This window comes from Imperialibacter sp., from assembly GCF_040222385.1.
Taxonomy (GTDB): domain Bacteria; phylum Bacteroidota; class Bacteroidia; order Cytophagales; family Cyclobacteriaceae; genus Imperialibacter.
This window is the reverse complement of record NZ_JAVKDF010000040.1, coordinates 1-57671: the sequence shown is the minus strand read 5'-3', so window position 1 is coordinate 57671 and position 57671 is coordinate 1. Positions and strand designations below refer to the sequence as shown.

Sequence of the window (57671 nt, the reverse complement as noted above, 5' to 3'; positions counted from 1 at the left end):
AAGGACTTGGATTTGATAACAAGACTTACCGAAGCCAAAGGCTTAGATAAGTCTTGGCTTGACTACACAAATTATATTATTGACCACGATCTGCTGGCCATAAATAAGGATATCACTCGGAATGAAGGTTTATTAAAATCACTATCTAAAGAAGAATGAAATGGGAAAAGGGCAGGAGTTGTACAAAAAAGCAAAGACCCTAATACCTGGGGGAACTATGCTGCTGTCGAAAAGACCTGAAATGTTTTTGCCGGAAAAATGGCCCTCGTATTTTTCCAAAGCAAAAGGGTGTAAAGTGTGGGATTTGGATGGGAATGTATTTACTGATGTTTCAATTATGGGAATTGGAACAAATATTTTAGGGTATGGGCACGACGAAGTAGATGACGCCGTGATGGCTACAGTCAGAAATGGAAATATGTCAACTCTAAACTGCCCTGAGGAAGTATACCTTGCCGAACGCTTGATCGAGCTTCACCCGTGGGCGGACATGGTGCGATTTGCCAGAAGTGGGGGCGAGGCGAATGCCATAGCCATTAGAATTGCAAGGGCTGCTTCCGGTAGAGACAAAGTAGCCATTTGTGGCTACCATGGCTGGCATGATTGGTACCTTTCAGCCAATCTCGGGGACGATAAGAACCTGGCCGGGCACCTCCTTCCAGGTCTTGACCCGTTAGGGGTTCCTCAGAACCTAAAAAACACGGTTCTCCCTTTCAATTACAATGATATTGAGGAGCTACAGAAACTCATCAAGACTAACGAGATTGGGGTGATAAAGATGGAAGTCTCCAGAAACAAAGGCCCAGAGGATAATTTCCTTCACAAGGTCAGGAAACTGGCAACTGATAATAATATCGTCCTTATTTTTGATGAGTGTACTTCAGGCTTTCGCCAGACATTTGGCGGTCTTCATAAGCTTTATGGAGTAGAGCCGGATATGGCAATGTTCGGAAAGGCATTGGGAAATGGGTATGCGATTACTGCAACAATTGGGAAAAAATCAGTGATGCAGGCCGCCCAAAAGTCGTTTATCAGCAGTACGTTTTGGACTGAAAGAATAGGCCCAACAGCTGGATTGAAAACCCTGGAGGTTATGGAGCGTGAACGGTCTTGGGAGACGATTACCAGCACGGGAACTGAAATAAGCACTCGCTGGAAGGCCCTTGCTAGCCACCACAACCTTAAGATAGGCGTGTCTGGGCTACCAGCACTTATTTCTTTCGCTTTTGATAGCCCTAATGCGTTGGCTTATAAAACCCTCATAACCCAGGAGATGCTAAAAAAAGGTTATCTGGCCGGAACAAGCGTGTATGTCAGTACCACTCATGTGCCATCAGTTCTCAATCCTTATTTTGAAGAGCTTGACAAGATTTTTGGACTGATAAAAAAATGTGAAGAGGGCCTTCCAGTCGGCACCCTTTTGGAGGGGCCAGTTTGCCATGGAGGATTCAAAAGACTTAATTAATAATTGAAACCTCAAGTTTATATAAGAGTCGACGGGAATTCTGAAATTGGGCTGGGCCATTTGATTAGGTGTATGGCCCTTGCCAGAAACATTTCTGAGGAGTTTTTGACGACATTTTTCTGCCGCTTTATTCCGGAGGCTCTGAAGCAGGAATTAGCTTCTTTTGATCTGAATCTAAAAGAAATCCAGCACGAAGAACAGTTTTTCAGTGCAGTCGAAAAAGGCTGTACCGTGGTCGTTGATGGTTATAATTTTGACTCTGTTTATCAGAAAAAACTAGCAGACAAAGGAGCCCTTATCGTCGTCGTGGATGACCTTTATCAGGGTAAGTTTAATGCCGACGCAATCATCAATCATGCACTGGGGGTTTTACCAGAAAATTACAATGCAATGCCCTTCACACAATTGTGTTTGGGTACTAAATATGCCTTGTTGAGACCAGAATTTCTGCAATTACAAGATAGGGAATCCGAGAAAAATGCAGGACTGTCATTGCTGATTTGCTTCGGTGGAGCAGATCCATTGAATTTGACTTTAAGGGCATTGGACGTTGCTGCTGAATTTCCTCAAATTGACGAGATTCGAATTGTAGTAGGCGCTGCCTACCAGTTCCGAGAGGAACTGTCACAGAAAATATCTGAGATGAGCAGAAAAATCCAATTCCTTGAAAGCCTGAATCCGTCTGAGATGGCCAGGGTAATGTCTCTCTCGACCCATGCAATTGTGCCCTGCAGCGGCACACTGTTGGAAGCCCTTTCAGCTAAGTTAGTGGTGATATCAGGTTACTATGCTGACAATCAAAGGCAATTTTACTCTGGTTTTCGACACGCTAAGGCATTTGCCGACGCTGGGCAATTTGAACCAGATAATATACGAATCGCTTTGAAGTCGACTTTATCCATAAGGAGAAGTTCATTTCAGGGCATAGACTCTGAAATACCGGGCAGATTCCAAAGGCTTTTTGGCTCACTAGAGAAACAAAAAGAAATAAGCTTAAGAAGAGCGGACCATGCCGACGACAAATTGACCTACAAATGGGGAAATGATCCATTGATAAGGAGGCACTCATTTACTAAGGACCACATTCCGTTTGAGGAACATAAGAAATGGTTTGAGGGAAAAATATCCTCTGCGGATTGTGTCTTTCTGATCGCAGAATACCAACAGGAGCCTGTTGGCTCTGTCAGATTTGATTTGAACGAAGGAAATGTCGCAGTTGTTAGTTATTTGATAGATTCATCCTTTCATGGTAAGGGTTTAGGACTTCCGGTATTAAGGTCTGCCATTAAGCACCTGGCGCAAAATTTTTCAGAATTGAGCGCTATTATTGGTTATGTGATGAAAGAGAACTTAGCTTCGTTGGTGATTTTTCGAAAGCTTGGTTTTAATGAAGAGATATTAAGCGACCGCATAAAATTTACGAGGAATTGGAAAAATGAAAAATAGAGAAGCGATAGACATCGGGGGATTTCAGATAGGCAAAGAGAACAGCGTTTTTATTATTGCAGAGTTATCAGCAAATCACAACGGGTCTCTTCAAAACGCCCTCGATACAATTGATGCCGCAAAGGAAGCCGGAGCTGATGCTATAAAGCTTCAAACATATACTGCTGACACTATAACCCTAAATGCCAGGACTGACGACTTCAGATTAAAGCAAGGGACTATCTGGGACGGCAAGTATTTATACGACCTATATAGGGAAGCCTATACTCCGTGGGAGTGGCACAAACAGCTGTTTGATCGGGCACGTGCCAGAGGGCTGGTTTGTTTTTCCTCTCCGTTTGATAATACAGCGGTCGATTTACTGGAGTCATTGGATGCTCCCGCTTATAAAATTGCATCTTTCGAAATCACAGACATTCCTTTGATAGAGTATGTGGCGTCAAAAAATAAGCCGGTTATTATTTCTACTGGCATTGCCGAAAGAGAAGACATTGACTTGGCAATTGAGGCATGCAAGCGAATGGGAAACAATCGTATTATCCTGCTTAAATGCACATCCAGTTATCCAGCACCAATCGAGGAAGCAAACATGAGTATGATTCCTGACCTGGCAGCCAGATACGGGGTATTAAGCGGTTTGTCAGACCACACCATGGGTATCACTGTACCAGTTGTGGCCACCACCCTAGGAGCAAGAGTTATAGAAAAACACTTCATTTTGGATCGTGCTATTGGCGGCCCCGATGCGTCATTCTCGTTGAACAAGGAAGAGTTTGCCCAAATGGTGAGGGCCGTGAGGGAAGCTGAGGTTGCAGTCGGTAGGGTGGATTATTCCCTCACAGAAAAGCAAAAAAAGGGCAAGGACTTTAGCAGATCACTATACGCAATTGGCGATATTAAACCGGGAGATGTTTTTTCAGCCGAGAATATCAGGTCAGTAAGACCCGGGTTTGGCCTTCATCCAAAGTACTACAAGGAAATAATTGGAACAATTGCGAAGCGGTCAATTTTATTCGGTGAGCCGCTAAAGACTGAAGATCTTGACTGATGAAAATAACTGGAGCCGATGGCAGCGCTACGAAAGTAGCTTTTTTTAGCTCGCACAATCTTTGGCCTTCTCACTACGAAACGGAGCTGGAGCTGATGCAGGAGCACCTTGATCAGGGGCACGACATTGTGCAGATGTCGTGCTTTTCTGAACTGAAGGCATGCGATCAGAACTTGACCAATGCCGTTGATACTTGCTTTTTGTGTTGCAAGAAAAGAAAACTTGGGGTTGACTTGCTAGACTCGAAGATTAGGAACGTCGGCATCAAAGAATATTTGAGCTGGGAAGACAAAAAAGTAGTCGAAGCTATAGAGAAAAATTTTAAAGACATCAATCATCTCAAAGCCTATTCTATTGATGAGAAATATGACATAGGTCAATCTGTGGCATCATCACTCATTTCTCTATTGAGAGTTTCTTCTCCCGATCTTGACAAACACAGCAAGCTCGTAGAGAATTATGTGATTGGTTCTGCAGAGATTTATTACGCATTCAAGAGATTTTTGACTGCTGAGCAGCCAGCGTTCGTGTACTTATTTAATGGTAGGTGGGCGAATACCAGAGCAGCATTTAGAGCTTGCCAGAAAACTGGCACCAGGTGTGTCTTGCACGAAAGGGGTCAGGATATACATCACTACGGCCTTTTTACTAATCATTTTCCTCATTCTATAGCAAATTTCACAACAAGGGCTATAGAATTGTGGGAAAGGGCCGATACAGATGAAAAAGTGGAGATTGGTGAGTCATTTTATATCTCTAGGCGTGGAGGCTCAAATGTGGATTGGTATTCTTTCGTAGCCAAACAAGATAACAACCAATTACCAGAAGATTGGGACGACGACAAGGAGAATATAGTAATTTTTCATTCCTCAGAAGATGAAGTAGCTGCCATTGATGAAGAATGGAAAAATCAACTGTATGGCAATCAGCTCGAAGGTATTAGAGCGATCTGCGAAGATCTTCTGTCCAGTAGCAACATCAACTTATACCTTAGGCTGCATCCAAATTTGGCAAATGCAGATCCTTCTGAGACAAGTGCATATTCTAGCCTCCCGTACGCTAACCTGACCGTAATAAGACCCGAATCGAAAATCAGTAGCTATTTGCTGATAGAAAAAGCTGACAAGGTGCTGACTTTTGGATCGACAGTTGGCATCGAAGCGACTTTCTGGAATAAGCCATCAATACTAGCAGGTAAAGCGTTCTATGAGAACCTGGAAAGCACATATAATCCGATTTCCCATAGCCAGTTGCTAAGCTATTGTAAACAAAAAGGTCTAGCTCCTCTAGATAAGAGAGGAGCTTTGATCTATGGCTACTACTTTAGAAGCTTTGGTTCAAAATACAAATATGTGAAGGCGAATAGCTTTTCAAGTGTTGAATTCAAGGGAACTAACCTTGACCAGGTAGTTCAGAGTAGCGTGAAAATCAAACGCTTCTTCAAAATCAGAACCTTTGCCAGAATCCTCAAACGGTCTTCCCTAAAAGTCAATTTGCTAAAGTTACTCTATAAATAATTGAGCCAGCCTACACCGAAAGTTTCCGTGGTCATACCTGCATTTAACGCAGAGCCGTACATACATGCAACTATACAAAGTGTGCTGAACCAAACTTTTGATGATTTTGAGATTATCGTCGTTGACGATTGCTCTACGGATAATACTGCAAATGTGATTAGCTCCTTTGACGATAAGAGAATCCAGTTTCACACAAACGAAAAAAACAAAGGAATAGCGTATACAAGGAACAGGTTAATTAACCTCGCCAGAGCAAAGTATATAGCGATCCTAGATGCAGATGACGTGGCATATCCTTCCAGGCTCCAGGTACAGTATGACTTTTTGAGTGAAAATCCAGACTTTGCCTTTGCTGGTTCAGACATAGAGCTTATCGACACCGCTGGCAAAACTATTGGTCATAATCGATATAGGTATCCTCCTGAGAACTATCCCTCGCTGTTATTCTTTCACAATATCATAGCGCAATCAAGTGTAATGATTAATAGGGATTACTTAGAAAGCTTGTCCCAAATTTATAGCCTCGATTTCCCTCCTGCGGAAGACTATCATTTGTGGGTGAGGCTTGCCTTAATGGGCAAGGCTTACAACCTTCCGCAGATCCTCGTCAAATATAGAATACATAGCCACAGTGTGTCCATAGCCAAAGCCTCACTAATGGAGCAAATGGTAGAAAAAATTATCCTTTGGCAGGCTCAAAGATTAGGTTTGTCGCCAACAAGAGATGAATTAAATATCCAAAAGGCATTGGCTTATAGTGACTATTCAAGATTAGGCGAAATTTCCTGTCTTGATATAGACCGCTGGTTAGGAAAAGTGTTTGCCGCAAATGTAGAAAAACGAATATATTCTGAGCGATCTTTTGGTGAAGTCATTAAGGACAAGTGGATTGACTTGGTTCACTCTCGAATTTTGGAACATAGTCCAAGAGTATTTTTTGAACTAAGCAATGGCTTTGGCTTTAGTAAACTTACCTTTGCGACTAGGGTACGGTTTTTTCTGAAATGTTTTTTGTTTTACAAGTCGTCGTGATCCCAGAGAATGCATGAGTGAGGTTGTTGACTTTCCTTTGATAAGCATCATTGTGCCTTGCTACAATCAGGGAGAATATTTAAATGAGTCTCTGAGCTCAATTGAATCCCAGACTTACGAAAACTGGGAGTGTTTGATAATCAATGACGGATCAACCGACAACTCAGCCAATATCGCTGAGGCCTGGTGTAAAAAGGATCAAAGATTTATTTGCTGTGAAAAGAAAAACGGTGGCTTAAGCTCTGCAAGAAACGTGGGCCTGGACAGGGCAAGGGGAAAATATATCCAGTTTCTGGATGCAGACGACGTCATAGAAAGAGGCAAGCTCGAATTGTCGGTTCAAGAATTAGCTAAAGACGACAACCTGAGAGTTGTGATATCTAACTTCGAAGGAGCGCTAAAAGTAATGTCGCAGAGAATGCCCCCCTACTGCGATTTATCAGTGGTGAAGTTCTCCTTAAGAACAATTGTGCTCAATTGGGATAGGGGCTTTACTATTCCAATTCATTGCGGTGTATTTCATTTCGACTTCTTCAAGTCATTTAGGTTCAATGAAACTCTTATGGCCCTGGAAGATTGGGACTTTTGGATACGTCTTTTTAAGGAGTCTGAGAGTTATGCTTTTATTGATATGCCATTGGCCATCTATCGGCAGCATAATGCTGGAATGAGTAAAAATTTTGGAAAAATGTACAGGGCAAAGCGTGCTTTTTTGCAACACATAAAGTCTCAAAAGGTGATTGAAGGTGATTTATTGTCTGAATTTGAGGCAACAATGAAGAACTATTGGCTGCCAATTCTGAGAATAAAGTATCTTGAAGAAAGGTATCCAAAAATCAAACATTATTTTGAGCTAAAAAAAAGTATTCGCCTCAAGCTTAAATTATTATGGAAGGAGAGCTAATGAAGTGCAGGATTTGCAGAGAAAGCCAACTTAAGCCCTACCATGTGAGGGAAATGATGTTCGGTTTAAAGGATTCGTTTGAATACCTGGAATGTACAAATTGTGGGTGCCTTCAGATAAAGGAATATCCAAAAAATATTGGTAAGTACTATCCTGAAAATTACTACTCATTCAACGAAGTCACCCTGCGTGAAGTTAGCAAGTACCAGAGGCTCAAGAACCAGGTGAAGTTCGTACTAAACCCAATTTTGAGGCTAACAAATATATCGAAACTTAACCTCGATGCCGACTTAGCACGGCTGAAGAAAATTGGAGTAAGTCTCAGGTCGGCTATTCATGATGTTGGCTGTGGATCTGGGCATTATCTCAGGAGGTTGCATAACTATGGCTTTGAAAACTTGTCGGGTTCTGATCTATTCATCGAGAAAGACTCGTTGATATTCGGCAAGATACAGACCTACAAGCGGAATTTGACGGAGCTGAAAGCCACATATGACTTAATTACTCTGCACCACGTGTTTGAACACATGCCAGATCAGAAAGAGACGCTGGAAATACTGAAGACAAAGCTCAACCCGGCTGGTGTTCTTATGATGCGTATCCCTGTGCTCAGCTACGCATGGGAAAAGTACGGAACCAACTGGGTGCAGCTTGACGCACCAAGACACTATTATCTGCACACGCTGAAAAGTGCTGAGATTTTAGCAAAGAGTGTTGGGCTCCAACTTTTTAAAGTGGAGTGGGATTCTTACGCATTACAGTTTTGGGGAAGTGAACAATACTTGCAGGACATACCGCTAAGGGCAGCTAACTCATATGCAGAGTCGATCCAAAACAGCCCGTTTAGTAAGGAGCAAATTGAACTGTGGGAAAGGGAGTCCCAAAAGTTGAATGAGGAGGGAAAAGGAGATCAGGTAGTACTTTATCTGAGAGCTCAGTAAACCTCTTGTATATGGCATCATTGATCGGAATCATTATTCTTAACTACTTTTCTGGCAAGGAGACGCTCAAGCTGTATCAGAAAATTGAATCCTTTCAGGATGAATCTCTCAGAATGCTTGTTGTTGACAATTCCGCTGACGCAACCGAGAACGAACTGCTTCGGAGGTCAATACCATCCGAAGATTTGGTACTAGTGGGGAACAACCTAGGATACGCCGGTGGAAATAATCTAGGTATTAGACTTCTTGTTACCGATTCGGAGATAAGAACAATCGTTTTAATCAATCCGGACGTCGAGCTGAAAGAGAATATATTCCATGCTTTAGGGCAAAAGCTCTTTCAAAATAATGACTTGGCAGCAATCGGCCCTCGACTTTGTTTGAAAGGAGAAAGAAACAAAATCTTTTCAGACGGAGGGCTGCTACATTTTAAAAGATTCTTTTACCCAGGGCATCTAAATGCAAAAATGAACCGTTCCCAAGTACCAACGGAGGGGCTGAACAAAAATATCGGTTATGTAAATGGCTCGTTTTTTATGATCCGTGTTTCGGCTCTGGAAGCAATTGGACTACTGAATGAGAAGTTCTTTCTTTACTTTGAGGAAACAGAATGGTGCCACAGGGCTAAGACATTGGGTTGGCAGGTGGCTTCCGACACAACGGTTACTGCATATCAGGATATCAGTAATAATGGTGTTGTATATGAATACTATATGACTAGAAATCATTTCCTATTTCACTATCTATACTATAAAAAAGGGTTGCCCCGGCTTGCGTTGCACTATCTTAAGCATATTTTAATATACGTTTTCAACCAAGAGATCGATTCAAGTAAAAAGTGGCCATTTCTATGGGCAAGGATAAAGGGAATTGTAAAAGGCCTAATGAATAGTTGAGACTGTTCAACCCCGAGAAAAGCAGTATGCAATCAAGACCCCTTGTACACGTAAATCTAAAGTTTGGACATCACGGGCATAACTCCGGTTATGATGTTCTTTCTTCTTTTTTCCCTTATGCAAAGGTGTTAAGCTTGAACAGGAGCCGAGAGAGGATCAAGCACCTCGAAAGATTCAAGGATGAAAAACCTGGGATGTACTTATACAATTACTCCTTCAAAATGCTACGCTTGCTTTTTAATTTCCAAGTAAGAAGGAGCCTCCAGGAAAATAGTATTGTTCATTATTTGTACCCCGAGAATACACTGGCCTTCACGCCCTTCGATTTCCCAAGAACAACATCTATCGTATCAACCTTTCATCAACCTGAAGAATGGTTTGACGGGCTCTCCAAAACAGGCTCAGGCAGAAAAATGATGGATAATTTTAGAAGATCTCATGTTGCAATAGGTTTGGGGTCAAACCAAATTCCAGTGTTAACAAAAATATTTTCTTCCGAGAACGTGGAGTTCATTCCTCACGGTGTGGACACTGAATATTTCACCCCATCTTTTGTTGAAAAAGAAGCAAGGAATATTCTCATCTTGGGCAGTTGGTTGAGAGATTTTGATATGGCAGGCAAGGTCGTCGCTGCGTTCAAATCGATAGATGACAAGGTTAAATTCACTGTGATCTCGTCGCCCGATAACGAAAGATACTTCCGAAATTGCGACAATGTGCTTTTTAAAAAAAACATCTCTGATTTTGAATTGTTGGCAGAAATTCAAAAATCAGATCTGCTTTTCCTACCCCTAAACGGAGCAATTGCCAACAATGCGTTGTTGGAATGTATGTCATGTGGATTGCCAACAGTCATCACGAAACTAGACTCAATTAGAGACTACGTTACAGAAAAGGAGGCTATTTTTGTAAGCAAAAATGTTGATGATAGTATAAATGCTTTGGAGTTTTTGTTGAAGAGTGAAACCATAAGAAAGGAAAAAAGTGCCGCTGCCAGAGCAAAAGCATTAAGCTTTGATTGGCGTGTTATAGCCGAAAAGACTAAGAATGTTTACCAAAAGTTAGACTAATGTCCGTGACAAGGAATGTTTTATGGATTGCCCCCTACCCCGCCGACCCAAAGGCCCACGCTGCACCTTGGATAACATCTTTGGCCAGGGCATTGTCTTTGTCAGGCAAGATCAAACTTACTATCCTGTCAACGAGCTCGTCAATCAGTTCATCTACTTTAGAATTTGAAAAGGATGGATACAGGGTTATTCTTCTAAAGATGCTTCCGCCTAAGTGGGATGTAGTGACACTTTATCTGTTCCGTATACTCGCTTTAAGGAGGTGGCTGAAAAACAATCAGATGTCTTATGACCTGGTTCACGTTCATGGAACAGAGCATCAATTTGAGCTTGCCTCGATTGGGCTAAAAAAACCAACAGTTGTAAGTATTCAAGGAATTCTTTTCAGATATCTAAAAGCCTTGCCAGAAACATTCTCAAGCAAAAAAATAATATGGTTGCTTGGGTCGGTCTATGAAAAGTGGGGAATCCGGAAACATAAGCACTTTGTTTGCAGGACTCATTGGGATTCTGCTGCCGTGAGATTGCTTAATCCAACTGCTAGAATATTTATCGGATGGGAAATGATCCGCACCGACTTTTTTGTTGAGGAAGGAAACCAATTTGAAGAAAAAAGTAATATCCTCTTTTTAGGAGGGCTTAATTCAATAAAAGGGATAGCTGAAGCGTTGTACGTTTTTGATGCATTGGTTCAGGATGACGATCTCACATTAGTAATATTTGGAGATGGCAGTGTTAAAGATCTAAATGCGTTGATTCAGAGAAAACAGCTCGCCAACCTTAAAGTTGGCGTGAATGTCTTTCACAAAGGCAGAGCCTCCGCTGATCAGATAGTGAAAGAGATGTTGAATAGTAAGGTGCTGCTGCACCCATCGTATGTTGACAATAGTCCAAATAGTATTTGCGAGGCACAAGTGGTTGGGTTGCCAGTGGTAGCCTCAGATGTAGGGGGTGTTTCCTCACTTATTGAGCATTCTGAAACCGGTATCCTGGTATCTTTGGAGGTTGAGAGTATTATTCGGGGGATACGAATGTTAATGGAAGACAAAGCTCTTTCGAGAAGAATCTCTGTTCAAAGCAGAAAAATGGCAAGGGAACGACATGATACCCTAAAAGTTCTGGGAGAGTACCTCAACATATATAATAACCTAATCGAAGATGCTAAGACTTCTTTTTAGATCGATACTTTTCCTCTACCGGGTGATCGTTTATGTGATTGCGGCCAAAATTTGGAATCGGTTTACCCTGGCGGCCAATGGTGTAAAGATTGGAGATCGTTGGACAATCAATGGGTTCATTTCTATTGAATGTTTACCTGGATCCAGCATTGTGATTTCGCAAGGATTTAGAGCCAACAGTGGATCTTTTTTTAATAATATTGGCAGGCAGCAGAAAACATCGCTCATATGCAGAGAGGGAGGCCGTCTTTCGATCGGCGACAATGTCGGGCTGAGTGCCTCAACGATCGTTTGCCATGAAAGAATAACCATAGGTAGCAACGTCAGGTTTGGAGGCAATTGCGTTGTCTATGATACAGATTTCCATTCACTCAAGGCTGAGGAGCGAATAGCTATTCCGGAGGTAAAAACCAACATTGGCAAATCAGAGGTGATCATAGGCGATAATGTTTTCATAGGAGGGCATTGCACAATTCTGAAGGGAAGCGTCATCGGAGATAACTCTATCATTGGTGCAGGAGCTGTTGTTAGGGGAAGTAAAATTCCAGCCAATCAAATTTGGGGAGGGAACCCTGCCGTGTTTATCAAAGAGGTCAGAAACGAATGAGTTCGCAAAAAGTAAGTGTAATAACAGTAGTTTTTAATGCCGCCCAACTTCTAAAGGAAACGATAGAGAGTATTAGGAGTCAGTCCTACCAAAACATTGAGTATTTTGTGATAGACGGAGGTTCAACTGATGGAACCTTACAGGTAATAGAAGCCAATAGTGATATCATATCATCGTACGTCAGTGAAAAAGACGCAGGCATATACGATGCTATGAATAAAGGTATAGCATATGCGACGGGGGACTGGACAATTTTTCTGAACGCCGGTGACAAGTTTGTTGATGGGGAGACACTTTCAAAAGTAATTAGCAATGTCGCCAACGGACCCAAGCTAGTTTATGGTTCAGTGCTTTTAAGCGGCCATGGAAATACAAATAGGCTTGAGCCAAAGAGCCTTAGTTTTTTTAGCCTCCTATTTTGGGGCACCCGAACTCTCTGCCATCAATCGCTTTTAGTTCACCGTGATATTTTAATCAACTACAATTCCAACTACATTTTAAAAGGAGAGTTGGACTGGTACTTTAGGTTAATAGGCCACGAAAATTATACATATGCTCAGCAACTCGATTTCCCGGTTGCGGAATATTTATTGGGAGGTGTAGGTCAGAAAAAGTTTGTCAGGAATTTAGTTGAAACGATTATTGTCCTAACCAGGCATGGCGGTCCACTTGCAATTATTTCGCTCCCCGTTCTTATTTATCGACTTTTAAAATACTAAAAATCCTATTAATGATAAGCTTTATAATGCCTGCAAAGAACGCAGCCTCCTATATAAGAGAATCCATTCTTTCCCTGCAAAAGGAGAAAACTGTTAAATGGGAGCTTATTGTGGTAAATGATAGTTCGGAGGATGATACGTATAAAATCGTGCATGAAGTTTCCTTAAAGGATTCAAGGATTAAGATTTATAACAACACAGGCACGGGCAAAGTACAGGGCCTCAATTACGGTTTCAGTCTTTCTGAGGGACAGATAATCAAATGCATAGATGCCGATGATGTTTTGCTCCCAGCTTTTTTTGCAAAGTATGATGATTTGAAAAATTTTGATGCCCATTGCCATGACAGCTTCGTGGTTGATCAAAAGCTAAAGACAATAGGCAACTACTACGTTAACAAATCTATCATTTCGGCAACCTATGAAGATGTTCTGAAATACATGATCAGCATTCCGAGGTGGGCTTGGTCAATGAAAAGAGAAATAGCGGAACAGGTATTCCCGATGCCAGAAGACCTGCCTTTTGAGGATGTTTGGTTCTCGTTCATGATAAAGAGGCGAGCCGAAGACATACTACACATCAAAGAAAAACTTTACCTATACCGGCAGCATACTAATCAGACCTTTGGAGGAATATTGAATTATGGCAAGGCAAAAGTAAACTTTAGAGCTCGCAGAATGCTTCAACTTGTTGATTGTCTTCTGAAAAATAGGGAGAGATTAGGTATGCATCAATCGGATATTTTTGATTATTCAGTGGAATACAACTCATTACTTACGGGAGGCTTTAAAACTGGAAATATATTACGATCCAAGCTAAAGACTCTTCACAAAGGTAAACTCCTGCTAATTTGTTTCTTTCCATCCGCAGCGTCTATCGTAACCCGAATCAAGTGGAAGTTTGATGATTTAAAACATTAGTTTTGCCTAAATTTACAAGTTAACGTTTTTGAATCTCAAGATGAAGTTTACCTATCGATGATATTTACGATTAACATCCTTCAGAGGGATATCAAAATTGAGCCTGCATATGTTTTTCTATGTCTAGCAATAATTTCATTGCCAATTAATAAGGAGTTAGCTGGTCCTTTCAGGTTCACAGACATTTTTTTGGTTTTATCCCTTTTGTCTGTGATTGGTAGAATAAAAATATCACAATCGCTTTTTCAGATAATATTGGCTCTGCTAGTTATTATTTCAATCAGTAGCGTGATTGGGTTCTGGGCTTTTGGAGTTAGGAACATTCAAAACATTGGATTTATTTATAAATTTCTAGTGCCCATTTTTCCAATTTTCATACTTAATTCAATACGGATAAGTCCTAGTCGGCTGAAAACGCTTAACAAATTACTTTTGTGGACGTTCTTCTTCCTGAGTGCCTGGGTATACATCTACCTGTTTCTCAGGATAACTGGCAGAATTCACGGTGTTTTTAGGCCAAGTTTTCCCTTTTCTGGTAACTTATATCAATCTGACGCACACCTTTATTCTTGCTACTTGGCGATGAGCCTTGTCATGTACAATTTTCACTGGAAAAAAATCTTTGGGCATCATCATTTTATGGTGATATTTATCAACGTCGCGTCGGTGCCGGCCATGGTTTTGACGGGTTCAAAGACAGGCATAGCCGTATTGATGTTCTCTCAATTGTTGCACATTCTTATTAGCTTCAGAAGTTTTCGCACTGTTAGAAAGCAGACGGTTTACCTGGCCGTTATCATTTTGATTGGAGGCATTTACCTTATTTCAAAGATCGATTTCGATAGAGGTTTGATAGCGCTTGCGGAAAGAGCGATGGATTTCAACAGTGGGGATGATAGCTCAATGAGTCGCATAAGAAAGCTTCTCTTGTCGTTTGAGCAGACGTCGGCCACGTTTTTCTTGTTTGGCGTTGGGCTTATTTCTAATTACGTAACATGGTACGATGGCCTTATTGGCTCAACCAATGGATTTCTTGGGGTTTTCGGGCTAGTTCTAATGGTTTTTATTATTGTTGGGCTTGTTAGAAGTACGTTTTTTCTGGCAAAGAATAATAATCGAATTCCGTACTTTGCTCCTTTCTTGATAGTACTTTGCACATATATTTTGGCTAATTTAATCACCGAATATTATCTGGTGACGAGAGGTGTGCTTCCTACTTCGGTGTTTTTGATGTTGCTCCATCTACAAATTTCTGAGCCGGATAAAAATGCCGTAATTCCATTGAGCAAAAGTAGCACATTATGAAAATCAGCATAATAACGGTTGTTTATAACAACTCACAGTTTATTGAGGGTTGTATCCTCTCTGTGCTGAACCAATCCTACGAAGATATCGAATATATTATCATAGATGGCTGCTCAACTGACGGTACTCTTGAAAAAATAAAGAGGTATTCGGATAGAATTTCAAAGATCGTTAGCGAACCTGATCAAGGAATATACGATGCAATGAATAAGGGAATCAGTCTGGCGACGGGCGAAATAGTTGGTATTTTGAACGCCGATGATTTTTACGTCGATGGTGATGTAATTACAAAGATAGCAGCGGCATTTGAAGACGAGTCAGTTGACGTGTCTTATGCAGACGTAAAATATGTTAAAAGAGATAATGTCGGTGAAGTCGTGAGGTCGTGGCGTAGCGGCGCATTTGATAAGGACAGGTTTTACTACGGGTGGTCACCTCCCCACCCAACTTTCTTTGTTCGAAGGACTATTTACCAAAAGTATGGCCTATACGATCCAACCCTTAATATTTCGGCAGACTACGAGATGATGTTGAGACTCTTATTTGTACAAGAGATTAAATGTATCTACCTGCCTCAGGTTATCATAAAAATGAGGGATGGAGGAGTAAGCAACAGATCTATTAAAAATAGAGTTCAAGCGAATAGGGAAGATAGAAAAGCGTGGAAAATAAATAAAATAAAACCAAAGCTCTATACTCTTAGTCTAAAGCCTTTGAGAAAACTTGGTCAGTTTTTTTAGAGGATTCAGTACTAGAGATTACAAGAAAAAAGGTCGACTTGGACGTTCAACACAACTCAATAGATTTGAAGATGTTCATTTTGCACTATTTTATCTCATCAAAAAAAATGAATTTAAAAGAAGTTACAGAGCCCAAAAAAAGGAGCTCATTTCTCATGTTTTTTACCAGTGCGTTATTCTCAATGCTCCTTTCAGGATGTATTCCAAATGGGAAATTGATTTATTTTCAAGGGACTCGCTCAACGGAAAACCACGGACCATTTTCATCTTCCTCGACAGGCGGTTATAGGCTGGAGCACGGTGATATAATTAGCGTTGAAATAAGGTCAATTGATCCCGCTGTCACCGAAATATTTGAGTCAAAAAGTAATTCAATTAGGGCTACGCAACTTGATCCCGCAGCAAATGCGAACTACTTTTCTGGTTACGATGTAAAAGAGAGTGGCGAAGTGGAGATTCCGCTAATCGGAAATATATATGTTGAGGGAAAAACATTGCAAGAGTCTAAAACCCTAATCGAAGAAGCCCTTCGACTTTATATGATAGATCCATTCGTTTTAGTTAGAATGGGTGGAATAACTTATACTGCATTTGGTGAATTTAATAAACCGGGCAGATACAATGTTTTGAAAGATCGGGTAACAATCTTTGAAGCTATTGCTAATGCCGGGGATTTAACCAATGAAGGAAACCGACAGAAAGTGACTTTTATTAGACAGACTACGGACGGCCAAGTTGTTCAATTTGTAGACCTTACTGAGATCGAGATAATTGATAGCCCATTTTACTATATAAAGCAGGGAGATCAAATATATGTTGAACCACTAAAAATAAAGGAATTTAAATCTGTTGTCGGCTCTTTAAAGGACATAGCCATTATTGTCGGGGCTGTTTCTTCGATTGCGCTATTTTTTATTTTGGTAAACAACTAATTGGTATGTCAACTCTAAACAAGAAAAACTATCTTAAGTACCTTGGCAGGAGTAAAGATAAAGATACAATTGATATACATTCCTATTTATTGCGTTTGTGGGACTATAAAATTTGGTTTTTCCTTTCTCTGATTTCATTCTCCTTTTTTGCTCTTGTTATAAATGAGTATTCTACGCCTCGATATTTAGTCAAGGCTAGTTTGGATATTGTCGATCAGAAGAAGAGTGCATCCCAAACATTTATGAAGGAACTTGAGTTCTTTAGCCCTACTACCAATATCGAAAATGAAATAGAAGTCCTTAGCTCGTATGACTTAATCAAAAAGGTTACAGAATCTCTAAACCTCAATATTGATTTAGAAGAAGTAAGCCCGATGTCTGAGGCCTATGAGGATGTGGACTTTTTTACTTGCAGACTTATTGAAACAACTGGTGATGGGCACCGCAAAACATTCCTATTTAAGATAGTGGATGAAAATGGAGGGTACATTTCTTCGCAAGGGAACGGGAACTTGGGCGTTGATAGCGTAAGAATTGTCTTAGGTGTGCCAATTCAGTTTCACGGGTTCATTGTTCAAATTGAGAAAAAAGAAGACATAGAATTATCGCATTTGGGAAGGACATTCAGAATTAACTATTCTCATCCTGGTCAGTATGCACTAGTTTTAAAAGAGAGGATTCAAATTAAACCAATCAGTAATAAGACGAGCATTGTTGAATTGAGCCTTAGTTCCACTAAGCCCGAACTGGATATCGAAATTTTGGATGAGCTCATGTCTTCTTACTTGATCAGGGAATTAGAGTTGAAAAACAAATCGGCCAATGAGGCAATAGATTTCATTGACAATCAATTAAAAAGCGTTAAAGAGAATCTTTTGATTGCGGAGGCAAAACTAGAGGATTTTAGGTCAGAGAACAAAATCATAAATATCAACCAAGAGGGAATCTCAACATTGAACAAACTGCACGAACTTGAAAAGGACTACGCCCGATATCAAGTGCAACTTAAGTATTGTTCATACACTCTTGACTACCTTAGTAAGACTGATGCGGGTATTTTAATAAGTCCTTCGACGGCCGGAATTACAGATCCAGTTTTAAATGATTTGGTTTCCAGCCTAAATAGTTTAATTAACCAATACTCAAGGTTGCGGACTGCCGTTTCAGAAATCAATCCGCAACTACTGTCTCTGGCATCACAAATTGCAGTTAAGTTGCGAGCGGTAACAGAAAATATTCGTAATCAACGTAACACCTTAGAAATTCAAATTGGCAGCATTGAAAAACTCATTAAAGAGGTTGAGTTGAATTTAGATAGAGTACCCAATGATGAAAGAAGGCTAATTAATATTCAGAGGGAATTTGACTTAAATGAGGAGGTCTATATTTATTTGCTGAAGCAGAAGTCTGAAGCAGAAATCGCAAAGGAAGGCAATGAAACTTCTTCGAGATTAGTCGATCCAGCATATGTTTCCAGCCGAATTTACCCAAGGAGCAACTTTAATGTTTCCGTTGCTATAATTTTTGGTTTTTTCATGCCGATACTGGGAATAGGGTTTTACGATTTTTTTCGAACAACTATTCATTCGCCACTTGATATTACGAGAGGAACAGATATTCCTATTATTGGGTGTCTACCAGCTGTATCAATGAACAAAGCAAAGTTTCCGAACTTACAATTTGAACAAATCTCTGAAGACTTGAAGGACTTTTGGGTTAGCATGAGCCTTTTACTGCCCTCCAAGGAATATCCAAAGACCATTTTGTATTTATCCTATTTACAAGGCGAAGGGAAATCTTTTTCTTCGTTAAATACGGCTATTCTTGCTGCAAACTCTGGTTATTCTACTTTGATAGTTGATTTAGACAATGGAAATAAAAATTTATCCTCGCTTTTTGGCTACACAGGTTTTGAAGGAGTGGAAGAGTTTTTTATCGAGAATATGAATTTGGATAAACTTGCAAGAAAAACTGACATTGGGGGCCTTGAAATTATTCAACTTGGCGCAGCTAAGGATTATTCCACTATTCTGATGAATAAGCCTAAACTTGAGATGCTTTTGGAAAGGTTAAAAAAGACGTATGACTGCGTCGTTTTCGATAGCTCATCCTTAGAGTTGACGCCGGACGCACTAACGCTGAGCACTTTTGTGGATTTTTCGGTATTTGTCGTCTCGCATAAAAAAACACAGCTTCGAACGGTAGAGATTTTGAATCAATTAAAGACGAAAATTATCAGTTCGGAAATAGGAATTCTATACAACAATCTGAATTAGATGGATGACTGATGTCAAACTATTTATTTCGAGAAGCGATCTGATTTTGATAGAAGCCTGTGCTAAACTAAAGCATTTATTTTAGATGGATAGTGAACAACCCATTCTGATTTTAGGTTTCGGCAGGTCAGGTACCACCTGGATGTCGGATATTATTTCAAAATCTCTTGGTGGGTTGATACTCTTTGAACCGATGCATCCCGAGGTTTTATCATTTGCAAAACACGCCTGCTATTCTAGCGGGTTAAATGATGAAATGAATAACCAATTATCGAAACACCTTAAAAGTTGTCTCGGCAAAGAAGTCGATAACCGTTGGCTAATTCGAAATCATTTATCCGCTAATTTACAGGAGGTGAATGAAAAGTATGTGGAAATGATTTGGCGAGAATCTGATATTATTGGAATGAAATTGATTAGAGGAAACTTTATGATTCCCTGGCTATATCAGAATGTTTCGAAAAGGATCATATACTTAGAACGAGAAGTTAAGTCCGTTGTTGCCTCTATTCTTAAAAGGCCGCAGTTTTGGATGGAGTTTGGCTTTGATTTCCACTACCATAAATTTACTGCCGAAGTTATCAACGGTAAGTATCGCTTTTTATGGAATGAAAAGGAAATGAAAAGTCTGTTAGAAGGATTGGAATTCGAATATGAAAAGATCACCGTGATGTGGGCTTTAACGAGCATAGTTGCAAACTATGAGTTAGGCAAACTGGGTATTCCGGTTTATAGCTACGAAAAACTTTATAAAGATCCGTATAAAGTTACCAGAGAAATACTAACTAATCTTTCAGGTCGAAATGTGGCAATACACCCCTCCTATATTTTCACCCCTTCGATGCTGACACACAAGACGAGCCATGACCTTAGAATTGAAGATAGTTTTTTCCACGAAGCAGATGTGTCGGTATTTTGGAGAGAAAGGATAACTAATGCTCAATCAACTAGAATAGATTATATTATGAACAGAATTGGCCGAGCGGCCGTTTGAATTAAACCCTACCTTTTTCAGCGATGAGGCAACCTCCCGTCAACCTGGTTTTTTTAGGCACGAAGACATTTAAGGCAAATAATATTACGTTTCTTGAAAATTTTATTCAGCTTCTACAGGAACGAGTTGCTGTATCGCTGATTATTGGCTCCTCCATCGATCGGTCGTTAATTAATTCGAGCTGTGAGGTCTACGTATATAAGAAGAATTTTTTTTTCAATTTCAAAGGACTGGTCTTTGGCGCCTTTGCCCTAAAAAGTTTCCTTAAAACACACCGCAAGCCTGACGTGCTTGTTAATCTCTCCGATCCGTTTCCATCTGGAATATTGGTTAACTTATTCAGTCTCTATTATGGCATTCCCTCAATAACACGTGTAACCGGAGATATTCTTGGCGAAAAGGACAGGGCCTCTGGTGTTTTACGAAAGGCAGTGAAGTATGTCATCTACAATCTCCTTATTTTGTCCCTTTTTAAAACAACAAATAAGCTTGTCGTCTTAGGGCAGGATTCAAAAAATAAATTTGCGAGAAGGGGGTTCAGCCAAGACAGACTGGTTGTTTTGCCTCAACCTTTTAAGGCGGATCTTTTTCCGCAATCATCTTTCAGAAAAAGGGGTGCGCTAAAAAAATCATTGGGCTTTAAACCGGAGCGCAAACTCATTTTGTACGTGGGAACCCTGTCATACGGAAAAGGAGCGGACCGGCTAATTGAAATAATAAAGCGTGTTACCTTGCAAAGTGATGAATACCAGTTTTGTATCATTGGGCTTGGCCCTTTTCAGGAAAATTTTGAAGCTAATTCCGATGCCAGGATCAGGTATGAGGGTTTTGTATCAAGGGAAAACATTTCAAATTACTACCAAGCTAGTGATCTATTTATTTATCCCACCAGAAGTGATTCATTGCCTAATGTAATTATCGAGGCTATATCTAGCGGTTTACCCATTGCCGCCTCTCCTGTTGCTGAAATACCTTATTTGGTAATGAATACGATGGTTAGTGTTGATGAATTTGTGAAATATATATTGAATGGAAAATTTGTTCCCGAACAAAGGCCGGATTGGTTTAATTGGGTCAGGCAGCGAGAAATGTATCTCGACCTACTAGATAGCGTTTCGAAGGGCAAGCAAGCCAAGATCGGATAGACGATGAGAATGGACCCTTTGAAGAGGATTAGTCAATCAAATATTTTTAGAAAGCTCACCGGTGTGACACTTGTGCAAGTAGCGGGGGCATTCCTGGGCTTATTGAGTCAAACCGTTCTGGCAAGAATATTGGGTGTCAGTGATTTTGGGTTGATTACTTATATTTTTTCATGGATAGTTTTGATTTCTTTATTTGCTCGTCTTGGTTTTGACAACTCTTTGATAGTTAAAATTTCGAATACGATTGAAAGCCGCAAGTGGTCATTGCTTGGCTGGTATTTGTCCATTCCGCCGCTATTTATTATGGCGTCAAGTTTACTGATCGGTTCTTTGGTGCTATTATTTCTCTATATATTCCAGATACCTAATTTTTCTGTATGGGCAATTTCTTTGTTAGTCTTGCTGCCAATCATTTCCTATTTAAATTTGAACCAAAGCATATTAATTGCCTTTAAAAAGACAATTATTTCTAACATTCCAGTTTTAATAATTAGGCATTTCGTTCTTATTTTAGTGATGGTTCTTACGGTCGTTATCAACGATGCCTTGATAAGCCCGTTTTATGCTCAAGTTGCGAATGCTTTTGCATTCTTTACTGGGGCATTGGTTTCTGGTTACTGGATTAACAAGGAAAAAGCAACTTTAGAGTTACACTTGCACAAAAGTGAAAAAGCTAACCCATTTAGACTCGTTGCAGAATCGTTTCCTTTTTTGATCTTTAGCGGCACAAGTATCTTAAACCAGCACGCAGATGTATTAATCCTGGGGGTTTTTAGGGCACCTGAAGAGGTAGGAATTTATGGTGCAGTGTCCAAGGTTATTATGCTAATCTCCTTTTCATCCATAGTCGCAAACATAACAATTAAGCCATATATAACTCGATCAAGAAAGCAGGATGGCAATAAAGAGCTGGAGAGACAGCTTTTTTTTCTCAATTTATTTGTGAGTGCTTCGTCGTTTGTTCTTTTCCTGCTAATTGTTGTTTTCGGGGAAAGGTTGCTAGGGATATTTGGAAATGACTTTATCCCTGGATACAATGTTTTATTGATACTCTCATTTGGGAAACTTTTCGCCGTCAGCACGGGGCCTGTTGGAATTCTATTAATGCTTTCAGGTAGCGATAAAATAGGGTCTCGTCTGGAGCTTCTGTTTGCAATGGTCAACATTGTCTTAAATTTTGCGCTGATTCCGTTTTATGGAATAACTGGTGCGGCTATTGCCACAGTAACATCATGGATCATGAGGAATTTGGTGATGTTGATTATTGTGAGAAAGAAACTGAAGATCAACCCAACTGTATTTAACTATACACAGATAAAAGGCCTAGTAAATGGATTTAAAAAATAAGCAAAAGGTTTTCCTTATTGGTGCCCCAAAATCCGGAACTACCTCATTGCACCACCTTATTAATTATCATCCAAATATTTGCCTCTCGAAGTATAAAGAGACCAGATTCTTTCTGGATGACGAATTGTTTTCGGAGGGAGTTAATTTCTTTTACAACAAGTATTTTGATAAATCTGCGTTGAGCGAGAAAATTCAATATATTGGTGAATCAACACCTGCATACTTGGGAAACGCCCACATCGTAGCTAAAAGGATTCAAGAAACCTTCAAAAATGATGATTTGAAGTTTATTGTCATCTTGAGAAATCCAACCGACAGGGCTTGGTCCAATTACCTTCATAGGAAAGTTAATCTTGTAGAGTTGAAGTCATTTCGTGAGGCTGTTGATGAAGATATCAATGGTCTAAGAGATGGTAAACCCATTTTCCATAGATATTTTTCTTGTGGCTTGTATTCAATTCAACTTAAGGCATGGTTCAAATGTTTTAGCCCTTCCAAGTTCCTTATACTATTTTATGATGAACTGAAAGATGAGACAAAACTGCTTGAAAAGATTTTCGATTTCCTGAAAATTCCTCCAATTGGCCGACTGGAGTTCACAAAGAAACTAAATGTATCAAGCCAGCCAAGGTCTCTATATTTATCATCCCTCGTCAGAAATAGTGGGCTAGGTAAATTATTTCGTAAAATTGTTCCTAAGCATAAGCAACATATGGTTAGGACTTTTGTAAGACAACTAATTAAAAAGAAAGCAAGGTTCAGGGAGGAGATGCCAAAAGAGTTAAGGGACTATATGGTTAGATTATACAAATCAGAAATTTTGAACCTTGAAGAACTGCTTTCCAGAGACTTATCTGAATGGAAATGATCACTTTTAAATCAAAACGGTGGATTTCACAATTGCGTCCGCAGGATTGTCGGGAACGGCTACACTTTATGGCATGCATGGGCTTCACCTGGAAATTTGGTGCAAAAATATTTCTAATTTTAGGGCATCCAGTTAAGCGTTTTTATCCTCAATGCTGACAACAGGTTAAGTCAGGTTCGATTGGCTCACCGTTTGAGACCCTTTTTTGGAAATAATGACGAAAGGTTTCGAAGGTGCTTTTAAAATAGCTTCTACAAAAAGATTGAGCACTTCCTTCGATCTAGGAATTTCTTGTAATTAGAAAAGTTCTAATTTAGAGAGCAACATATCCAAGTCTCCGAAAAGCAAAAAGCCCAAACACGTTGTATTTTTTTTGTGAAGTTCAAATGAATTGCAAATTTGTCATTACAGCCTTCTTAAGAAGATTAATATACTTGGTTATAAATTTGAATCGGAAGGCGGCTAAATACGAGCCTATAGCCGCCAACATTCAAACTAGATTGAATTCAATTTATTGAAAGGATTAGAATTCGTGGAAACCTTATTAAAAATTAAAATTTCACAATGGGGGGAATTGGGTTAAAAGTTAGCAAAGGAGACTTGCATCGTGCCATTATCTTTTTAGTTCCAATTTCTGAGGTTTTCAGAAAATTCTATATTGATGGGCCGATTCATATATCGCTTCCCATAGTTATAGATCTTTTTGCATTTCTTCTTTTTCTTTATTCATTGGCTAAAGGTGAGCAAATAAAAATATATGTTAAACTTGCTTTAATTGTGGCCTTCGTAGTATTGTCTACATCCATTTACCATTCATTGGTAAATATCAATACAGCGCATTCATCAAGCCTTACTTCTATATTTGGAGCCTATATTTTATTAATTGCACTAACCTATATTTTATCAGCCGATGAACAAGGTGGCTATTTAGGTTTGTTATCAAGATCTTTTATAATTTCTGGCATTTTGCTCGTGCTAATGCTAGTTATATTTGAAGCGTTCGATTTTCAAAAGGAATTTTTCGACAAAGAGTTAAAAGTGTCAGCAAGATCAAGATTAAATTCGGAGGGAATTACGTCCGATATTAGAAGGAGTTCAGGGCTTTCAGGGTTAGGTATGGGTGCTTTTGGCTCTTTTATGGAAGTGTCAATTTTTATGGTACTGTCATTGACCGTTAAAAACATCAAGTACAGAAATACTTTGTTATTCCTAAAGATTCTATTTTCGTTAATTTTGGTCTACGTAACATTCATTTTCCTTCAATCCAGAAGCTTTCTTTTGGCAGTTGCCGCTGGATTAATTGTATTCTATTTTTTAGACTTTTCTACTCGTAGTGATAGAAACAGACTCATTTTGTTGAGCGGCTTTCTTTTGATTTCTCTGATATCTTTGCTGGTAGCGCCGTATGTTTTTGACTGGATGGCCTCAATGGGGTCGGAAGCGCTTGGAAAAAGGCTTGATCTTTTACATTTAGGTTATATCACCGCAAGCAGGAATCCATTCTTTGGCAGTGGGTTCGATGCAGAGGTTTATTATTACCACGCAGCTAGCATTGTTCATAACCATTATATGGCGTACATTATGAGCATTGGACTATTACCCTCTCTCCTCTATTTTTCTTTATATTTCTATGCGTTTATAAACGGGATAAAATATATTGCCGCACAGAGAAATGATAATAGGTTAATAGTCATTGGATTTTTAGCAGCACTCACAGCAATAGTAGTAGAAAATAACCTTTATCAAGGGCTTACAACGCCGATCGTTTATATTGTCTTACCTGTCTTATTTACTCTGAGGAATAAAGAAAGTAGCAGTCTCGTAAGCTAACCTGGAATTCGTCTGTTCAAGAGCTGAAAAGGTAATCACTTTTAATCGTATATATAAAAAAGTCACGGTTCTGAAAGACACAGATTACAAATTCCATCAGAGCTCACGAGGCTTGTCATCTTGTTATATAAAAATGGTGCAAGGTTCAGTTATAAATCTTAGTTACCTTTACTTTGCAAATGGGCTGTTTGAATGAGATGACACCAACGCTTTCATGAATAGTATCAATTTAGATTTCCTCGTAATAGGAGTGCAAAAATCAGCCAGTTCGTGGTTGTATTATTGTTTAAAGGAACATCCCGAATTAATATTACCTGCTTACAAGAAGGAGAGGGAATATATTGGCGGGCCTTTGTACAATGAGAAGGGTGGAATAAAATGGTACTACACCTTATTTGACATCGAAAACAAAAATAATAAGAAAGTCGGAGATGTGTCGGTAGAGTACTTTTTTGATAATACTTCCCCAATCGAAATCCAAAAAAATTTACCTCATTGTAATTTTATTCTTCTTTTAAGAAACCCGGTAGATCGGTTTAAATCAGCGTACTTTTGGTACCTAAGAAAAGGGCTGATTGACAGGGACGTTGACATCAATGCTCAAATTATAAAAGCTATTGATCAGAATCGATCTAACGAAATTGAGCCAATCGTTTTAGACCTTTTGTCTCGGGGATACTATGAAGAGCAACTGGATTGCTTTTTGGCAGAATTTAAACCAGGGCAATTCTATGTTGCTTTCTACGAAGAAATTGAGGCAGATTCACAAAAAGTATTAGCTGATATTTATTCATTTCTTAACGTTAAATCTGACTTTGTTCCAACATCCATAAACTCCAGGCCAAAAAAAAATTCCTACAATTCTTTTCTAATACACGCCGAAAGACTGGGAAGTAAAAATCGGGTCATTTCTAAATTTGCAAACTTTAGCAACCAGGTATTTGCAAACTTTTTTAACAAGAACTTAAAGCAAAACATTTTTGATCCAAAAGTAATGAGTTTGTTAAATGACCATTACAAGCAAAAAAACATTGGGCTCTCCAAAAAATTGAAAAGTTTAAGTAATGGAAAAAAGCTTCTCAACAGTGTTAACATCTTTTGGAAATGGTGACCTCCATTATAAACTTTTTTAAAAAAAGCGCTAAATACTCACAAGGTTTCCTTGGTTTAAATAAAAGAGACATCGTTCTGGTCTCATTCCCAAAGTCCGGGAGTACATGGATTAGATTTATCTTGTGTAATTATATTTTTCTAAGTGAAAAAAATCCGAAGACGGTGTCTTTCAGGGAAGTTGATGATTTAATGCCCGAATTTGGCATAAGCAATCTTACACGAAGGTGGCCATTCGACTTTATCCCTCGTTTCGTCAAAACTCATTGGAAATGGAATCCTTTATTTGCAGGAAAAATGAGCCTCCTCATCGTGAGAGATCCTCGGGATACCATGGTTTCTTACTATAACTACAGAAACAAGCAGGTGTCGGCAGTGAATCCAGAGGATTTCCAAACGTTTATCAGAAGCAAAAAATTTGGTCTGGAAGCTTGGTTCAAACATTTAAAATCGTGGGAGAAAAAGGCAACTTGCGTTATCAGGTACGAAGACATGAAGAGAGACGGATTAAAGGAAATTTCGGTTTCTTTGCAGAAGTTAAGTCTTGATATCAACACTGAAATTTTATCAATGGCATTTGACAATGCCGCTTTTGACAAGTTAAAAGCAAATGAGCAGACTCACGGTATGTCGAAAATGAACTTCTTTTCCGAGGGTCAAATGTTTTTCAATAAAGGGAAAACCAATCAATGGGTTGAATACTTTTCAGAAAGAGATTTAGAGTATTATCAAGAATTGAAAAGTAAGTATCGGCTAAATGCATACTAGCAAAGCACAAAAGACGTCCGTAATATTCTTCACTAATTTCCCTCCCCCCTACACTGGCCACACTGTGAATAACGAGTTGGTATTTGGGTGGCTTAACGACGCGCAAAAGAATAAGATTAATATCTCGCATCGTGCAGGGCGACTTCAGTCAACCGGATTGTTTCGAATAGGCGGTATTGTCTCTCACTTTCAAAAATTAATCGAGTTGCGAAAGGAGCTCAGGCGAAGGAGATATAGTTGCTTGTACATGACTTTCTCTCATTCGACGCTTGGATTCTTTAAAAATTATGTGACTGTATTGGCTGCGAAGGGAAAAGTGAACTCCATTATTGGCCACATACACACAGGAAGTTATTCGTCTCTGTTTCAAAAAAAACTGGTAGCACTTTTTACCCCGTCGTTCGTCAGGACTGTTGATCGATTCATATTTCTAAGTGAGAATATGTACGAGCAATGTGCTTCTTATATTCCTGCCAGTAAAAAGTTTGTGCTTGAGAATACGTTAAGTAAAGAACTGCTGGTCACAAAAGAGGAAGTAGAGTTAAAGATTCGTAGCCGGAAAAAGGAAGATACATTTCAACTGATCTATATTTCCAATATGATCCCCACTAAAGGATATAAGGATCTGGCAAAAGCCCTCGTCTTGCTTTCGGGGAATTCGAATATTGATTTCCATGCAACTTTTATCGGCGGTTGGATGGCGAAATCCGATGAATTGGAATTTTTGAGTTTTCTGTCCGAGAATAAACTTGAGAAATTTGTTACTGTGCTTGGTGCCATCTCCGACCGGAAAGCACTTCGACGGGCGCTTTTGGAGGCCCATGTTTTTATATTGCCAACCTACTATCCGACAGAATGTCAACCAGTCAGTATAATTGAAGCGATGAATGCTGGCAATGCCATAATTTCTACCTTTCACGCAGCAATTCCAGAGTATGTAAAGACGGATGTGAATGGTGTCTTGGTGGAAAAAATGTCACCGCTGCAAATACGTGATGCAATAGTCCGATTACACGACTTTCAATATTGGATTGAATGTGCCACTAATTCGAGGAGGGTATTTGAAGAGAAGTTTCATCCTGACATTGTTAAATTGAAGTTTATGGGTTTTTTGGAAACTTTGAAGTAGGAACGTATTCTCGCCATCAATTAAAACAGACACGAATTGATCAGACTTTATAACACCTTCGAAATAGCAGTTCCTCTTTGGGATTGGATAATTGAGAAATTTGAATCTCGGGGTTTGAAAACGTGGGCAGTAATAAGCAAAGGGATTTATAGAGCTAAACCAAGTAATATTAGTCAGCACGTTCAATATGTTTGGACGATACCATTTCTGAGGAAATATAAGTTAGTCTCCCATTTAACTTACTTCTTGCTGACACCCATCAAAATCTTATGGAGCAGGCCTAAAGTCAATATTTTTTATACGCAACCCCCTCTATTTTACATTTTGGGGGCTTTTTGTTCAAGATTGGTCAGAATTCCCTATGTTGTTCACATAATGGACTTTCAACCTGAATTGCTGGTGGTCATGGGAAAGCTTAGACGCACGGGGCCGGTTTATAAGCTGCTTAATTTTCTTGGCCTAAGAGCACTTAAGAAAGCTGAAGAGGTAATCGTAATTGGTCGGTGTATGCAAAGCCTATTAGTCAGGAAGGGTGTGAATGAGAAAAGAATCCAACTGATTCACAACGTTTCAACCTACAGCCCCGGCGCAGTAGTAAATACTGGCATTAAGTCTGACATTGGGCTGGCGGGCAAATCGATAATACTTTATTCGGGCAATATGGGTGTGGCCCATGAGTTCGAAACAATTCTTGGCGTTTCGAAAAGACTGGCGAGGTTTTCTAGTCTTCATTTTTTGTTTGTTGGAAAAGGCGTACACAGGAGTCTAATAGAAAACTTTATTGCTGACCAGTCTCCTGTCAACGTTTCGTTGATTGATTATCTACCTGACGACAAGTTTCAAGAAGTTTCCCAGGAGTCTTTAGCGCACTTTATTTCTTTAAAAAGTGGCTATGAGGGCCTGATGGTACCAAGTAAGTTCTATAGTTCCATTGCAGCTGGCAAGCCAGTAATTTATGAAGGAGGCAACAGTTCTGAGATTGCACTATTGATTGCAGAACATGGGTTGGGAAAAAGCGTTCTGAACGGCGATATTGATGAAATGGAGCGCTATATAGTGTCGCTTGTAGAAGACCCAGGATTAGTAAGGCAGATATCAAAAAATTGTCGGGCTACGCACGATGGCAACTTTAGACCATCAATTATAGCACAGAATTATTTACAATGTATAGATGAAGTTATCAAAAGAAGGGAGTAATCTTGTTTTTCTTATCGGAGCAGCCCGCTCAGGAACAAAAATGTTGAGGGACGTGCTTGCCCGGCATCCAGGCATTAGTAAAGTCCCATACGACATAAACTTTGTCTGGAGGTGGGGAAACGAGTCGTTAGAGCATGACGAATTAAGTCCTGCTAACTATTCTGCTAAGAATAAGCATCGGATACACGAATATTTGGAGAGATATGCCAAGAAAGGAGATTACTTGATTGAGAAATCGGTTTCGAATACCATCAGAATCCCATTCCTGCAGAGGAATTACCCTGACGCAAAGTATATATTTCTGTATCGAAACGGAATTGACGTCTGCGAGTCAGTAATCCGACAATGGAAGGCCCCTCTTGACAGCAAATACCTTCTCCAAAAGATGAGAAATATGCCTCCTTCTTTGTTAATTAACTACGGAATGAAGTTTTTGAAGAGAAATCTCATTAAAAGGAAAAATGATTTCTTTTGGGGAGTCAACTTCCCAGGAATGTCGAAAGATCTTCAATTTAAATCAATAGATCAAATAGTTGCGCAACAATGGACATATTGTGTTGGTAAAATGCTTGAAGCCCGGGAATTAATAGATTCCGGTCGGCTTATCGAAATTAAATATGAAGACCTTGTTTACAACTCTGAAGCTGTGCTCGAGCGTATCTTTAAATTTATAGACCCGCAATTCTCTATTATGCCAACCGAAAAAGATTTGATAACAAGTGACCACGTGGGGAGGGGCAAATCCAATTTTCTCGAAGAACAGTTAATTGTAATTTTACCAATTGTTGAGTCGACGATGAAAAAAATTGACAGCTTATGATGAATATTCCCTTTTCGCCACCATTTATTGATGAAGACACAATAACTGAAGTAACTGATACGCTAAGATCAGGTTGGATAACTACTGGCCCCAAAGTAAAGGAGTTAGAAGATCTCATCGCAAAGTTCAATCAGTGTGATTCTGCTGTAGCTGTCAATTCAGCAACTTCAGCGCTAATGCTGGCCCTTCATTGGTTCGGAGTGGGAAGAGGTGATGAAGTTATTATTCCTGCGTATACTTACTGTGCTACGGCTTTGGCAGTAAAGCATATTGGAGCGACCCCCATCATGGTCGACGTTAAAAGTGACTTTACCCTCAATCCTGCGAAGATCAAAGCTGCCATCACAAACAAAACCAAGGCGATCATTCCTGTCGACATAGCCGGCTGGCCATGTGATTACGAGCAGATATTCGAAATAGTTAGAAATGCTTCCTCCATACATTTTGACCCAGCATCAGCCCCACAAAAGAAGTTGGGTCGAGTTCTTATCTTAAGCGACTCAGCACACTCTCTTGGGGCAGTATACAAGGGAAAGCCTGTTGGAGCATTGCCCGATATCAGTGTTTTTTCATTTCATGCAGTAAAAAACATTACGACGGCTGAAGGGGGAGCATTGTGCTTAAATCTTCCACCACCATTTGACAACGGCGACGTCTATAAAACATTGAGGCTTTGGAGCCTTAATGGGCAAACAAAAGACGCATTTACTAAGTTGCAAGCGGGAGGGTGGAAGTACGACATTGTGTATCCTGGCTTCAAAATGAACATGCCAGACATATGTGCAGCAATTGGAGTTGCTCAACTAAGAAAATATGCAAGTACTCTTCTACCTCGAAGAAGAAGCATAGCAAATATGTATCAGGAAGTCTTCTCCAAGCATAGCTGGGCAATTCTTCCTCCCTTGAGACATGGAAGCACTGAGTCAAGTTATCACTTGTACCCAATTCGCATTAAGGGAGCAAATGAAGCTCAAAGAGATTTAATTATTGAAGAGATGACACAAAGTGGCATTGGGGTGAACGTTCATTTTATACCGCTCCCTTTACTTACTATTTTTAAAGAACAGGCTTATGATATTTGTGAGTTTGAAGTGAGCTACAATCTCTACGCCAATGAGATATCACTCCCGATTTATCCTCAACTTCTTGATGAGCATATTGAGTATGTAACCAACTGTTTAGTTACTGCCGTTTCAAACGTTCTGCGCTGAAATGATTAGGTTGCTAGATTTAACGATATCCATTTTGGGAATGATATTATTTCTTCCCGCTTTTTTACTTTTTGCTGCGCTAATAGTTGCCGACTCTTCTGGATCGGTTTTCTACCTTCAGAAAAGAGTAGGTAGGGGGGGGCAGGAGTTTACTTTATATAAACTCAGAACTATGAGGAGTGGTGCTGACAAAAATGGTCTTTTGACGATTGGGGCAAATGACAGTAGGATAACAAAATTTGGGTTATTTTTGAGGAGATATAAAATAGATGAGGTTCCTCAATTGATCAATGTTTTCAAAGGGGATATGAGCCTCGTTGGGCCGAGACCGGAAGTTCGAAGATATGTTGAACATTACACAGAAGATCAGAAGAAGATTCTTCTCATCCGGCCAGGAGTTACCGATATGGCCTCAATATTCTATAAAGATGAAAATGACGTTTTAAGTCTAGCTTCTGATCCTGACTCGCTCTATATCAAAGAAATTTTACCACATAAAATCAGCCTCAATCAATTTTACATAGAGAACCCGTCAGTAAGAAATTATTTTTATATAATCTATCTAACATTGAGGAAATTATTATCAAGATCAGGTGGAAAGGATACTAGCCGGGGGGCAACTATTCATTGACGCTTTTTTTTCAATTTAGCACTATTTACACCAGGCAGACTTTGGTAACAAAAGGCATCAGTGAAGGAGGTCAGACATTTGGGAAAACTAAGCGAAATGACAAGTAGTCATAGTTTCATAATAGGCAATAAATCGATAATCAAATTCATGATTGATGTCCTGCTTTGGACAACTCTCACCGTAGTTAGTTTTGTTTTGCGTCTTGAGGGAGATATCCAAAGGTTGGCTGAGTCCCTATTTGTTTACTCTTCATTGTTATTCTTCGTCAAGGCTGCATCAGTTTGGCATTTCAAATTGTACAAACAGTCATGGCAAAATGTAGGCCTCTCGGATTTTTATTCACTAGTAAAAGCGGATGTAGTAGTTGGATTTTTTGCTTGGGTGCTTGTTTTTGTTTTACGGCCAAATTTTGTTGTTCCATACTCGATCCCATTTATTGAGTCCGCACTAATGCTTTTGAGTCTTGGTGGCATAAGGATTCTTTTTAGATATTACTTCAAAAACTTCGTTTCCAAAAGAAATTTCCCACGGAGGAAAAGGGTGCTGATTGCCGGTGCAGGAGACGTGGGGACAATGGTTGCGAGAGAAATGCTTAGAAACCCGAAAGAAGGGTTCCTTCCTGTGGCGTTTCTGGACGATGATCCGACTAAAAGTAACCAACGTTTTTTGGGGGTTCCTGTTCTTGGGCAGATCGAGGAGATGAGTGAAATTATTGATGAAGAGAACATTGACGAGCTCATTATAGCCATGCCCAATGCTACAGGAGACACAATACGAAAAATCGTCGAGTACGCTCAACTGGCCAACATACCACACAGAACAATCCCAAGGTTAAATGATCTCATAAGTGGAAGGGTAAATATTAACTTTCTTAGGAATGTCGAATTGGAAGATTTGCTGAGGAGGGAGCCGGTGCAACTGGATGGCACCAAAATATCTGCTTATTTGAAGCAAAAAAGGGTAATGGTTACGGGTGCGGGTGGCTCCATCGGTTCCGAGATTGTTCGCCAGCTTACCAGGTTTGATCCCGACACCATCCTATTGGTAGGGAGAGGAGAAAGCAGCTTACATTTGATAAGTATTGAGTTGAGGGATAAAAGGGGGTTCCAAAAATTTGATGTTAAAATTGCCGATGTGCGAGACAGAGACACTCTGGAAAAGCTGTTTGATGAATACAGGCCAGAGGTGATTTTCCATGCTGCAGCTCATAAGCATGTTCCTTTTATGGAAGACAACCCGGCTCAATCTGTCTTCAACAATGTTATCGGCACCAAGAACCTGACTGAACTTGCACTTAAGTATAATGTTAAATATTTCGTCAATATTTCGACAGATAAAGCTGTAAATCCAACCTCAGTTATGGGAGCGTCAAAAAGAGTGAGCGAGCACCTTGTTTCGCTAGCGTCTTCAAAAGCTGAAAAGGATCAATATTTTGTTTCGGTTAGGTTTGGAAATGTGCTTGGAAGCAGGGGAAGTGTGATCCCTATATTCAAGGAGCAAATTAAAAACGGTGGGCCTATTACCATTACTCACCCTGAAATGGTTAGATATTTTATGACTATACCGGAAGCCAGCCAGTTAGTTTTGCAGGCGGGCGCAATGAATAAGAATGGCTCACTATTTATTTTAGACATGGGCAAGCCGGTGAAAATATTGGATATGGCGAGAGACTTGATATCACTTTCCGGCCTAATTCCTGATCAGGATATAAAAATTGTATTTTCAGGAGTTAGACCTGGGGAAAAGATGTTTGAGGAATTGCTTACATCGCAGGAAACACTTGAAGCCACAGTGCATGGAAAAATATTTTCAGCTAAGAAAAATGTTCACCCTCAAGGCATCGAAACCATGGTTTCGATGCTTGAAAAAGTTGCACAAACTGGAGATATCGTCAAAATCAAAGCAGCATATAAAGAAATAATCCCATCGTATACACCCTAATGCTCGGACAGACGGCCGTTCGGCTTTCCAGGGTGCCATTCTGTTTCTGGGAGCTTGTTGCTTTACAGTTTTAATTATTCTTTTAGCCCGGGGCTTTTTCAATCCGTGGAAAGTCCGTAGTTCTTTACTATTGTGCACGCTATTGAACGGGGTTTTCTTTTTCGTGTTGTTTTGCTAATTTGATTTACAAAATATAAGCATATACTTTTGTAAGTATATGGGCAAAGAATACATAGGCGAGTTCGAGGAGCTGATCCTCACACTCGTTGCCGCTTTGAAAGACGATGCTTACGGAGCGGCTATCACAGAAGAGATAGAATCGAAGCTAAGCCGGGAAGTCAACCTGAGTGCGGTGCATGTCACACTTTACAGGCTGGAGGACAAAGGCTTTATTAAATCAGAGCTTGGCGGCGGCACCAACATGCGTGGCGGCCGCAAAAAGAGAATTTTCACCATCACCAGCGCCGGTATGGCTATGCTGAAAAACATCAAGGACAGTAGGCTGAAACTTTGGAACATGGTGCCCGAGCTTAAAATCGCAGCGGAGTGAAGGAACAGGATCAGATAATCCCTCATTGGGTGCGGAGGTTCCTTCAACTCATCTGCCCAGAGTATCTCTATGAAGAGATAGAGGGCGACCTTATTTATCGATACAACAGAGACTTACTCAAACACAACAACAATAAAGCTAAGAGAAGGCTGGTGTGGAATGCTATTCGCTTTTTCCGTCCCGGCATCCTGATGCGCAACAATTTTACAAAAGGACTAAACTATCAAATCATGCTCAAGTATCATTTACTAGTGGCCTGGAGAGTGCTGCTGAAAAACAAGCTCTTTAGCTTCACGAACGTCTCCGGTTTGGCCATAGGCTTTGCCTGCTGCATTTTTATCACTATGTATGTACTCGATGAGCTCTCGTATGATCAGTACCACGGCAAGGCTCACCGGATATACCGACTACTGCATAATTCAGGCAACTTGGCTGATACTGTCTCCACCAGCAACAATCCAGCTGACTATTCGGTGTGGGGCAATGCTCCTGTTGCCACTGCGCTGAAAGCAGAGTTTCCAGAAGTGGAGCAGGTGGTACGGTTTTCCGGAAGAGCCAGTACGGTGCTGCGAAAGGGAGACAATATTTTTAATGAGCCAAACATCTTTATCGTTGATTCTACTGTATTTGATGTATTCAGTTGGAAGTTTGTAGCGGGCGACCCTGAAACAGCCCTTGCACAACCCAACAGTGTTGTGCTGACAGAATCGACGGCACAAAAATACTTTGGAGATGAAGATCCATTGGGTCAAACCATTGAAGTGGATGCTATCGCAGGACGCATTAATGAACGATCAACCTGCATGGTAACTGGTATTCTGGCAGACATTCCTCACAACTCTCACTTTACTTTCGACGTGCTTTTGCCGATGAGTATGTTCAAAAAGTCGAGACCTGGTGTGTTCACTGCTTGGGGTTATGTGGACTCCTACACTTATTTTGTGGTGCCAGAGGGCTTTGATATAGCAGTTCTACAAGCCAAAATGCATGCCTTTACAAGAAGGCATGTGACCGAGTGGAGCTACAACCTCATGATTGAACCATTGAGTAAGGCCTACCTCTATTCTAAGGCCAAACGGCAACCAGGTGTAACCGGCAACCTGTCCAATATCTATATCTTCTCAGCAATTGCCGTGTTCATACTATTTATTGCCTGCATTAATTTCATGAACTTAAGCACAGCGAGGTCAATGACACGGGCCAAGGAAGTGGGTGTTCGCAAAGTGGCAGGGGCTCAACAGGGGGTACTTAGAGCACAGTTTCTTACTGAAGCCGTACTGCTTTCTCTATTGGCTGGAGTGCTGTCCCTGGCAATTGCATTACTCTTACTACCTTCATTCCAGGCGCTTACAGGCAAGCAACTAAGCTATGAGCTGATCCTGGGGCCAAAAGTGTTGACGGCGCTGCTTGCGGCAACAATCGTTTCGGGTTTCTTTGCCGGCTTTTATCCCGCCATGGTTTTGTCAAGCTTTCGACCCTCGCAGGTGCTCAAGGGGATTCTTAAGGCCTCTTTCCAGGGGGCTGCATTGAGAAAAGGGCTGGTAGTTTTTCAGTTCACTCTGTCAATTGCATTGATCGCAGGCACTGTTGTAGTCTTCTCTCAGCTCGAGCACCTCCGATCTATAGACACCGGCTTCAATCAGGAGCAAATGCTGGTGATTAATTTTGACTACGACGGTAAGGTGCAAGAGCGACTAGAGATGATCAAGAATGAGTTCGAGAAACATCCCTCGATTATCTCCGCAGCAGCATCTCGAACAGTCCCGGGCGGCCATTTTCCAAAGGCAACCACGCTAATTGAAACTGCTGCGGGCGAAATGCAAAGTCAGGCTCCTGATCTTTACGAAGTTGACTTCGACTTCATCCCCCATTTTGACATTGACGTTGTAGCAGGCCGTGCCTATTCAAGAGATTTTCCAGCCGACACTGCCAACTCGATGGTGATCAATGAGGCAGCAGCAAGACTTTGGGGTTATACCAACCCAGAAGATGCTCTGGGGAAAAAGTTTTCTCAGTGGGGGAAAGAAGGCAGAATAATCGGAGTAGTCAAGGATTTTAACTACGTCTCTTTACACAATAAAGTTGAACCACTGACCCTCCGACTGGAACCGAGATATAGTATGAGCTACCTTACGCTACAGGTCACTCCGAATGATTTGCCCGCTACCATCAGGGAGGTGGAACAGAAATGGGCATCGCTAGCCCCTCACCGACCCTTCCTTTATAGTTTTCTGGATGACTCGTTTAACAGTCAATACCAGGCTGATGTCAGGTTTGGGAAAGTATTCGGAGTATTTGCCATGCTGGCCATATTCATTGCCTGCCTGGGGCTTTTTGCCCTTGCGGCCTGGACAGCAGAGCGACGAATCAAGGAGATTGGAATAAGGCGGGTGCTCGGTGCCTCATTCGGTCAAATTGTTTCATTGCTGTCAGCTGATTTTATGAGGCTGGTGCTGATTTCAATGCTGATTGCTACACCCCTTGCCTGGTATGCGATGACCCGTTGGCTGGAAAGTTTTGCCTATCAGGTGGGCATAAAATGGTGGATATTCGCTGTTGCGGGTCTGACGGCTGCCGTTATCGCTTTGATTACCGTAAGTTTTCAGTCGGTAAAAGCGGCCTCGATGAACCCGGCCAGGTCGCTGAGGACTGAATAGATTCTGAATATTTGATAAACAAAGAAGGGGCGCAGATAGCTCCTTCTTTGTTTACGCTTCTTGTCCTGGCTTGCTAAGACGGCGAGAGGGGAGGTCGACAGTGATCTCAACGAATATTAAGCCCCTGCAAGCAGGAGGTTACTTATGGCATTTGAAAAGCAGGACGTGAAATCCGTTATAGCACTCCACAGACAGAGAAATACCGTGTTTTAACTATTCAATTGATGCGATACTTTGGTAAGTTCATCCTGATTGCCAGCAAAAACAATATTTTCGGAATATTACATGTCTGATTCCTACTAATGGCACGAGTAAAAAGTGACAGAGCAAGACTATAAGGCCATGAAAAATGACCGGAAAGGCACATATATTTACCAGGCCTTTTACTTCCATAACCAGGTAAAGTCGCATTTTTACGCAGGTGATGCATTTCTTAGCTACCGAAAGGATATGACGCCCGATGAACTTATTGAGTTGGGATATGAAATAATGGAAAAAGGTGAATTTGTGCCAGAGTTGACCGGCAAGATTGAATCATTGCTAGGCAAGGGAAACTTTGTCTATGACTATTGAGAGTTTGAGCCCGACTACTTTTCATTGTACTGGTGGATCCGCAAAGAAGTGTATCATAAGAAGCTAGTCTTGATCCGTCAATGGGCGGAATACGAAGGAATTAGTGAATGGATGGAAATCAATGAGAAGGAAGTATGACGTGGCAGAGCGGTTTAGCATGCTCCACCTGCTTGGCAAGTTCTTGCTCGCCCATTGGGACAAGCAAAGAAAGGGGTCGGGGTTTGGTATTTGACATGCCCGTGAAATTACTTCAATGTACATGACTTTAAAGTTTAAACCCCGGAGGGTTGGCCTCCGGGGAATTCCAAGATGGTACGGCTAGAAGTCTGTCTCAAAAAAACCAAATTTTGTTTTTTCGACGACATTGAACAGACACAAAAGTGCCAATGAAAACATGGCTCTTCTCATGACTGTCTATTTCTTTTTCTTACCCTTTTTCGTCTTCAGCGAAGCCAGGTAGTCGAGGCTTTGAGGCACCTGCTTTAGGGCTCTGGACGACTCATCCTCAATAAAGTAATGCTTGATACCTATCTCCATAGCAGCTTCCATGGCCTCGGCAATGCCAACATCGCCCTGGCCCAGCACTACGTTGGTTTCAGGATCCTGACGGCCCTGCAGGTTGTCTTTGCTTCCTGGCTTCCTGTCCTTCAAATGTAGTGAAGTAAAGCGGGTAGGGTATTTTCTCAGCAACGCAGCAGGGTTTTGTCCAGGGTTGCGCATCCAAAACACGTCCATTTGAACGGTGACATATTCCGGGTTGGTATTGTCCATAAAATACTCGTACAAGGTGCCATTGCCTCCTTCGTAGTCAACAAACTCGTAACCATGGGCATGATAGGCGAAGGTCAGGCCGTTTTCCTTCAGGGTTTTTCCCGCCGCATTGAACACCTCCACCCCCTTCTTCATCTCCTCAAGGGTCATCTTTTCCTCAGTATGGGGAATCCAGTAGCAGAGCACAAATTTAGCATTGTAAAACTTCGCATTATCGATGATTGCCTGAAGCTCATCTGGTTTTTGCAGTGCGTCGAAGTTGCTACCAACTGCTACTACTTTGAGCCCGTATTTTTCGAGTAGCTTTTTATACGCCTCTTTATCAATGCCACGTGGAGTGCCTCCTTCAAGCTCTTTGACCCCGAGCTCTTTCAGCCGGGCCAGCGTCTTTTCCACATCTACTTTCATGAGCTCTCTCATGCTACCCATCTGAATGCCAATTTCCTGGGCCATTGTCGCCGAAGAGCCCGCCAAAAGGGCCAGCACCAGCAACAAAATCGTTCTTTTAGAGAAACGGGTTATCGTCTTGTTCATATTTTTTTATTTAGGGTGATTCACATGTTCATATTAGCCTTAATTTAAGGAATGTACAACACGTTTTCCACCAGTAATTGCACCAAACGGTTTTACCGGGAACTCCATTTGTATCAAAATGGGGTGGCATTATGTGAGAAAACTAACCAGTGAAAACTAAGTCAATGGGAATGCGCCATGATAATGGTTAAATTCCAACCTTGTAAATACTACATTTTACTTTTACCCTATGAGAACTACATCAAGTGACTGGCTCCGTGCGGGGGCTGCTTTTTTTATCTCCCTTTCGATTTTCTCCTGCTCTCCGTCAGAAAAGCAGTTCGATAAAACTCCTCAGCTAAGCACTCCTCAGGATACAATCAACCTTCCCGTTGTACAGTTACCGGAAGGAGCCGATACCACCAACGCCTATTGGCAAGGCATTGACCTTGAGCCGAAGAAACCTGTGATACCATTGCCCGTGAATGGAGAAAAGGCCAGGTTCTTGCTTCAGCCGGGCTACAGCCTTGAACCGATTTTAACAGAGCCGCAAATACAGCAACCGGGTGCCATCACTTTTGACGGCAACGGCAGAATGTATGTATTGGAACTACGCACCTACATGCTCACAGCTGATTCCGAAGGCACCCTGGAGCCAGTAAGTGCCATTTCCCGCTGGGAAGACAAAGACCATGATGGCATTTATGAGACAGGCGGAACATTTGTCGACAGCCTCGTTTTCCCGAGATTTGTTCTGGCCTTTGGTCCCAACAGTGTGCTGACCATGGAGTCGAACACTGACAATGTGTACATGTTCACCGACACCGACAATGATGGCAAGGCAGACAAAAAAGAGTTTTTTACCGATAATTTTGGCCGCCCCGGCAATGTGGAGCATCAGCAAGCATTTTTGTACTGGGGCATGGACAACTGGTTATACAGCACCGTGAACCCTTTTAGAGTCAGGTGGACTCCGAATGGTGTCATAAGAGAGGCTACAGGCTCCAACCACGCCCAGTGGGGAATTTCGCATGACGATGACGGCAAGCTCTGGTTTCAGGGTGGGTCTAACGGTTTACCCATGTCCTTTCAATTCCCGATTCATTACGGCGACTATATTGTAAAAGACGTGAATTACGCAGAGGGCTTCGATGTGCCCTGGGGAGCACCCGTAAAGATAGCCGATATGCAGGGAGGCATGGGAGCCGTAAGAATGCCTGAGGGAACCTTGAATAGAGTGACGGGCGCTGCTGGCAATGATGTGTACAGAGGCGACCGCCTGCCAAAGGAGCTTTACGGCCAATACTTCTATGGAGAGCCCGTAGCAAGAATCGTTAGGCAAATCAATCCAGTAGTTAACGAAGGTTTGACGACACTACACAACGTCTTTCAAGATCAAAAATCCGAATTTATTCGTTCCACCGATCCACTTTTCCGCCCGGTCGACATGACCACCGCCCCCGACGGCACCATGTACATCACCGATATGTACCATGGCATTATTCAGGAGGGAGAATGGACGCCGGTGGGCTCTTACCTGAGAGCGAAAATTGAGCAGTACCAACTCGACAAAGTAGTGGGGCTGGGAAGAATATGGAGGTTAAGCCATCAGGATTTTCAAAGAGACAAGACAAAGCCAAAGATGTACGACCAAAAATCGTCGGAACTTCTGGCGTACCTCAGTCACCCTAATGGCTGGTGGAGAGACATGGCTCAGCAGGTGCTGGTGCAACGCCAGGATAAGTCTGTAGCCCCTGAATTAGTTAAGATGGCTAAGACAAGTGACAACCTTTTGGCTCGTTTTCACGCTTTGTGGGTGCTCGAAGGTATCGGCGCACTCGACGCTGCTCTTGTCAGGGAAATGATGAAAGATTCCAATCCACGCATGCGTATCCAAGCGATGTGGGTGGGCGAAACGCTCTATAAGGCAGGCGACACTTCCCTAGGTGCTGACTACGTACGTATGATGAACGATGAGGACACCATGGTGAAAATGCGGGCGATGATGACAGGCAGGCTGCTTAAAATTCCGGGAACGGAAGAGGCTGTGAAGGCAGTAATGGCCGCAGATCAAACAGCCGGTGTGCAGTTGGTGGCGCAGCAGGTACTGGAACCAGTCGTAGTTAATTCATTCTTTGGGCGCAACAACCCCAACTATTCGGAAAAAGAGCAGGTGCTGCTTGAAAAAGGTGCCGATATATACAACAGCCTGTGTGCTACCTGCCATGGTACGCTGGGGCTCGGAGTTCCTGGCGGGCAAGGCAAGTTAATGGCACCATCGCTGGCCGCTTCAAAGCGAGTAAAGGGCCACCCGGACTATGTGATTAAGACTCTGCTGCACGGCCTCACAGGAGATATCGAAGGCACTTCGTACACAGGTATCATGATGACCCCCATGGGCAACAATGATGACGAATGGATTGCCGCAGCGGCATCGTTTATCAGGGCCAATTTTGAAAATGAATCGTCACTGGTTACCGCCGAAGACGTAGCCAGAGTGAGAGCAAGTACGACAGCACAAACCAAGTCGTATACATACCCTGAGCTGTTGGCCTCAGTTCCCAAAGTTTTGACGCCAGCAGACAACTGGAAAATGACTGCCAGCCACACTGCCAACACCAGAAAGGGAAGTACAGCATCGGCAAAGGGAGCCTTCAACTTCGAAGGCTGGACAACAGGCATTACCCAACAGGCGGGCATGTGGTACCAGGTGCAGTTGCCTAAACCTGCCACCATTACCGAAATCCATTTCACCTCGCCGCCCATCAGCCGGGGCTGGAGACCAGGCTCACCTCCTCCAATCCATACCTATCCAAAAGAGTATGATCTGGAAGTGTCGATGGACGGCAAGCAGTGGACAAAATTGCTGGAGAAGGCGAAAGGTGACAATGCTTCAATGGCTATTAGAATAGCTCCTGTAGAAACGAAATTCCTGCGCATGACTTTAACAAAATCCGATTCTATCGTGCATGGAGAATTCCGTGGACGCCCTGTCGACTTTGAGGTCACCTGGACCATGCGGGAGATGAAGCTTTATGGGTTTATGGAGTAGAAAGATCAACAGTTTTTCTCTTTACCAAAAAGTTTTTCGGATTTGACAGTTGGGGGAGGCAATCAAATTGCTTCCCTCAACTTTTGTATGGAGCCTGTTGATGCCTCAAATCAGCGCTCTTTAACTGCGTTTTGCTACCAAAACACTTTTTTCTGATGTAACTTTGCGCCACCAAAAAATATGTGGGCTGAAGTCAAATATCTGTTCCTCAAAGAGGTCACCCTTGAATGGAGGCAAAAGTATGCTTTCAACGGCCTACTGCTATTTACTGTCAGCACCATTTTCATCATCTACCTGAGTCTGCGAGTTAAAAATCAGGCCGGACTTCCCGACCATTTGTGGAATGCCCTCTTTTGGATCATCATCCTTTTCTCCGCCATCAATGCCATTGCCAAGAGCTTCCTTCAGGAGTCTCCCGGCAGGCAGTTATACTACTATATTTCGGTGCATCCGATAAGCCTGATTATGGCAAAAATGGTTTACAACAGCTTGCTGATGGTGGTGCTGGCCGTAATTGCCGTGGTAGTATACGGAACGGTTTTGGGCTATCCGGTCATCAACTCACTGATGTTCGCCTCAGTGGTGGCGCTTGCTTCCACAGGCATCTCATCAGTGCTCACGATGATGTCAGCCATTGCTTCAAAAGCTGGTAACAATACCGTACTTATGGCCATTTTGAGTCTGCCCTTGCTCATACCCATTCTCCTGCTGTCAATTAAAGCTGTAAAGAATGCTATTGATGACCTAACTTGGGCCGACACATCAGACGAACTAATTACGCTGGCGGCCGTAGATTGCATTGGAATTGCGTTGGGCTATGTGTTGTTTCCTTTTCTCTGGAAAAGCTGATATGGATAAATTGATAAGAAAATGGTGGTGGAAAATCCTGGCAGTTGTGCTCATGCTCTACGTAGTGTGTGCAGGTCTTCTTTTTGACGTTCCCCGGCTGGTGATTCTGAATGAAACCATCAGAGTGCTGCATTTTCACGTGCCCATGTGGTTCGGTATGATTTTGCTTTTGCTGGCCTCGGTAGTTTACGCCATTAAAAACCTTTCTAACCCCAGCCCAAAAAACGACATCTATAGTTTGGAGTTTGCCAACGTTGGTGTAGCATTTGGTGTGATGGGCATTGTAACTGGCATGATTTGGGCCAATTTTACCTGGGGAGAGCCCTGGAGCAACGACCCCAAACAAAACGCTTCCGCCATCGGCATCCTTATCTATTTCGCCTATTTTATACTTAGAGGATCGATAGAGGACGAAAACACCAAGGCAAGGATAAGTGCGGTTTACAACATATTTGCCTTTGCCATTTTAATCCCTCTTTTGTTTATCCTTCCCCGGCTTACCGACTCACTGCACCCCGGCAACGGCGGCAACCCAGGTTTCAATGCCTATGACCTGGATAGCAAACTGAGGAAGGTGTTTTACACCGCAGTTATTGGCTGGTCGCTCATAGGTTTTTGGATCGCCACCATCAGGATCAGAATGAGATTAGTTCAACATGTTACAGAGCAATAAAATGAAGCATACACTTTCCATAGCACTGCTTGCCACAGGCATGTTTTTGTCAACCAGCCTCTGGGCACAGGAAAAACATAAAATAGATGAAAACGATTATGCCAATCAATCTGTTGAAATGGCAGACGGCTTCCGGGCTGAAGGGAAAATCTATGTGGTAGTAGCAGTAATGGTGGCCCTATTGGGAGGATTTACCTTCTACGTGGTAAGAATGGACATGAAAGTGGCGGGGCTGGAAAAAAAGGTGGAGGAATTTCTGCACAGAAAATAAGGTTTAGGTAGTTGAAATATAAAAAGAGAGTCAATGAAAAAGTCGCACATATTCGGAATCATTATCATAGCCGTGGCTGTCATGGTTATTGTTTCCACAGCAGGTGACGCAAGCACCTATGTGAGCTTTGGAGAAGCACAGGAACTGGCTGCAAAAGGGAACTCGGGCATGATCCATGTGGTGGGAGCCCTGAAGAAAGACGAACAAGGTCAGCCGGTTGGCATCCAAACCAGCCCAGATATGCTTTCTTTTTCTTTCATCATGGTCGACCAGAACAACCTTGAGCAAGAAGTAATTTATAACGAGCCCATGCCTATGGACTTTCTGAGGTCGGAGCAGGTAGTGGTTGTTGGTTCATACAAAAAGAACATGTTCGTTGCCGACAAAATCCTGATGAAGTGCCCTTCAAAATATCAGGAGAATGAAATAAAAGTTGGAGAGGTCAGATAAGCCCGAAAAGTAGATGATACATACCTTTGTTGGTAATTTAGGTCACTTTTTAGTGATCACAGCGTTTGTTTCTGTTCTCATCAGCGCATTTTCATATTGGAAAGCCCAGCGTTCCGACGAAATTGCAAGGCCCTCGTGGCTCAGCTACGCACGCATCGCCTTTTACATTCACGGTGCTTCTGTTTTTGGTGTTGTTGCATCACTCTTCTACATTATCAACAGCCACTATTTCGAGTACCACTATGCCTGGAGCCACTCCTCTGCTGAGCTTCCGGTATACTATCAGATTGCCACATTCTGGAACGGCCAGGAAGGCTCTTTCCTGCTCTGGGCATTCTGGCATGTTATTCTTGGGGCGATCCTTATCAACACCAACAAGTTTTGGGAAGCACCCATCATGGCTGTTTTCGCAGCTGTGCAGGCCTTTCTTCTTTCAATGATCCTCGGGGTCGTTATTTTCAATGTCAAATTTGGAAGCTCTCCGTTCATCTTGCTGCGGGAGGCAATGAATGCGCCTATTTTTCAGCTCAACCCAGACTTCGTCCCCAAAGATGGCTCTGGCCTTAACCCTCTCCTTCAGAACTACTGGATGGTCATTCACCCCCCAACTTTGTTCCTTGGGTTTGCTACTACTATCATCCCTTTTGTGTATTGCATGGCTGGGCTTTGGATAGGGAAATACAAAGAGTGGATCAGACCCGCACTGCCCTGGGCGTTATTTTCAGCGGTAACACTTGGCGTTGGCATTTTGATGGGTGCCTACTGGGCCTACGAAACCCTCAATTTTGGCGGTTACTGGAACTGGGATCCCGTGGAGAATGCCATCTACGTGCCTTGGTTGGTGCTGGTAGCAGCTATCCACACGATGATCACCTTCAAGAAAAGCAACAACGCACTGAAGGCTGCCATGGTGCTGTCCATTACTACTTTCATTTTGGTGCTGTATGCCACCTTCCTTACCCGCTCTGGCATACTTGGAGACTCGTCTGTTCATTCGTTTACTGATCTCGGTCTTTCTGGCCAGCTCCTGGTCTATCTGATAACTTTTGCAGCACTGTCTATTTGGCTTTTAGCCAAAACGTGGGGCAAGATCCCAACTTCTGATGAGGAAGTATCCACCTACTCCAGGGAATTCTGGATCTTCATGGGGGCAGCCACTCTTTGTGTAATGGCCTTTCAGGTAATCATACCTACATCCATCCCTGTGTGGAATGCTATCGTCGAATTGTTTGGCGGCATATCCAACGTAGCACCTCCAGTTGATCAGGTCGCTTTCTACAGCAAGTGGCAAATTTGGCTTGCTGTGATTTTGGCTCTGCTATCGGGAACAGGGCAGTTTTTCTGGTGGAAAAAAGTGGACAAACAGAAGCTCAAAGAATCCCTCTTTTATCCTGCAGTTATCTCTTTACTGGCTTCCGGAATTATTATCGTCGTGGCTAAAGTCACTGAACCGGCCTACATCCTTTTGCTCACTGCAGGCATCTATTCCATTGTTGCCAACGGAAAAATTCTCTTTTTGCTGCTCAAATCAAATGCTAAGCTGGCAGGTGGTGCCGTGGCGCATATTGGCATTGCAATGATGCTCGTAGGTGTTCTCTTCTCCTCTGGCTATTCAAAAATCATTTCTATCAATAACACCGGAATGGTTTGGAATAAGGATTTTCCAGAAGAGATGAATACTAAGAACCTCTTGCTTTTTCAGCATGAGGCGGTGCAAATGGGAGACTATTCTTTAAATTATAAAGGCCTGCGAAAAGAGATAGATGGTTTTCCTGGCTTCGTTAGTACCAGCGCCATTGAGGCCTTTGGAGATAAGCACAAGGTGGTAGCAAGAAAGGACATTACGTGGAAAGGAAAGAAATACTTTTCCGAAGGAGACACACTGGTGCTCGACAACCCTGAAAATAGCTTCTTCGAAATTGAATATTCGAAAAGTGACGGGAAGAAATTTACCCTATACCCGAGATTCCAAATCAACGAGTCGATGGGAATGCAGGTCTATTCTCCAGATATCAAAAGAACACTCACCTCCGATTTATATACCCACGTAAGAACTTTTCCAGATCCTGAATCAGAGACAGAGTGGGGTGAAATGGAAGAAGTGACGGTAAAGGTAGGTGAAACTTTTTTTGTGAACGACTTCGTGGCCAGGGTGCAGGGCATTGAAAGAATAACGGAAATTCCACAAGTGACATTGGGGCCGGAAGATGTGGCAATCAAGGCGAGAATCGTTATTAGCGGCGCCGATGAAGACTATATTGTGGAGCCGATCTATTTGATAAAGGACAGAATGATTGGCCTGATACCAGAAGAGGTGAAGGACGTTGCTTCAAAAATTACCTTTCTTAATGTCCACCCAGAGGCCAACAGCTTCACTTTTGGGATCAACACGACACAAAAAGAGTGGGTTATTCTGGAGGCAGTAGTCAAGCCTTACATCAACGTACTTTGGACTGGCACACTTGTGATGGTGCTCGGTTTTGCCATGGCCATTCGCAGGCGCTACGTAGAGTTCATCAAAATGAGAGACAAGGGCCAGGAGGAATAAACCATTCAAGTAAAGTCGTTCAACAATCAAGTCAATTTTACTACCTTCATAGACGAACAATCAATCGACCTATGAAGGCTTCCAGAAGATCATTTTTCAGGCAAATGAGTGCCGCAGCCGGCGCCTTGTCTTTGTCAGGTATGGCAGCAAAGGCAGCCTCTTTCGAAGTGGCGGATGGATTGAAATCCCTGCAATCGCTCGACCCCATTACCGCCGCCGAAGACAACCTCTCGTGGGCAGCAGTCCGCCAGGCTTATACTGTTTCCCCCTCAATCATCAATCTCAACAATGGTGGTGTAAGCCCCCAGCCCAAAGTGGTGCAGGAAGCAAACGATCGCTACTACCACCTCAGCAACGAAGCGCCATCCTACTATATGTGGGGCATTCTCGACCAGGGTCGTGAGCCTTTACGTGAAAAACTGGCAAGTTTAGCGGGTTGCAGTCCTGAAGAAGTCGCCATTAACCGGAATGCCACCGAAGCGCTGGATACGGTGATCTACGGCATGGATTTGAAAAAGGGTGATGAAGTGATTCTCACCAGGCAGGACTATCCCAACATGATCAATGCCTGGAAGCAGCGTGAAATGAGAGACGGCATCAAGCTGATTTGGCTCAACCTGGACATGCCCACGGAAAATGCTGACTACGTAGTGAAGTCTTTCACAGATGCTGTGACTCCCAAAACCAAAGTCTTTCACATCACCCACATGATCAACTGGAACGGGCAGATCATGCCAGTGAAAAGGCTTTGTGAAGAGGCAAAAAAAAGAAATATTTTCTCGTTAGTAGACGGTGCCCACACATTTGCCCATATGGATTTCAAGGTACCCGATTTTGGCTGTGATGCCTATGGCACCAGCCTCCACAAATGGCTTTGCGCTCCATTTGGCACCGGCATGCTTTACCTGAGAAAAGAGCGCATCACTGAAATCTGGCCTATTTTCACTAACGATAACCCCAGGGGTGATAATATTCGCAAGTTTGAATCGCTTGGCACCCGTTCCTTTGCTCCGGAGCAGGCCATTGGCCAGGCAATCGATTTTCACAATGCCATTGGCCCAAAAAGAAAAGAAGAAAGGCTGAGGTACCTCAAAAATTACTGGTGCGAAAAGGTAAAAGACCACCCGAAAGTCAAACTCAACATTTCGCTCAAAGCTGACTTTAGCTGTGCCCTTGGCAACTTCACCATCGAGGGCAAGGAGCCTGGGGAAATCGCCACCCGGTTGTTCAATGACTACAAAATCCACGTGGTGGGCATCGTATGGGAAAACATCAAAGGAGTGAGAGTAACGCCACACGTGTATACACTTACCAGTGAATTAGATAAATTAGCTGCCGCAATACACAAAATAGCGGACAGTTAATGGCAGAACGATTTTCCTTCAGAGTAGCTCTTATCGGTTCGGGCAGGCTTGGCACACAGCTGGCAATGGCCCTGGAAAAAGGCGGCCACCGGATTTCAGAAATTTTCAATCCTTCTCAGAAATCGGCTGAGAAGCTGGCCTATAACCTCTATTCAAGTCAACTGGTCAACAGCCTCGATTTTTCGGACAGCGACTGCAACCTCTTCGTTATCGCCGTGCCCGACGAAGCCATAGAGCAGGTAGCCACAGAAATTGTGCTCCCCGATGAGGCCATCGTTGTTCATACGTCCGGCGCCACACCCATGAGCATCCTGGAAGTGACTGCCGCCGAAAACTTTGGTGTATTGTGGCCGCTTCAGAGCTTTAGCCATGGTGCAGCCATCAGCTTTTCACAGCTTCCGATTATTATAGAAGGCTCCAACGATCACACACTGGAAATCCTTAACCGTGTAGTGGCTTCTCTTGGCTCAGAGCCGGTGTTCATGGAAGAGGAAGAAAGGAAGAACCTGCACGTGGCGGCCGTGTTTGCCAGCAACTTCACCAATTTTATGCTGAGGTCGGCCGAGCGGGTGCTTGAAAAAGACGACATTTCTCTGGATATACTGAAACCTCTTGTGGTGGAAACTATTCGAAAAGCTTTTGAAATCGGGCCTGAAAATGCGCAAACCGGCCCGGCAGCAAGAGAAGATTTCACTACTATCGATGCTCAGACCTTACTTCTAGCCGATGATGAATCGCTGCAAAGAATGTACCGCATGATTTCTCAGGAAATCATCGACAGCAAATATGAGTCGGACGTGTAGTTTGAAATCCAGCGGTTCTGCACTTTCTTTGAACCTTAATTGGAGAAAATGGCAAAGTCGTCCCGGCCCAGGAATTTCTCATTCACCGGTCTTTTTAGGCTGACAAGGTTTCCTAACCTGCTTATTATTGCCCTCACTCAATACATGACGGCCCTCTTTCTTACGACCTCCACACACGGTTTATGGGCCATTTTCACCCACCCAGGCTTGTTTTGGCTCACCAGCTCTACACTCATGCTTGCAGCGGCTGGCTACATCATCAACGACTACTACGATGTAAAAATCGACTACATCAACAAACCCGAGCGGGTAATTGTGGGTAGAATATTGAAACGAAGAATTGCCATGATCTGGCAGCTGGGGCTTAACCTGGTCGGCATACTCATCGGCTTTTTCCTATCTCCCTGGATCGGGCTCATCCACTGTTTCTCTGCGTTCACATTGTGGCTCTATTCCAACCAACTCAAGCGACTTCCCTTTGTTGGTAACTTCAGCATTGCATTACTCACTGGCGTGTCGGTTCTCGTGGTAGCGGTTCTCTTCGGAGAAAAAAACTGGCTGATTTTCACCTATGCTTACTTTGCCTTTGGCATTACGCTCGTCAGGGAAATCATCAAAGACATGGAAGATCTGAAAGGTGACGAAACATTTGGTTGCAAAACTCTTCCCATTGTGTGGGGCATTCGCAAAACAAAGCAGTTCGTTTTGCTCCTCCTTATCGTTTTCGTTGCAAGCATATTCTACTTCGTTTTCAAAGCAAAAAACGAAGTGCTCAATACCTACTTCATGGTGATGATTATTCCGGCCGCTCTCTTTATCCTATATTTCTTGCGAGCCGACACCAAAGACAAATTTGCCAACCTGAGTACCTTTTGTAAGCTGTTTATATTGAGTGGTATCATCAGTATGGCTTTCTTTGCCGCCAATTAAAAATCATGAAAAAGAACCTGGCCATATTTGCCTCTGGAAGTGGGACAAACGCAGAAAACATTGTCAACCACTTCAAAGGCAACAACGACGTAGCCGTTAAGCTCATCCTGTCAAACAAAAAGGATGCGGGAGTGCTTGAACGAGCCAAAAACCTGGGAATTCCTTCTCATGTTTTTTCGAGACCTGACTTTTACGAAAACAATAATGTGCTGGAAGTACTAAAAGCTCACAGCGTTGACTGGGTGGTTCTAGCTGGATTCCTTTGGCTTATTCCTGACAATCTCATTAAAGCTTTCCCTGCCAAAATTATCAACATACACCCGGCACTGCTGCCCAAGTTCGGTGGCAAAGGCATGTATGGCGACAGAGTTCACCAGGCCGTAATTCAGGCAGGTGAAAAGGACAGCGGCATTACTATCCATTTGGTGAATGAAAAATATGATGAAGGCAAAATCCTCTTCCAGGCATCATGCGATATTGAAAAGGACGAAACGCCGCAAAGCCTGGCTGCCAAAATTCATCAGCTTGAATACGCCTATTTTCCTCAAGTAATACACGATCAGGTGATTCAGTAAAAAACACAGGGTTTTTTTCAACCTAACAATGCCTCACGCAGGCAAATTTTATTAGCTTTGCACCTTAATTTTCCTAGCCGTAAATGAGCCAAAAAAAAATCACTTCTGCTTTAATATCAGTTTATTACAAGGACGGCCTTGAGCCAATTATCCGTCAACTTCACTCGCTGGGTGTAAAGTTATACTCCACCGGAGGCACCCAATCATTCATTGAAAAGCTTGGCATAAAAGTGACACCAGTTGAGTCGCTTACAGCCTACCCGTCAATCTTCGGGGGCAGGGTAAAAACGCTCCATCCAAAAATATTTGGCGGCATTCTCTACCGCCGAGGCAACTATTCTGATATTGAAGAGGCCGGAAAATTTGAAATTCCATCTATCGATTTGGTCATTGTTGACCTGTATCCATTTGAAGAAACAGTGGCAGCAGGCGGAACCTCAGAGGAAATCATAGAAAAAATTGATATTGGAGGCATTTCGCTCATCAGGGCGGCGGCCAAAAACTTCCACGACGTTACCATAGTGGCGTCGAGAGACCTTTATCCAAGCCTGAGCACCCTGCTTGAAGAGAAGAAGGGTGAGACCTCCGAAACTGACAGAAAGAAATTTGCTGCCCATGCCTTCAGAATAAGCTCGGGTTATGATACGGCTATATTCAACTACTTCAATCAGGACGGCGAAATTCCATCGTTGCGAATAGCGGAAGACGAAGCCACTACTCTGAGATACGGCGAAAACCCTCACCAAAAGGGCGTTTTCTTTGGCGACATGGCCAAAATGTTTGATCAGCTCAATGGTAAAGAGCTCTCATACAACAACCTGGTGGATATTGATGCCGCTGTTTCGCTTGTGGAAGAATTTCCCAAAGAAACAGCCTTTATTATCATCAAGCACACCAACGCTTGTGGTGTGGCTGTGGCCTCAACGGTAAAAGATGCTTACCTCAAAGCTTTTGAAGCCGACACAGTTTCTGCCTTTGGCGGTGTGCTGGCAACTAATAAAAAAATTGATCTGGAAACGGCAGAGGAACTGAATAAGTTGTTTTTTGAGGTATTAATTGCTCCTGCATATGACGACGCAGCTTTAGAACTTCTAAAATCAAAGAAGAACAGGATCATCATGCAGCAGAAGGCGGGCATAGACACAAAGAAGCAAGCAAAAACCATTTTGAATGGCGTACTTGTGCAGGATCGTGACCTGCATACCGATGGCAAAAAGGACCTTAAGGTTGTGACAAAGGCCGAGCCCACTGGTGAGCAAATTGATGCGTTGCTGTTTGCCAGCAAGCTCGCCAAGCACACAAAGTCAAACACAATTGTCTTGGCAAAAGGGAACCAGCTACTGGCTAGCGGGGTTGGACAAACGTCCAGGGTTGATTCACTGAACCAGGCCATTGAAAAAGCAAAGAGCTTTGGGTTTGACCTAAAGGGGGCAGTTATGGCGTCGGATGCTTTCTTTCCTTTTCCCGACTGTGTAGAGATTGCGGACAAGGCAGGCATTGTGTCGGTTATTCAGCCAGGTGGTTCTATCAAGGACCAAGCATCGATCGACTATTGCGACCAACATGGCTTGTCTATGGTGTTTACCGGGTATCGCCATTTCAAACATTGATTAATATTAAAACACAACGAGATTATTAGTCTCAAATTTGTATTTTCGACACGTTTTCAGCGTAATTGAGCGAATTAAAATAAACAATGGGATTCTTAGATTTTTTCTCCAGCGATATAGCCATAGACTTGGGCACTGCCAACACCCTTATCATTCATAAGGACAAAATTGTAGTTGACGAGCCCTCGATTATTGCCATTGACAAAAACACCAACAAGGTATTAGCGATAGGACGTGAGGCCATGCAAATGCATGAAAAAACCCACGAAAACATCAAGACTATCCGTCCACTAAAAGACGGCGTGATTGCCGACTTCCATGCTGCTGAGCACATGATCAGAGGCATGATCAAAATGATCCATCAGGGTGGAAAGTCCTTTTTCCCAAGCTCCCACAGGATGGTTATTTGCATCCCGTCCGGCATTACTGAAGTGGAAAAAAGAGCGGTACGTGACTCCGCTGAGCACGCCGGTGCCAAAGAGGTTTACATGATTCCGGAGCCGATAGCTGCGGCCATCGGTATTGGCATCGACATCGAAAGACCTGTTGGTTCCATGATAGTGGACATCGGAGGTGGTACAACAGAGATTGCTGTCATCGCACTTTCGGGCATTGTGTGCGACCAGTCGATCCGGGTAGCCGGCGACACCTTCAACAAAGACATTCTCGACTATATGCGCCGCCAGCACAACCTGCTGATTGGTGAGCGTACCGCTGAGAGAGTAAAGATCGAAGTTGGCTCGGCCCTTACTGAACTCGACGAAGGGCCCGAAGATTTTGAAATCAGAGGCCGTGACTTGATGACGGGCATTCCAAAAGTGATCAAGATTTCCTATTCTGAAATCGCTTTCGCCATCGACAAGTCTGTATCGAAAATAGAAGAAGCCGTACTCAAAGCTTTGGAAATTTCCCCTCCGGAGCTTTCTGCGGACATCTATGACAACGGCATTCATTTGACGGGTGGCGGTGCGCTGCTGAGAGGTCTCGACAAGCGCCTGGCCATGAAAACTAAACTTCCGATCCACATTGCAGATGATCCATTAAGAGCTGTTGTGCGAGGAACCGGCCTTGCCTTGAAAAATCTTAATGCATACAAAGCGGTTTTGATGACCTAACCATTGAATGTATTCATTATTCCAATTTCTCTACCGAAATAGGGCTTTTCTAACCTTTCTGTTTTTAGAGGTAATAAGTTTTTGGCTGGTCTTAAACGACAGAAGCTATTTGGGGGCGAAGTTTTTCAACTCGTCCAACCGGCTGGCCGCCAATGTGCTGAGCGTTTCATCTAATGTATCTGACTACTTCTCTCTGGGTAAGGTAAACGCACAACTGGCTGAAGAAAACCGCCAACTGCACGAAATGTTGTTGAATCAACCCCCCAAAGGAATAGACCCGATCAGGGTTGACTCAGTTTCAATAGACTCATCTAATTATGTATATGAAATGTTGGCTGCCAAAGTCATCAATAATTCCACTAGAAGGGTCAACAACTATCTTACAATCAACAAGGGGTCGGATGACGGTATAGTCCCGGGTATGGGTGTGGTAGGCCCCCAGGGAATTGTGGGCAAAGTAAAATATTCTTCGAAGCATTTTTCATCGGTGATTTCGCTGCTGCACACTGAGTTTTTGATATCCACGGCCGTCAAACGAAATCAGGTGTACGGCACTTTGCGCTGGACATCGGGAGATGCCCTTTACGCTGATCTGCAATACGTCCCCCGACATGTAAACCTCCAGGTGGGAGACACCATTGTTACCTCCGGATTCAATACCATTTTCCCGGAAGGCTATCAGGCAGGTACCATCTCAGAATTTACTATTTCTGATGACGCCACGTTTTACACAGTTAAGGTGAAGCTCGCTACCGACTTCTACAGTCTCAGATACGTGTATGTAGTGAAAAATCTGTTGGCCGAAGAAAAAGACTCACTCGAACAAGTAACTATTCCAGATTATGAATAGAAGCAATTACATAAGTCTGGCTGCCGCATTTATTATTCTTGGATTACTCCAGGTGACTGTTCTCAAAAACCTCATTTTGGGCAACTATTCATCTTGCTTCATCTATATCCTACCCTTGCTTCTTATTCCTCTTGAGGTATCTGCCATAGCATTAATGGCTACTGGTTTTTTGTACGGAATCTCAATTGACACTTTTTATGACACGCCTGGAATTCATGCGGCCAGTGCTGTGTTAGTAATGTACTTGCGACCGGGGCTGATCAGAATACTAACTCCAGGCGGTGGGTACGACGCTGGAACGCAAATATCGGCTGCCGAGCTGGGTTGGGGATGGGTACTATCCTATTTTATTCCTCTGATCTTTATCCATCATGTAGCGCTTTTCTTTATAGAAGCAGGAAATCTGGGGATGTTTTGGGTAACTTTAGGTAAAGCAACTATGAGTTCAATTTTCACACTTGTGGTGAGCTTGATCATACTATATATAAGAATGCCTCAGAAAGGTAGCCGGCTATGAACGATAGCAGAAAACTATATATCCAAACTGGAATGGTGCTGGTGGGTGTTATACTACTGGTCAGGCTGTTCATTATCCAGATAGTTGACACCAGCTACAAAAGTGCTGCTGATAGTAACATCATTCAAAAAGTAATTGAGTATCCGTACAGGGGCGAAGTGTATGACCGCAATGGCAAACTGCTGGTGTACAACAGCCCGGTGTATGATATTCTGGGTGTGCCCAAGGAAATCGAAAACCTCGATACCGCCAAGTTCTGTCGCCTGTTCAATATATCCAAAGCTGACTTGATCGAACGGCTAAATGCAGCGAGAAAATACAGCCCCATCAAGGCATCAAAAATTGTGAACCTTCTGTCGCCGGAAGAATTTGCGAAAACACAGGACTACCTCATCGACTTTCCCGGATTTTATGTGTCGGCCAGAACAGTGCGGGGCTACACCACAAAAAGCGCCGCCAACGCCCTGGGCTATACTGGTGAAATTAGCAAAAGGCAACTTGACGCTGACCGCACTGGTTACTATAGCCAGGGAGACCACATCGGCATCAGCGGCCTCGAGTTGTCGTATGAGAGAGAACTGAGAGGCAAAAGAGGTGTGAAGTACAAACTTGTTAACGTTCGTGGGGTTGATAAGGGGAGCTTCAAAGACGGGTTATACGACACATTAAGTATTCCTGGCGAAAACATTACCACAACCCTGGACATTGAGCTTCAGCAATATGCAGAAAAGCTATTGGCAGGAAAAGTGGGAAGCATTGTAGCCATTGAGCCAGCCACTGGGGAAATCCTGGTTTTTGTGTCTGGTCCGTCGTACGATCCGGCGGTGTTGAGCGGCAGGGATTTTGGCACCAACTTTACAAAGCTTTCCCAAGACAGTCTGGTTCCCCTTTTTAACAGGCCCCTGATGGCAATGTACCGACCCGGCTCAGTTTTTAAAATCATGCAGGCCATGATCGGCTTGCAGGAAGGAGTGATTACCCCCAACACGGTGATCGCCTGCAACCAGAGTGTGATTGGTTGCCATTATCATGGCCCATCTGAGAATTTGCTGGGGGCCATCACCATGTCTTGCAATCCGTATTTTCATCAGGTGTTGAAGCGGGTAGTGAATCAGGATGTCTCCAGGGATACCTACGAAGATACCCGAATTGGGCTTGAGAAATGGCGGGGCAGAGTAGCCAACTTTGGTTTTGGCAGCACACTGGGAATAGATTTACCCAATGAAAAAGGTGGTATGGTGCCCAACGTAGCTTACTACGACAGGGCTTATAACAATCAACCCTGGAAATATTCTAACATCTATTCCATTGCCATAGGCGAGGGAGAGAACCTGGTCGTTCCGCTGCAAATGGCAAATTTTACTGCCACCGTGGCCAATCGTGGTTACTACTATACCCCTCACCTCATAAAAGCGATAAGCGACACAGGCAAGCCAAGGCCGGAATATGAAGTGCAGCACCACACCGGTATCAATCCCGAATACTTTGATATTGCTGTTGAAGCCATGCATAACGTAGTAGAACACGGCACTGGCCAATACAGAGCCAAACTGGACGATATCATCGTTTGTGGTAAGACCGGTACCGTACAAAATGCCAATAGCCCCGATCACTCGGCCTTCATCGCTTTTGCGCCGATGGATAACCCACGGATTGCTGTGTCAGTGTACGTAGAGAACGCAGGCCAGGGCGCAAGAGCCGCTGCTGCTATTTCTGGGCTAATTATCGAAAAATACCTCAAGGGAGAAAAAGCAAAATTGAGGATGGAACCCTATGTACTAAAAGGAGATTTTCTAGATGCGGACGAGAAGGCTAAGTTTAACCTCTAACCAGTTTGACTGGCTCGCAGTCTCTCTGTACTTCCTCCTTGTGCTCCTGGGGTGGTTGAACATATATGCAGCTGTGTACGATGATGAACTCGGCGCCAGCATCTTTGATTTCAGCATCAACTCAGGCCGCCAGCTAATTTGGATCAGTACCAGCGTCCTAATTATCCTCGTCATAAGCATTATCGATTTCAGGTTTTACGACTCATTTGCCTTCATTGTGCTGGGTGTCATTGTGGTCATGCTTGTCAGCGTGCTTATTTTCGGCTCCGAGGTGAAGGGCTCCAAATCGTGGTTTGGCATAGGTGCTTTTGGCATCCAGCCTTCGGAGTTTGCAAAATTTGCGACTGCACTGGCGCTGGCAAAGTTCCTCAGCCAGCCAACAATCAAGTTCGAGAAAATCAGCACCCAACTGATGAGCCTCGGCATTATTGCCGTGCCAGCTGCTCTGATTTTGTTGCAGGGCGACACCGGAACTGCCATGGTGTTTGCCTGCTTTATCATTGTGCTTTACAGGGAAGGGCTAAGCCCTGTCTTCTTCATGATTGGCTTTGCCTTCGTGCTCCTTTTCATTCTTACACTGCTGGTGAATAAGCTGGTGCTCATTATCGGGCTCTTAACGCTCGGTCTTTTGGCTGCGGCATTGTCTGGCAGAAATATCAAAAAAATTGGCGTTGTCATCGTGTCGACTGTGTTCATGTTTGGCTTTGTTCAGAGTGTCGACTTTATTATGAACAAAGTGCTGAAGCCCCACCAGCAAAAGCGGGTGATGCAGCTCATCGACCCGAACGCTGATCCACTCGGCGCTGGCTGGCAGGTGACTCAGTCTAAGATCGCCATTGGTTCAGGGGGCCTGTTTGGTAAGGGCTACCTGCAAGGCACACAAACGAAGTTCAACTTTGTGCCAGACCAGAGCACGGACAATATCTTTTGTACTGTTGGAGAGGAGCACGGCTGGTTTGGTGGACTTATTTTGATCGCCGCTTTTCTAGCGCTGCTCCTGCGAATTACTCAGCTAGCTGAACGCCAAAAATCCAAATTTGCCCGGGTATATGGTTACGGGGTAGCGTCCATTTTGTTCTTTCACTTTGCCTTTAACATTGCCATGACCATCGGGCTGTTTCCTGTTATTGGCATTCCACTGCCTTTTTTCAGCTATGGCGGTTCCTCACTTTGGGCATTCACCA

The 57671-nt window shown here is 42.7% G+C and carries 51 protein-coding genes (1 of these 51 running past the window's edge); 50 read left to right on the top strand and 1 reads right to left on the bottom strand.

Going from position 1 to position 57671, the window contains the following annotated elements; translation table 11 throughout:
• The 34 genes from RIG68_RS21470 to RIG68_RS21305 form a co-directional block, all read left to right on the top strand.
• A protein-coding gene (locus RIG68_RS21470; protein WP_350127053.1) for a cytidylyltransferase domain-containing protein crosses the window boundary here: on the top strand, window positions 1–159 show its final stretch. It extends 603 nt beyond the left edge of the window; the window shows 159 of its 762 coding nt (coding positions 604–762); the start codon falls outside the window, past its left edge; the stop codon is at window positions 157–159.
• Between the two features lies 1 nt (window position 160).
• Window positions 161–1465 carry an aminotransferase class III-fold pyridoxal phosphate-dependent enzyme gene (locus tag RIG68_RS21465; protein ID WP_350127050.1) on the top strand — a complete coding sequence of 435 codons (1305 nt, stop codon included), beginning with the start codon at window positions 161–163 and terminating at the stop codon, window positions 1463–1465.
• 3 nt (window positions 1466–1468) lie between these two features.
• Window positions 1469–2911 (top strand): UDP-2,4-diacetamido-2,4,6-trideoxy-beta-L-altropyranose hydrolase, encoded by a 1443-nt coding sequence (gene pseG / locus RIG68_RS21460; RefSeq protein WP_350127047.1) that lies wholly within the window; start codon window positions 1469–1471, stop codon window positions 2909–2911.
• Window positions 2901–3959, top strand: a complete 1059-nt coding sequence (gene pseI / locus RIG68_RS21455; protein ID WP_350127044.1) for a pseudaminic acid synthase — start codon at window positions 2901–2903, stop codon at window positions 3957–3959. Before pseG ends, pseI begins: the two co-directional genes overlap by 11 nt.
• Complete coding sequence (locus RIG68_RS21450; protein ID WP_350127041.1) at window positions 3959–5476, top strand: hypothetical protein; 1518 nt, start codon at window positions 3959–3961, stop codon at window positions 5474–5476. Before pseI ends, RIG68_RS21450 begins: the two co-directional genes overlap by 1 nt.
• The gene (locus tag RIG68_RS21445) at window positions 5477–6508 is read left to right on the top strand and encodes a glycosyltransferase family 2 protein (RefSeq protein ID WP_350127038.1); all 1032 of its coding nucleotides are present in this window, start codon (window positions 5477–5479) and stop codon (window positions 6506–6508) included. It begins immediately after the preceding gene.
• Between the two features lie 13 nt (window positions 6509–6521).
• Window positions 6522–7412, top strand: a complete 891-nt coding sequence (locus RIG68_RS21440) for a glycosyltransferase family 2 protein (RefSeq protein WP_350127035.1) — start codon at window positions 6522–6524, stop codon at window positions 7410–7412.
• A complete protein-coding gene (locus RIG68_RS21435) occupies window positions 7397–8353 on the top strand; it encodes a class I SAM-dependent methyltransferase (RefSeq protein WP_350127032.1) in 957 nt (318 codons plus the stop codon). Before RIG68_RS21440 ends, RIG68_RS21435 begins: the two co-directional genes overlap by 16 nt.
• 11 nt (window positions 8354–8364) lie before the next feature.
• Window positions 8365–9249 carry a glycosyltransferase family 2 protein gene (locus tag RIG68_RS21430; RefSeq protein ID WP_350127029.1) on the top strand — a complete coding sequence of 295 codons (885 nt, stop codon included), beginning with the start codon at window positions 8365–8367 and terminating at the stop codon, window positions 9247–9249.
• A 26-nt stretch (window positions 9250–9275) separates the two neighbouring features.
• Window positions 9276–10319 (top strand): glycosyltransferase family 4 protein, encoded by a 1044-nt coding sequence (locus RIG68_RS21425; RefSeq protein ID WP_350127026.1) that lies wholly within the window; start codon window positions 9276–9278, stop codon window positions 10317–10319.
• Window positions 10319–11497 carry a glycosyltransferase family 4 protein gene (locus RIG68_RS21420; protein ID WP_350127023.1) on the top strand — a complete coding sequence of 393 codons (1179 nt, stop codon included), beginning with the start codon at window positions 10319–10321 and terminating at the stop codon, window positions 11495–11497. The genes RIG68_RS21425 and RIG68_RS21420 overlap by 1 nt, the downstream gene beginning before the upstream one ends.
• Window positions 11478–12104: an acyltransferase gene (locus RIG68_RS21415; protein WP_350127020.1), complete on the top strand. Its 627-nt coding sequence runs from the start codon at window positions 11478–11480 to the stop codon at window positions 12102–12104. The genes RIG68_RS21420 and RIG68_RS21415 overlap by 20 nt, the downstream gene beginning before the upstream one ends.
• Window positions 12101–12823: a glycosyltransferase family 2 protein gene (locus RIG68_RS21410; protein ID WP_350127017.1), complete on the top strand. Its 723-nt coding sequence runs from the start codon at window positions 12101–12103 to the stop codon at window positions 12821–12823. The genes RIG68_RS21415 and RIG68_RS21410 overlap by 4 nt, the downstream gene beginning before the upstream one ends.
• A gap of 11 nt (window positions 12824–12834) precedes the next feature.
• Window positions 12835–13743: a glycosyltransferase family 2 protein gene (locus tag RIG68_RS21405; RefSeq protein ID WP_350127014.1), complete on the top strand. Its 909-nt coding sequence runs from the start codon at window positions 12835–12837 to the stop codon at window positions 13741–13743.
• A 594-nt stretch (window positions 13744–14337) separates the two neighbouring features.
• On the top strand, window positions 14338–15048 hold the full coding sequence (locus RIG68_RS21400) for a hypothetical protein (protein WP_350127012.1): 711 nt from the start codon (window positions 14338–14340) through the stop codon (window positions 15046–15048).
• Window positions 15045–15788 carry a glycosyltransferase family 2 protein gene (locus RIG68_RS21395; protein ID WP_350127011.1) on the top strand — a complete coding sequence of 248 codons (744 nt, stop codon included), beginning with the start codon at window positions 15045–15047 and terminating at the stop codon, window positions 15786–15788. Before RIG68_RS21400 ends, RIG68_RS21395 begins: the two co-directional genes overlap by 4 nt.
• Before the next feature lie 107 nt (window positions 15789–15895).
• Entirely contained in the window at window positions 15896–16720 is an 825-nt protein-coding gene (locus tag RIG68_RS21390; protein WP_350127008.1) for a polysaccharide biosynthesis/export family protein, read from the top strand.
• A 5-nt stretch (window positions 16721–16725) separates the two neighbouring features.
• A complete protein-coding gene (locus RIG68_RS21385; protein WP_350127005.1) occupies window positions 16726–18996 on the top strand; it encodes a GumC family protein in 2271 nt (756 codons plus the stop codon).
• Between the two features lie 85 nt (window positions 18997–19081).
• Window positions 19082–19990, top strand: coding sequence for a hypothetical protein (locus RIG68_RS21380; protein WP_350127002.1), 909 nt, complete (start codon window positions 19082–19084; stop codon window positions 19988–19990).
• Between the two features lie 287 nt (window positions 19991–20277).
• Entirely contained in the window at window positions 20278–21135 is an 858-nt protein-coding gene (locus RIG68_RS21375; RefSeq protein ID WP_350126999.1) for a glycosyltransferase family 4 protein, read from the top strand.
• A gap of 9 nt (window positions 21136–21144) precedes the next feature.
• Window positions 21145–22482 carry an oligosaccharide flippase family protein gene (locus RIG68_RS21370; RefSeq protein ID WP_350126996.1) on the top strand — a complete coding sequence of 446 codons (1338 nt, stop codon included), beginning with the start codon at window positions 21145–21147 and terminating at the stop codon, window positions 22480–22482.
• The gene (locus RIG68_RS21365) at window positions 22466–23350 is read left to right on the top strand and encodes a sulfotransferase domain-containing protein (RefSeq protein WP_152001356.1); all 885 of its coding nucleotides are present in this window, start codon (window positions 22466–22468) and stop codon (window positions 23348–23350) included. The genes RIG68_RS21370 and RIG68_RS21365 overlap by 17 nt, the downstream gene beginning before the upstream one ends.
• 564 nt (window positions 23351–23914) lie before the next feature.
• Entirely contained in the window at window positions 23915–25180 is a 1266-nt protein-coding gene (locus RIG68_RS21360; protein ID WP_350126993.1) for an O-antigen ligase family protein, read from the top strand.
• A gap of 214 nt (window positions 25181–25394) precedes the next feature.
• Entirely contained in the window at window positions 25395–26291 is an 897-nt protein-coding gene (locus RIG68_RS21355; RefSeq protein WP_350126990.1) for a sulfotransferase domain-containing protein, read from the top strand.
• Complete coding sequence (locus RIG68_RS21350) at window positions 26285–27058, top strand: sulfotransferase domain-containing protein (protein ID WP_350126987.1); 774 nt, start codon at window positions 26285–26287, stop codon at window positions 27056–27058. Before RIG68_RS21355 ends, RIG68_RS21350 begins: the two co-directional genes overlap by 7 nt.
• A gap of 64 nt (window positions 27059–27122) precedes the next feature.
• The gene (locus tag RIG68_RS21345) at window positions 27123–28187 is read left to right on the top strand and encodes a glycosyltransferase family 4 protein (protein ID WP_350126984.1); all 1065 of its coding nucleotides are present in this window, start codon (window positions 27123–27125) and stop codon (window positions 28185–28187) included.
• Between the two features lie 36 nt (window positions 28188–28223).
• Window positions 28224–29384, top strand: coding sequence for a glycosyltransferase family 4 protein (locus tag RIG68_RS21340; RefSeq protein WP_350126981.1), 1161 nt, complete (start codon window positions 28224–28226; stop codon window positions 29382–29384).
• Complete coding sequence (locus RIG68_RS21335) at window positions 29359–30204, top strand: sulfotransferase family protein (RefSeq protein WP_350126978.1); 846 nt, start codon at window positions 29359–29361, stop codon at window positions 30202–30204. The genes RIG68_RS21340 and RIG68_RS21335 overlap by 26 nt, the downstream gene beginning before the upstream one ends.
• Window positions 30201–31415: a DegT/DnrJ/EryC1/StrS family aminotransferase gene (locus RIG68_RS21330; protein ID WP_201568587.1), complete on the top strand. Its 1215-nt coding sequence runs from the start codon at window positions 30201–30203 to the stop codon at window positions 31413–31415. The genes RIG68_RS21335 and RIG68_RS21330 overlap by 4 nt, the downstream gene beginning before the upstream one ends.
• Window position 31416: 1 nt before the next feature.
• A complete protein-coding gene (locus tag RIG68_RS21325) occupies window positions 31417–32046 on the top strand; it encodes a sugar transferase (RefSeq protein ID WP_350126975.1) in 630 nt (209 codons plus the stop codon).
• Between the two features lie 60 nt (window positions 32047–32106).
• The gene (locus tag RIG68_RS21320) at window positions 32107–33987 is read left to right on the top strand and encodes a polysaccharide biosynthesis protein (RefSeq protein WP_350126972.1); all 1881 of its coding nucleotides are present in this window, start codon (window positions 32107–32109) and stop codon (window positions 33985–33987) included.
• Between the two features lie 217 nt (window positions 33988–34204).
• Window positions 34205–34537, top strand: coding sequence for a PadR family transcriptional regulator (locus RIG68_RS21315; RefSeq protein WP_350126969.1), 333 nt, complete (start codon window positions 34205–34207; stop codon window positions 34535–34537).
• The gene (locus tag RIG68_RS21310) at window positions 34534–37194 is read left to right on the top strand and encodes an ABC transporter permease (protein ID WP_350126966.1); all 2661 of its coding nucleotides are present in this window, start codon (window positions 34534–34536) and stop codon (window positions 37192–37194) included. The genes RIG68_RS21315 and RIG68_RS21310 overlap by 4 nt, the downstream gene beginning before the upstream one ends.
• Window positions 37195–37536: 342 nt before the next feature.
• Window positions 37537–37767 (top strand): hypothetical protein, encoded by a 231-nt coding sequence (locus RIG68_RS21305; protein WP_350126963.1) that lies wholly within the window; start codon window positions 37537–37539, stop codon window positions 37765–37767.
• A 414-nt stretch (window positions 37768–38181) separates the two neighbouring features.
• Here the strand turns inward: RIG68_RS21305 and RIG68_RS21300 are convergent, their stop codons facing one another.
• Window positions 38182–39072, bottom strand: coding sequence for a sugar phosphate isomerase/epimerase family protein (locus RIG68_RS21300; RefSeq protein ID WP_350126960.1), 891 nt, complete (start codon window positions 39070–39072; stop codon window positions 38182–38184).
• A 229-nt stretch (window positions 39073–39301) separates the two neighbouring features.
• Here RIG68_RS21300 and RIG68_RS21295 point away from each other — a divergent pair, with 229 nt between their 5' ends.
• The 16 genes from RIG68_RS21295 to rodA all read left to right on the top strand — a co-directional run.
• Window positions 39302–42103: a DUF7133 domain-containing protein gene (locus RIG68_RS21295; RefSeq protein WP_350126957.1), complete on the top strand. Its 2802-nt coding sequence runs from the start codon at window positions 39302–39304 to the stop codon at window positions 42101–42103.
• Window positions 42104–42283: 180 nt separating this feature from the next.
• On the top strand, window positions 42284–42952 hold the full coding sequence (locus RIG68_RS21290; RefSeq protein ID WP_350126954.1) for a heme exporter protein CcmB: 669 nt from the start codon (window positions 42284–42286) through the stop codon (window positions 42950–42952).
• Between the two features lie 13 nt (window positions 42953–42965).
• Window positions 42966–43625, top strand: coding sequence for a cytochrome c biogenesis protein CcsA (ccsA, locus tag RIG68_RS21285; protein ID WP_416868199.1), 660 nt, complete (start codon window positions 42966–42968; stop codon window positions 43623–43625).
• A gap of 1 nt (window position 43626) precedes the next feature.
• Complete coding sequence (locus RIG68_RS21280; protein WP_350126952.1) at window positions 43627–43896, top strand: CcmD family protein; 270 nt, start codon at window positions 43627–43629, stop codon at window positions 43894–43896.
• 33 nt (window positions 43897–43929) lie between these two features.
• Entirely contained in the window at window positions 43930–44346 is a 417-nt protein-coding gene (locus RIG68_RS21275; protein ID WP_350126950.1) for a cytochrome c maturation protein CcmE domain-containing protein, read from the top strand.
• Window positions 44347–44359: 13 nt separating this feature from the next.
• A complete protein-coding gene (locus tag RIG68_RS21270; RefSeq protein WP_350126948.1) occupies window positions 44360–46894 on the top strand; it encodes a heme lyase CcmF/NrfE family subunit in 2535 nt (844 codons plus the stop codon).
• Window positions 46895–46965: 71 nt separating this feature from the next.
• Window positions 46966–48258, top strand: a complete 1293-nt coding sequence (locus RIG68_RS21265; protein WP_350126945.1) for an aminotransferase class V-fold PLP-dependent enzyme — start codon at window positions 46966–46968, stop codon at window positions 48256–48258.
• Entirely contained in the window at window positions 48258–49061 is an 804-nt protein-coding gene (locus tag RIG68_RS21260) for a Rossmann-like and DUF2520 domain-containing protein (RefSeq protein ID WP_350126943.1), read from the top strand. The genes RIG68_RS21265 and RIG68_RS21260 overlap by 1 nt, the downstream gene beginning before the upstream one ends.
• Before the next feature lie 48 nt (window positions 49062–49109).
• Window positions 49110–49991: a geranylgeranylglycerol-phosphate geranylgeranyltransferase gene (locus RIG68_RS21255; RefSeq protein WP_350126941.1), complete on the top strand. Its 882-nt coding sequence runs from the start codon at window positions 49110–49112 to the stop codon at window positions 49989–49991.
• Window positions 49992–49996: 5 nt separating this feature from the next.
• Complete coding sequence (purN, locus tag RIG68_RS21250; RefSeq protein WP_350072577.1) at window positions 49997–50566, top strand: phosphoribosylglycinamide formyltransferase; 570 nt, start codon at window positions 49997–49999, stop codon at window positions 50564–50566.
• A gap of 83 nt (window positions 50567–50649) precedes the next feature.
• A complete protein-coding gene (gene purH / locus RIG68_RS21245; protein ID WP_350126940.1) occupies window positions 50650–52176 on the top strand; it encodes a bifunctional phosphoribosylaminoimidazolecarboxamide formyltransferase/IMP cyclohydrolase in 1527 nt (508 codons plus the stop codon).
• Between the two features lie 86 nt (window positions 52177–52262).
• The gene (locus RIG68_RS21240) at window positions 52263–53291 is read left to right on the top strand and encodes a rod shape-determining protein (RefSeq protein ID WP_152001377.1); all 1029 of its coding nucleotides are present in this window, start codon (window positions 52263–52265) and stop codon (window positions 53289–53291) included.
• Window positions 53292–53298: 7 nt separating this feature from the next.
• Entirely contained in the window at window positions 53299–54141 is an 843-nt protein-coding gene (gene mreC, locus RIG68_RS21235) for a rod shape-determining protein MreC (RefSeq protein ID WP_350091936.1), read from the top strand.
• Window positions 54134–54658, top strand: a complete 525-nt coding sequence (locus RIG68_RS21230; RefSeq protein WP_152001379.1) for a rod shape-determining protein MreD — start codon at window positions 54134–54136, stop codon at window positions 54656–54658. The genes mreC and RIG68_RS21230 overlap by 8 nt, the downstream gene beginning before the upstream one ends.
• Window positions 54655–56487, top strand: coding sequence for a peptidoglycan D,D-transpeptidase FtsI family protein (locus RIG68_RS21225; protein ID WP_350126937.1), 1833 nt, complete (start codon window positions 54655–54657; stop codon window positions 56485–56487). Before RIG68_RS21230 ends, RIG68_RS21225 begins: the two co-directional genes overlap by 4 nt.
• Window positions 56456–57671, top strand: a 1216-nt coding sequence (gene rodA, locus RIG68_RS21220; RefSeq protein ID WP_350126934.1) for a rod shape-determining protein RodA, incomplete at its 3' end; no start/stop codon positions are given. The genes RIG68_RS21225 and rodA, both read left to right, overlap by 32 nt.

Excerpts from the sequence above, each read along its gene's own strand:
- RIG68_RS21465 (WP_350127050.1), top strand. The coding sequence starts at position 161 with ATGGGAAAAGGGCAGGAGTTGTACAAAAAAGCAAAGACCCTAATACCT.
- pseI (WP_350127044.1), top strand. The coding sequence starts at position 2,901 with ATGAAAAATAGAGAAGCGATAGACATCGGGGGATTTCAGATAGGCAAA.
- RIG68_RS21450 (WP_350127041.1), top strand. The coding sequence starts at position 3,959 with ATGAAAATAACTGGAGCCGATGGCAGCGCTACGAAAGTAGCTTTTTTT.
- RIG68_RS21440 (WP_350127035.1), top strand. The coding sequence starts at position 6,522 with ATGAGTGAGGTTGTTGACTTTCCTTTGATAAGCATCATTGTGCCTTGC.
- RIG68_RS21435 (WP_350127032.1), top strand. The coding sequence starts at position 7,397 with ATGGAAGGAGAGCTAATGAAGTGCAGGATTTGCAGAGAAAGCCAACTT.
- RIG68_RS21430 (WP_350127029.1), top strand. The coding sequence starts at position 8,365 with ATGGCATCATTGATCGGAATCATTATTCTTAACTACTTTTCTGGCAAG.
- RIG68_RS21425 (WP_350127026.1), top strand. The coding sequence starts at position 9,276 with ATGCAATCAAGACCCCTTGTACACGTAAATCTAAAGTTTGGACATCAC.
- RIG68_RS21420 (WP_350127023.1), top strand. The coding sequence starts at position 10,319 with ATGTCCGTGACAAGGAATGTTTTATGGATTGCCCCCTACCCCGCCGAC.
- RIG68_RS21415 (WP_350127020.1), top strand. The coding sequence starts at position 11,478 with ATGCTAAGACTTCTTTTTAGATCGATACTTTTCCTCTACCGGGTGATC.
- RIG68_RS21410 (WP_350127017.1), top strand. The coding sequence starts at position 12,101 with ATGAGTTCGCAAAAAGTAAGTGTAATAACAGTAGTTTTTAATGCCGCC.
- RIG68_RS21405 (WP_350127014.1), top strand. The coding sequence starts at position 12,835 with ATGATAAGCTTTATAATGCCTGCAAAGAACGCAGCCTCCTATATAAGA.
- RIG68_RS21400 (WP_350127012.1), top strand. The coding sequence starts at position 14,338 with ATGTACAATTTTCACTGGAAAAAAATCTTTGGGCATCATCATTTTATG.
- RIG68_RS21395 (WP_350127011.1), top strand. The coding sequence starts at position 15,045 with ATGAAAATCAGCATAATAACGGTTGTTTATAACAACTCACAGTTTATT.
- RIG68_RS21390 (WP_350127008.1), top strand. The coding sequence starts at position 15,896 with ATGAATTTAAAAGAAGTTACAGAGCCCAAAAAAAGGAGCTCATTTCTC.
- RIG68_RS21385 (WP_350127005.1), top strand. The coding sequence starts at position 16,726 with ATGTCAACTCTAAACAAGAAAAACTATCTTAAGTACCTTGGCAGGAGT.
- RIG68_RS21380 (WP_350127002.1), top strand. The coding sequence starts at position 19,082 with ATGGATAGTGAACAACCCATTCTGATTTTAGGTTTCGGCAGGTCAGGT.
- RIG68_RS21370 (WP_350126996.1), top strand. The coding sequence starts at position 21,145 with ATGGACCCTTTGAAGAGGATTAGTCAATCAAATATTTTTAGAAAGCTC.
- RIG68_RS21365 (WP_152001356.1), top strand. The coding sequence starts at position 22,466 with ATGGATTTAAAAAATAAGCAAAAGGTTTTCCTTATTGGTGCCCCAAAA.
- RIG68_RS21360 (WP_350126993.1), top strand. The coding sequence starts at position 23,915 with ATGGGGGGAATTGGGTTAAAAGTTAGCAAAGGAGACTTGCATCGTGCC.
- RIG68_RS21355 (WP_350126990.1), top strand. The coding sequence starts at position 25,395 with ATGAATAGTATCAATTTAGATTTCCTCGTAATAGGAGTGCAAAAATCA.
- RIG68_RS21350 (WP_350126987.1), top strand. The coding sequence starts at position 26,285 with ATGGTGACCTCCATTATAAACTTTTTTAAAAAAAGCGCTAAATACTCA.
- RIG68_RS21335 (WP_350126978.1), top strand. The coding sequence starts at position 29,359 with ATGAAGTTATCAAAAGAAGGGAGTAATCTTGTTTTTCTTATCGGAGCA.
- RIG68_RS21330 (WP_201568587.1), top strand. The coding sequence starts at position 30,201 with ATGATGAATATTCCCTTTTCGCCACCATTTATTGATGAAGACACAATA.
- RIG68_RS21325 (WP_350126975.1), top strand. The coding sequence starts at position 31,417 with ATGATTAGGTTGCTAGATTTAACGATATCCATTTTGGGAATGATATTA.
- RIG68_RS21315 (WP_350126969.1), top strand. The coding sequence starts at position 34,205 with ATGGGCAAAGAATACATAGGCGAGTTCGAGGAGCTGATCCTCACACTC.
- RIG68_RS21305 (WP_350126963.1), top strand. The coding sequence starts at position 37,537 with ATGAAAAATGACCGGAAAGGCACATATATTTACCAGGCCTTTTACTTC.
- RIG68_RS21300 (WP_350126960.1), bottom strand. The coding sequence starts at position 39,072 with ATGAACAAGACGATAACCCGTTTCTCTAAAAGAACGATTTTGTTGCTG.
- RIG68_RS21295 (WP_350126957.1), top strand. The coding sequence starts at position 39,302 with ATGAGAACTACATCAAGTGACTGGCTCCGTGCGGGGGCTGCTTTTTTT.
- RIG68_RS21290 (WP_350126954.1), top strand. The coding sequence starts at position 42,284 with ATGTGGGCTGAAGTCAAATATCTGTTCCTCAAAGAGGTCACCCTTGAA.
- RIG68_RS21280 (WP_350126952.1), top strand. The coding sequence starts at position 43,627 with ATGAAGCATACACTTTCCATAGCACTGCTTGCCACAGGCATGTTTTTG.
- RIG68_RS21275 (WP_350126950.1), top strand. The coding sequence starts at position 43,930 with ATGAAAAAGTCGCACATATTCGGAATCATTATCATAGCCGTGGCTGTC.
- RIG68_RS21270 (WP_350126948.1), top strand. The coding sequence starts at position 44,360 with ATGATACATACCTTTGTTGGTAATTTAGGTCACTTTTTAGTGATCACA.
- RIG68_RS21265 (WP_350126945.1), top strand. The coding sequence starts at position 46,966 with ATGAAGGCTTCCAGAAGATCATTTTTCAGGCAAATGAGTGCCGCAGCC.
- RIG68_RS21260 (WP_350126943.1), top strand. The coding sequence starts at position 48,258 with ATGGCAGAACGATTTTCCTTCAGAGTAGCTCTTATCGGTTCGGGCAGG.
- RIG68_RS21255 (WP_350126941.1), top strand. The coding sequence starts at position 49,110 with ATGGCAAAGTCGTCCCGGCCCAGGAATTTCTCATTCACCGGTCTTTTT.
- purN (WP_350072577.1), top strand. The coding sequence starts at position 49,997 with ATGAAAAAGAACCTGGCCATATTTGCCTCTGGAAGTGGGACAAACGCA.
- purH (WP_350126940.1), top strand. The coding sequence starts at position 50,650 with ATGAGCCAAAAAAAAATCACTTCTGCTTTAATATCAGTTTATTACAAG.
- RIG68_RS21240 (WP_152001377.1), top strand. The coding sequence starts at position 52,263 with ATGGGATTCTTAGATTTTTTCTCCAGCGATATAGCCATAGACTTGGGC.
- mreC (WP_350091936.1), top strand. The coding sequence starts at position 53,299 with ATGTATTCATTATTCCAATTTCTCTACCGAAATAGGGCTTTTCTAACC.
- RIG68_RS21230 (WP_152001379.1), top strand. The coding sequence starts at position 54,134 with ATGAATAGAAGCAATTACATAAGTCTGGCTGCCGCATTTATTATTCTT.
- RIG68_RS21225 (WP_350126937.1), top strand. The coding sequence starts at position 54,655 with ATGAACGATAGCAGAAAACTATATATCCAAACTGGAATGGTGCTGGTG.